Origin of the sequence: Mesorhizobium sp. WSM3859 (assembly GCF_002295065.1) — a bacterium.
Lineage (GTDB): Bacteria > Pseudomonadota > Alphaproteobacteria > Rhizobiales > Rhizobiaceae > Mesorhizobium.
Genome location: NZ_NSGG01000005.1, coordinates 172251 through 229059, shown reverse-complemented (window position 1 = coordinate 229059; position 56809 = coordinate 172251). Strand labels below are relative to the sequence as shown.

51 protein-coding genes (2 of these 51 only partly in view) are annotated in these 56809 nt (G+C 63.8%); 15 read left to right on the top strand and 36 right to left on the bottom strand.

All coding sequences use genetic code 11. The annotated features are described in order from the left end of the window. Positions 1–169: the start of a glycosyl transferase family 1 gene (locus CK230_RS13645; RefSeq protein WP_095817681.1), read on the bottom strand. 998 nt of this gene lie to the left of the window's left edge; 169 of the gene's 1167 nt are visible here — the first part of the coding sequence; it begins with the start codon at positions 167–169; its stop codon lies off the left edge, out of view. Between the two features lie 283 nt (positions 170–452). Between CK230_RS13645 and CK230_RS13640 the strand changes: the two genes are divergently transcribed. Beyond that, positions 453–1826: a polysaccharide pyruvyl transferase family protein gene (locus tag CK230_RS13640; protein ID WP_095817680.1), complete on the top strand. Its 1374-nt coding sequence runs from the start codon at positions 453–455 to the stop codon at positions 1824–1826. Here the strand turns inward: CK230_RS13640 and CK230_RS13635 are convergent. The 9 genes from CK230_RS13635 to CK230_RS13595 form a co-directional block, all read right to left on the bottom strand. Further along, positions 1728–3194 (bottom strand): lipopolysaccharide biosynthesis protein, encoded by a 1467-nt coding sequence (locus CK230_RS13635; RefSeq protein WP_095817679.1) that lies wholly within the window; start codon positions 3192–3194, stop codon positions 1728–1730. The two genes, CK230_RS13640 and CK230_RS13635, sit on opposite strands and share 99 nt — an antisense overlap. Next, the gene (locus CK230_RS13630; protein ID WP_095817678.1) at positions 3191–4360 is read right to left on the bottom strand and encodes a glycosyltransferase; all 1170 of its coding nucleotides are present in this window, start codon (positions 4358–4360) and stop codon (positions 3191–3193) included. The genes CK230_RS13635 and CK230_RS13630 overlap by 4 nt, the downstream gene beginning before the upstream one ends. Positions 4361–4522: 162 nt before the next feature. Beyond that, positions 4523–5602, bottom strand: coding sequence for a glycosyltransferase (locus CK230_RS13625; protein ID WP_095817877.1), 1080 nt, complete (start codon positions 5600–5602; stop codon positions 4523–4525). Between the two features lie 52 nt (positions 5603–5654). Next, positions 5655–6875, bottom strand: coding sequence for a glycosyltransferase family A protein (locus tag CK230_RS13620; RefSeq protein WP_176480090.1), 1221 nt, complete (start codon positions 6873–6875; stop codon positions 5655–5657). An 88-nt stretch (positions 6876–6963) separates the two neighbouring features. After that, entirely contained in the window at positions 6964–8295 is a 1332-nt protein-coding gene (locus CK230_RS13615; RefSeq protein WP_095817676.1) for a UDP-glucose/GDP-mannose dehydrogenase family protein, read from the bottom strand. 131 nt (positions 8296–8426) lie between these two features. Then, positions 8427–9299: a glycoside hydrolase family 16 protein gene (locus CK230_RS13610; protein ID WP_095817675.1), complete on the bottom strand. Its 873-nt coding sequence runs from the start codon at positions 9297–9299 to the stop codon at positions 8427–8429. 190 nt (positions 9300–9489) lie between these two features. Beyond that, positions 9490–9867 carry a hypothetical protein gene (locus CK230_RS13605; RefSeq protein WP_095817674.1) on the bottom strand — a complete coding sequence of 126 codons (378 nt, stop codon included), beginning with the start codon at positions 9865–9867 and terminating at the stop codon, positions 9490–9492. Between the two features lie 124 nt (positions 9868–9991). Then, positions 9992–11014 (bottom strand): glycosyltransferase family 2 protein, encoded by a 1023-nt coding sequence (locus CK230_RS13600; protein WP_095817673.1) that lies wholly within the window; start codon positions 11012–11014, stop codon positions 9992–9994. Between the two features lie 10 nt (positions 11015–11024). After that, positions 11025–12227 (bottom strand): nucleotidyltransferase family protein, encoded by a 1203-nt coding sequence (locus CK230_RS13595; protein ID WP_095817876.1) that lies wholly within the window; start codon positions 12225–12227, stop codon positions 11025–11027. A gap of 499 nt (positions 12228–12726) precedes the next feature. On the opposite strand from CK230_RS13595, the gene CK230_RS13590 reads away from it, so the two are divergent. From CK230_RS13590 to CK230_RS13565, 6 genes are all read left to right on the top strand, one after another. Next, complete coding sequence (locus CK230_RS13590) at positions 12727–12879, top strand: lasso RiPP family leader peptide-containing protein (protein ID WP_095769314.1); 153 nt, start codon at positions 12727–12729, stop codon at positions 12877–12879. 156 nt (positions 12880–13035) lie between these two features. Continuing rightward, positions 13036–13335, top strand: coding sequence for a PqqD family protein (locus tag CK230_RS13585; RefSeq protein ID WP_095817672.1), 300 nt, complete (start codon positions 13036–13038; stop codon positions 13333–13335). A gap of 25 nt (positions 13336–13360) precedes the next feature. Continuing rightward, positions 13361–13735, top strand: a complete 375-nt coding sequence (locus tag CK230_RS13580) for a lasso peptide biosynthesis B2 protein (RefSeq protein WP_095817671.1) — start codon at positions 13361–13363, stop codon at positions 13733–13735. 3 nt (positions 13736–13738) lie between these two features. Further along, a complete protein-coding gene (locus tag CK230_RS13575; protein WP_095817670.1) occupies positions 13739–15652 on the top strand; it encodes a lasso peptide isopeptide bond-forming cyclase in 1914 nt (637 codons plus the stop codon). Next, complete coding sequence (locus CK230_RS13570) at positions 15649–16623, top strand: serine kinase (RefSeq protein WP_141246024.1); 975 nt, start codon at positions 15649–15651, stop codon at positions 16621–16623. The genes CK230_RS13575 and CK230_RS13570 overlap by 4 nt, the downstream gene beginning before the upstream one ends. Positions 16624–16631: 8 nt before the next feature. Then, positions 16632–18527, top strand: a complete 1896-nt coding sequence (locus CK230_RS13565) for an ABC transporter ATP-binding protein (protein ID WP_095817669.1) — start codon at positions 16632–16634, stop codon at positions 18525–18527. On the opposite strand, the gene CK230_RS13560 is transcribed toward CK230_RS13565, so the two are convergent. Further along, positions 18501–18773, bottom strand: coding sequence for an exopolysaccharide production repressor exox (locus CK230_RS13560; RefSeq protein WP_095817875.1), 273 nt, complete (start codon positions 18771–18773; stop codon positions 18501–18503). The two genes, CK230_RS13565 and CK230_RS13560, sit on opposite strands and share 27 nt — an antisense overlap. A gap of 606 nt (positions 18774–19379) precedes the next feature. On the opposite strand from CK230_RS13560, the gene CK230_RS13555 reads away from it, so the two are divergent. The 4 genes from CK230_RS13555 to CK230_RS13540 all read left to right on the top strand — a co-directional run bounded on the left by CK230_RS13555 (position 19380) and on the right by CK230_RS13540 (position 23954). Further along, complete coding sequence (locus tag CK230_RS13555) at positions 19380–20057, top strand: sugar transferase (RefSeq protein WP_095817668.1); 678 nt, start codon at positions 19380–19382, stop codon at positions 20055–20057. A gap of 130 nt (positions 20058–20187) precedes the next feature. Next, positions 20188–21420 carry a polysaccharide biosynthesis/export family protein gene (locus CK230_RS13550; protein WP_095817667.1) on the top strand — a complete coding sequence of 411 codons (1233 nt, stop codon included), beginning with the start codon at positions 20188–20190 and terminating at the stop codon, positions 21418–21420. 118 nt (positions 21421–21538) lie between these two features. Further along, positions 21539–22630, top strand: coding sequence for an acyltransferase (locus CK230_RS13545; protein ID WP_095817666.1), 1092 nt, complete (start codon positions 21539–21541; stop codon positions 22628–22630). Between the two features lie 40 nt (positions 22631–22670). Next, entirely contained in the window at positions 22671–23954 is a 1284-nt protein-coding gene (locus CK230_RS13540; protein ID WP_095817665.1) for an O-antigen ligase, read from the top strand. On the opposite strand, the gene CK230_RS13535 is transcribed toward CK230_RS13540, so the two are convergent. From CK230_RS13535 to CK230_RS13520, 4 genes are all read right to left on the bottom strand, one after another. Next, entirely contained in the window at positions 23955–26051 is a 2097-nt protein-coding gene (locus CK230_RS13535; protein ID WP_095817664.1) for an ABC transporter permease subunit, read from the bottom strand. After that, positions 26048–27109: a betaine/proline/choline family ABC transporter ATP-binding protein gene (locus CK230_RS13530; RefSeq protein ID WP_095817663.1), complete on the bottom strand. Its 1062-nt coding sequence runs from the start codon at positions 27107–27109 to the stop codon at positions 26048–26050. Before CK230_RS13530 ends, CK230_RS13535 begins: the two co-directional genes overlap by 4 nt. A gap of 94 nt (positions 27110–27203) precedes the next feature. After that, on the bottom strand, positions 27204–28145 hold the full coding sequence (locus CK230_RS13525) for an ABC transporter substrate-binding protein (RefSeq protein ID WP_095817662.1): 942 nt from the start codon (positions 28143–28145) through the stop codon (positions 27204–27206). 106 nt (positions 28146–28251) lie between these two features. Further along, complete coding sequence (locus CK230_RS13520) at positions 28252–29289, bottom strand: alcohol dehydrogenase catalytic domain-containing protein (RefSeq protein ID WP_095817874.1); 1038 nt, start codon at positions 29287–29289, stop codon at positions 28252–28254. A 111-nt stretch (positions 29290–29400) separates the two neighbouring features. Here CK230_RS13520 and betI point away from each other — a divergent pair, with 111 nt between their 5' ends. After that, entirely contained in the window at positions 29401–30039 is a 639-nt protein-coding gene (gene betI, locus CK230_RS13515) for a transcriptional regulator BetI (RefSeq protein ID WP_176480089.1), read from the top strand. Between the two features lie 59 nt (positions 30040–30098). Here the strand turns inward: betI and CK230_RS13510 are convergent, their stop codons facing one another. From CK230_RS13510 to CK230_RS13490, 5 genes are read right to left on the bottom strand one after another with little or no spacing between them, the layout of a single operon-like run. Continuing rightward, positions 30099–30926: an SDR family oxidoreductase gene (locus CK230_RS13510; RefSeq protein ID WP_095817660.1), complete on the bottom strand. Its 828-nt coding sequence runs from the start codon at positions 30924–30926 to the stop codon at positions 30099–30101. Between the two features lie 18 nt (positions 30927–30944). Further along, positions 30945–31715: a glucose 1-dehydrogenase gene (locus CK230_RS13505; protein WP_095817659.1), complete on the bottom strand. Its 771-nt coding sequence runs from the start codon at positions 31713–31715 to the stop codon at positions 30945–30947. A gap of 7 nt (positions 31716–31722) precedes the next feature. Beyond that, positions 31723–32229 carry an acetone carboxylase subunit gamma gene (locus CK230_RS13500; RefSeq protein ID WP_095817658.1) on the bottom strand — a complete coding sequence of 169 codons (507 nt, stop codon included), beginning with the start codon at positions 32227–32229 and terminating at the stop codon, positions 31723–31725. Positions 32230–32235: 6 nt separating this feature from the next. Next, positions 32236–34431 (bottom strand): hydantoinase B/oxoprolinase family protein, encoded by a 2196-nt coding sequence (locus tag CK230_RS13495; protein WP_095817657.1) that lies wholly within the window; start codon positions 34429–34431, stop codon positions 32236–32238. 14 nt (positions 34432–34445) lie between these two features. Further along, positions 34446–36587 (bottom strand): hydantoinase/oxoprolinase family protein, encoded by a 2142-nt coding sequence (locus CK230_RS13490; protein WP_095817656.1) that lies wholly within the window; start codon positions 36585–36587, stop codon positions 34446–34448. Positions 36588–36697: 110 nt separating this feature from the next. Here CK230_RS13490 and CK230_RS13485 point away from each other — a divergent pair, with 110 nt between their 5' ends. Further along, positions 36698–37477 (top strand): helix-turn-helix transcriptional regulator, encoded by a 780-nt coding sequence (locus CK230_RS13485; protein WP_095817655.1) that lies wholly within the window; start codon positions 36698–36700, stop codon positions 37475–37477. A gap of 7 nt (positions 37478–37484) precedes the next feature. On the opposite strand, the gene CK230_RS13480 is transcribed toward CK230_RS13485, so the two are convergent. The 8 genes from CK230_RS13480 to CK230_RS13445 form a co-directional block, all read right to left on the bottom strand. Beyond that, positions 37485–38060 carry a DUF1349 domain-containing protein gene (locus CK230_RS13480; protein WP_095817654.1) on the bottom strand — a complete coding sequence of 192 codons (576 nt, stop codon included), beginning with the start codon at positions 38058–38060 and terminating at the stop codon, positions 37485–37487. Positions 38061–38180: 120 nt separating this feature from the next. Continuing rightward, positions 38181–39620 (bottom strand): aldehyde dehydrogenase family protein, encoded by a 1440-nt coding sequence (locus CK230_RS13475; RefSeq protein WP_095817653.1) that lies wholly within the window; start codon positions 39618–39620, stop codon positions 38181–38183. A 119-nt stretch (positions 39621–39739) separates the two neighbouring features. Continuing rightward, the gene (locus CK230_RS13470) at positions 39740–40225 is read right to left on the bottom strand and encodes a hypothetical protein (protein WP_095817652.1); all 486 of its coding nucleotides are present in this window, start codon (positions 40223–40225) and stop codon (positions 39740–39742) included. Between the two features lie 63 nt (positions 40226–40288). After that, the gene (locus CK230_RS13465) at positions 40289–41176 is read right to left on the bottom strand and encodes an ABC transporter permease (RefSeq protein WP_095817651.1); all 888 of its coding nucleotides are present in this window, start codon (positions 41174–41176) and stop codon (positions 40289–40291) included. Next, positions 41173–42132: an ABC transporter permease gene (locus CK230_RS13460; RefSeq protein WP_095817650.1), complete on the bottom strand. Its 960-nt coding sequence runs from the start codon at positions 42130–42132 to the stop codon at positions 41173–41175. The genes CK230_RS13465 and CK230_RS13460 overlap by 4 nt, the downstream gene beginning before the upstream one ends. A gap of 31 nt (positions 42133–42163) precedes the next feature. Continuing rightward, entirely contained in the window at positions 42164–43807 is a 1644-nt protein-coding gene (locus CK230_RS13455; RefSeq protein WP_095817649.1) for an ABC transporter substrate-binding protein, read from the bottom strand. A gap of 55 nt (positions 43808–43862) precedes the next feature. After that, the gene (locus tag CK230_RS13450) at positions 43863–44636 is read right to left on the bottom strand and encodes a DUF427 domain-containing protein (protein ID WP_095817648.1); all 774 of its coding nucleotides are present in this window, start codon (positions 44634–44636) and stop codon (positions 43863–43865) included. A gap of 12 nt (positions 44637–44648) precedes the next feature. Continuing rightward, a complete protein-coding gene (locus CK230_RS13445; RefSeq protein ID WP_095817647.1) occupies positions 44649–46007 on the bottom strand; it encodes an LLM class flavin-dependent oxidoreductase in 1359 nt (452 codons plus the stop codon). Between the two features lie 190 nt (positions 46008–46197). Between CK230_RS13445 and CK230_RS13440 the strand changes: the two genes are divergently transcribed. Continuing rightward, positions 46198–48009, top strand: a complete 1812-nt coding sequence (locus tag CK230_RS13440; RefSeq protein ID WP_095817646.1) for an ABC transporter ATP-binding protein — start codon at positions 46198–46200, stop codon at positions 48007–48009. Here the strand turns inward: CK230_RS13440 and ugpC are convergent. The 7 genes from ugpC to CK230_RS13405 all read right to left on the bottom strand — a co-directional run bounded on the left by ugpC (position 48006) and on the right by CK230_RS13405 (position 55093). Next, positions 48006–49073 (bottom strand): sn-glycerol-3-phosphate ABC transporter ATP-binding protein UgpC, encoded by a 1068-nt coding sequence (ugpC, locus tag CK230_RS13435; RefSeq protein WP_095817645.1) that lies wholly within the window; start codon positions 49071–49073, stop codon positions 48006–48008. The genes CK230_RS13440 and ugpC overlap by 4 nt on opposite strands. 3 nt (positions 49074–49076) lie before the next feature. Further along, positions 49077–49925, bottom strand: a complete 849-nt coding sequence (locus CK230_RS13430) for a carbohydrate ABC transporter permease (RefSeq protein ID WP_095817644.1) — start codon at positions 49923–49925, stop codon at positions 49077–49079. Next, on the bottom strand, positions 49925–50848 hold the full coding sequence (locus tag CK230_RS13425; protein WP_095817643.1) for a sugar ABC transporter permease: 924 nt from the start codon (positions 50846–50848) through the stop codon (positions 49925–49927). The genes CK230_RS13430 and CK230_RS13425 overlap by 1 nt, the downstream gene beginning before the upstream one ends. 184 nt (positions 50849–51032) lie before the next feature. Beyond that, complete coding sequence (locus CK230_RS13420) at positions 51033–52310, bottom strand: sugar ABC transporter substrate-binding protein (RefSeq protein ID WP_095817873.1); 1278 nt, start codon at positions 52308–52310, stop codon at positions 51033–51035. A 27-nt stretch (positions 52311–52337) separates the two neighbouring features. Further along, positions 52338–53540 carry a PLP-dependent transferase gene (locus CK230_RS13415; RefSeq protein ID WP_095817642.1) on the bottom strand — a complete coding sequence of 401 codons (1203 nt, stop codon included), beginning with the start codon at positions 53538–53540 and terminating at the stop codon, positions 52338–52340. Continuing rightward, on the bottom strand, positions 53537–54268 hold the full coding sequence (locus CK230_RS13410; protein ID WP_095817641.1) for a FadR/GntR family transcriptional regulator: 732 nt from the start codon (positions 54266–54268) through the stop codon (positions 53537–53539). The genes CK230_RS13415 and CK230_RS13410 overlap by 4 nt, the downstream gene beginning before the upstream one ends. Positions 54269–54385: 117 nt before the next feature. After that, a complete protein-coding gene (locus CK230_RS13405) occupies positions 54386–55093 on the bottom strand; it encodes a DJ-1/PfpI family protein (RefSeq protein ID WP_095817640.1) in 708 nt (235 codons plus the stop codon). A 118-nt stretch (positions 55094–55211) separates the two neighbouring features. Here CK230_RS13405 and CK230_RS13400 point away from each other — a divergent pair, with 118 nt between their 5' ends. Then, positions 55212–56159 (top strand): GlxA family transcriptional regulator, encoded by a 948-nt coding sequence (locus CK230_RS13400; RefSeq protein WP_095817639.1) that lies wholly within the window; start codon positions 55212–55214, stop codon positions 56157–56159. Between the two features lie 209 nt (positions 56160–56368). On the opposite strand, the gene CK230_RS13395 is transcribed toward CK230_RS13400, so the two are convergent. Next, positions 56369–56809, bottom strand: the 3' portion of a protein-coding gene (locus CK230_RS13395) for a DUF2161 family putative PD-(D/E)XK-type phosphodiesterase (RefSeq protein WP_095817872.1). It continues 219 nt past the right edge of the window; 441 of the gene's 660 nt are visible here — the last part of the coding sequence; its start codon lies off the right edge, out of view — the gene reads right to left on this strand; its stop codon occupies positions 56369–56371.

The following is a 56809-nucleotide window of genomic DNA, read 5'->3' as shown; positions in this document are numbered from 1 at the left end:
GCGTCGCGCCGAGGTCGACAGGCTTGATACCCTCGATCTCGGTGACCGGACTGGTGGTGCGGCGGAAACCCGCCAGGGTGACCCTGGCGCCGCCTGCCTTGAGCATTTGGACCCTCCGGCGCACAGCCGGGTCGGATACGTCATGCACAAGGTACAAGACATGCAGCATGAAACTCGACCGATGTTCGGCCCACCCATCGGGGATGCTAGTACAGCTTTTGCTGCATCGCAACAATTTTGGTGCGGCGTAGCAAGCGCCCGCACATTTTTTGTTGCACTGCAAAAATGATACGCTACTCTCAACGCAGCCTGGCGTCGATCTGAGTTCGACGTTGGTTACCAGCGTGTTGCAGCACGCCAGGATCGCGACGCGGATCGCGTGGCAGCACTTCGGCAAAACATGCCGTTTTAACCGCCGCTGGCCTGGCCACGGACGCGAAACGAGGTTCCCCATGAAAGTCGTGATCGAAAACACAGTGTGTCTGAACACTGGCGATGCCGCGATCCTTTTGGCCATCCGCCATATTCTCAGATCGGTCATCGGCAGCGATGTGCAGTTCCTGGTTTTCGACAGTCAGCCAGACGTCGCGGCCAGGCTTTACCCGAAGAAAGATTACCCGGACCTCGAATTTCACAAGCTCTTGTCGGAATCCCTGTTCAAGGATCGGCGCGGCGGCGGGATAAAGAGCCGGCTCAAGTCGCTCTACAACCGGGCAGTCTGGGGCGCCTTGCGTCGCTTCGCGCGAAACGGCGCCGCCAGCAGCTTTTTCTTCAGCCAGGACGACCGCCGCGGCCTTGAAGCCTATGCGAGCGCCGACCTGGTGGTGACGACAGGCGGAACCTATCTCGTCGAGAATTACGATCTCGAAAAGCGGCTCAATCAATTCCGCATCGATGCGATCCTGGGCAAGGACCCGATCTTCTTCACGCAATCGCTCGGCCCGTTCAAGAAAAGCTACAATCGCCAGGAACTCGGTCCGATCTTCGATCGGGCTCCGCTCATCCTGCTGCGCGACGAGCGGTCCAGGAATCATATACGGGATCTGGTGAAGGACCCGGGCAAATGCCATGTGGTCGCCGATTCCGTCTTTGCCCTGGCCGATACCGACAGGATCAAGAAACATCTCGGCAGCGCACCGGCGCCGACGGGCCGCGTCGCTATTTCTGTCCGTCACTGGAGCTTCGTCAGCGACGGTGAGGATGGCATCCGCCGCTATCTCGATTCGATCCGGGAGATCGCCACAATTCTGGTCAGGGACCATGCCAAGGCGGTGACCTTCGTTTCAACCTGCCAGGGCGTGCCGGAATATGCCCATGACGACGCCAAGACTGCTCGGGCGATCGTGGCCGAACTCGACCCGGAAATCGCCCAACACGTCAATGTCGACGCCACATTTCATACGCCCGACCAACTGATGGCGCTGGTGAAGGATTGCGACTTCGTCGTCGCGACGCGCATGCATATGATGATCATGTCGCTTTGCGTCGGTACGCCGGTGCTGCCGATCGCCTATGAATTCAAGACCAAGGAAGTCGCCAAGCATATCGGTGTCGCCGACCTTCTGCTCGACATCGATACCGTGACGCCCTCGGAAGCGGCCGAAAAACTCGGCAGATTCATCGGTGGCCTTGACCACTATCGCCGGGCAAGCCTCGAGGCCGTGCTGGAAGAGCATGCGTCGGCAATGTCGGCAACCGAGCCGTTGTCGACCTTGATAGGCCGCCGCTCACCCAATGTTGCTGGCGACGTTGGCAAGAGTGGCGAGCAACGTCCTGCGCGACTGCGGAACAGCAAGCATGAGGACCAGGGCGAACCCGTAATTTAGGGCAATCGCCACGAGGATCGTGAGCAGGTCCGACTGGCTTGTCAGCAACGCCGGCAGCGACAGGTACGAGAGCCAGGCGAGCAGGGACGAGACGATGAAGAGCCCCTGTATGCCCAGGAAATCGCCGGCGGTCACCGGGCCGACACGATGGATCAGGGCGGCAAGCACCGGGACACGCAGCACATAGCCGCTGATGGCATAGGCAGCCGCGACGCCGATGGCGCCCCAGTGCAGGCCGACGATGAAGGAGGCGACGGTCGTCAGCGACGAATAGATGCCCCATTGGAACATCGTCTTCGTCTTGCCCTGGCAGATGAATATCCACCCGGTGGTGCTCGATACGGACTGCATCAGGCCGGCGATGCCCAGCCAGGCGAAAATCGGCGCCACAGCCATCCAACGCTCGCCAAAGAGAAGCCTGACCACCTGCTCCGAAGTCAGTGTCAGCGTCGCGATGCCGGGCATGGTGATGACGGCCAGCAGCCAGTTTGTCCGGACATAGATGTCTCGAAAGCGCTGCTTGTCCTCATGGATGCGGCTGAGCAGCGGCACCATGATGCGCGTCAGCGGCTGGTTGATGTTCTGCAGCGGAAAGAGCAGCAGCTTGTAGGCGCGATCATAGTAGCCCAGCTCGACCGCGCCGGAATATTTTCCGATGAGGATGTTGTCGAGGTTGCGGGAGAGGAAGTTGACAAGGTTGAAGCCGGTGAGGTTAGCGCCGAACCTGAATATGTCGCCGTCGATCTTCAGATTCGGCCAGGACGGCGTCCAGCGCGTCGCCAACCAGCCGGCAACCAGCGCTACGACGGCTGAAACAGCCGGACCCAGAACCAGCGACCAATAGCCGAGCCCCCAATACGCCGCGGTTGCGGTGGCGAGCAGCCCGACGGCCGCCGTGATTGTGTCGTTGAGCGCAAGCTGGCCGAATTGCAGATGGCGGTTCATCAAGGCAAGCGGTACAGCGGCCAGACTGCCAAAAAGCAGCGGCACGGCGGAAGCAAGTGTTATTCCCCACATTCGCTGGTCGCCGTAGAAGGCGGCAATGGCGGGGGCCAGGCAAGCCACGACCGCCCCGGCGCAAAGGCCGACAACCGCGCTCAGCCAGAAGACCTGGTTGAGCTGCCGTTGATCGATCTCCTTGCGCTGGATGACCGCCTGCTGGAGGCCGAGATCCTGGAGCAAGCCGACAAAGGCCACGATCGGTCCCACGGAAGCCACCAGGCCGAAATCCTCGGGAACAAGCAGCCGGGCAAGGATGACGACCGAAAGGAATTGGATCGCTATCTTGAAGCCTTGGGCGCCAGCCGTGACCAGCCCGCCGCGCAAGGCAACGCGACCAAATTGAGGGGACGGCGGATTGGCATTCATGTGACGGATCCGGTCTCCCCCAGCCGCGCGACGATCCGCGCAAAGCGTTCATTCAAGATATCGGCATTGAAATCCGCCTCGACCTTCCGTCGGGCGGCAAGCGCTATCGGCTCGCACAGGCCTGGATTCTCGGCGATCCAGGCGAGTTTGCCGGCAAGCGCGGCGACGTCCCGTTCGGGTACGAGGAAGCCAGTCTTGTGATCCTCGATCAGCTCGGGAATCCCCGAATGATAGGTGCTCACAGAGATCAGACCGCCTGCCATCGCCTCCATGAGCGCAACCGGGATTCCTTCCAGATCGCCGTCCCGCCCGGCGACGCTTGGCAGAAGGAAGACATCGGCGTCACGCAGGCGCTGCTTCACCTCGCCGTGCGGACGCGGTCCGAGGAAAGTCACCCTGTCGGCAATACCGAGATCGATGGCGGTGCGCTTCAACTGCTCCAACAATTCTCCGCCGCCGATCACCGAATAGATCCAGTCGCGATGCGGCAGGCCGGCAAGCGCGCGAAGCGCATATTCGGTCCCCTTCTTCTCGGTCAGCCGGCACACCGAGATGAACGACAGTGTACGTCCTTGCCAGGAGCGCCAGCGATATTCGATCTCACCAGGGCGAATGCCCATATGGTGGACCGCGACCTGCGCCGGCTCGGCGCCGGTATCGATCAGGGCCTGACGGAAGAACGCATTCACGGGCAGTTGGAGAGCCCCTTTCTCGAAAACGGGCCTGTAGTAGCCGAGTGTGTTGTCGTGCATCGGCCTGCCGACATCGGTGCCGTGGAATATCGTCACCAAAGGTGCGGAAATCCCGCGCCGCTTCATGATCCGGGCGACGCGCAGGCCGTTGTGACCAAAATGCGCTACGATCACATCGGCGTTCTGCAGCTTGTGCGCGTTGGCCAGGTCGATAGCGGTCGAGAGCTTGTCCCAAAACCTGCCCGACCATTTCATCAGCAGCGAACGGTAGCGACTGAGGCCGCCCCACCAGGAAACGACCGGCCCAGGCAATGACTGCCAACGTGCATCGTCGACATTGCTGTCCTTGCCAAAGGCCATCTCGTTGCAGACGACACCGACTTCCATCCCTCTTTCGAGGCATCCGGCAATCTGATCGAGCACGAATGTCTCGGACAGAGTGGGAAATTTGTCGACGACAAAACAAATCCTCATCGGCAGGATGTTCTCGCCCGGATCAGGCTGGAAACGTCGGCAAGGCCTGACACATGCGGCATGAACTTTGACTCCTGTCGACGCAAACTAATATAGCAATTGCTGCATCGCAACGTTTTAGGTGCGCTGCAGCAAATCGGTTCCATGTCCCAGCTCGGCAAGCTACGCAGCGCGGCGAACACCCTGCCGGGCCGCTCTTTCGAGCAGTTGGAGAAACACCACCAATTGCCGCGCGGGATCGAGCTCGGGGCGTTTGGAGAAGGCGAGAGCGGCGGCCGAAAGCCGCTCGTATTCGGGGCGATCGTTCCACAGGCGCCTCACCGCCGCGGCCCATTCGTCGACCGGGGCATCATAGTCGAGCACCACGCCGCCGGGACCGACGGCTTCGGGCAGGCCGCCACGCCGCGATCCGACGACCGGGATGCCGCTGCAATGCGCCTCGGACGCGACGCGGCCCCAGGCCTCCTCCCATTTGCTCGGCGCAAGCAGGATCCTGGTGCGGCCATAGACCGTCTTCATGTCGTTGGTGCGGTTTTCGAGCTTGACGTTCGCGAACGGCGCGATGGTCTTTTCGACGCGGGCGCGGTGGTCGTCGTCGAGCTTCCAGCTCTCGACGAACAGGAAGGGGATCTCCGGGCAGGCGGCCGCAATCTTCACCGCAAGATCGAAACCCTTCTCCTCATAAGGGTTGATCATGGTGACGAATTCGCCCGTCGTGTGGGTGCAGTAGAGGGCGTCGTTGATGGTCGGCGGCAGCACAATGGAATCGATGCCGAACTTTTCCTTGTAGGTGCGCGCGGTGAACTCCGAATTGGCGATGTAGAGCGCCGAATTGAGGTCGCGCGGATCGCCGGCGAGCTCGTGGAATTCGACGTTGTGAAGGTAGACGACCAGCGGCACCCCTTCGGCGAGAAGCGCCTTTCCGAGCGGGACGGATTTGTGGCACTGCACGACGGCGACGTCAGGCTTGGTTTTTTCGACCGCGAAGCCGGCAGCCTCCCAGGGGAACCAGGCACGCATCACCGGGTAGCCGGGAAAATTGTCGACCACCGCGGGCTGCCGCAACAGCTTCATCTTGGCGCGCGCCTTGAGGCCGAACATGCCGTCGCCGAACAGCGAGGCGAGGACCGAAGCCTGGTGGCCGTGCTCGATCAGCTGTTCGACCAGATGATGGGTGTTGGACTGCACGCCGCCGGTGAACTCGGGAATATATCCATTGCCGCTTGCAAAAAGCACTTTCATCATTCGGTTCCTAATCCGGCCCGGCGAGCGAGCATGCGCAACCCAGGGCTCGTCAGCTTGCGCTGCGCGCCGACGGAAGCTTCGACGTCATTGCCTGGCACAAGCGGCTGACCGAGGCCGCGAGCGACAATGTCGAATACTCCCGCAACAACTTCGATGCCGGGATCACCTTTCCCGCCTTCAGGTCCCGCGCCAGATAGTGGGGGAATGAATGCATGTACTCCCGGACGATGTCGGCCTTCAGCGGTCCCGACTTCCATGCCTTCACCGCCGAGACGAATTCGTCGGCTGGGGCGGATGACAGCCCCGTATCGTAGGCTTCGAACGTACGTCGTACGATGGCGCGTTCCTTGTCGCTGAGCGAGGTCTTTCCGGCCCGTTCGGCAAGCAGGGCGTAACGGCGGATGTCCTCGGCCGCGTGATGCCACAACCCCTTCCTGGCCATGATGCTCGAACGCTGCAGCAGTGCCTGCATCTCGAGATCGGCCGTCTTCGGCAAGGCCTGTTCCGAGCGATCGAGATACTCGTGCAGATCGACCGACTTGTAGATCTCCTCCATGATCGCCCGGTCGTACGAGCCCCATGCCTTTATCCTGTTGGCATAGGAAATGACGACCTTGGTGCTGCCGCGGACCATGTCGTGCTGGCGCTGGAAGAACATGAGGCCATCGACCCTGATGCCCTTGAACCGGCGAGCGAGCCTGAGCATCATCTCGTAGTCCTGCGACCGGACCAGCGTCTCGTTGAAGCCTCCTACCTCCTCGTAGCATTGGCGGCGTACCAGGAGACCCGGCTGATGGACATGGCAATATTCGAGATGGGACGGGAAGAAATTGTCCTGGCTGACATGGCCGAAGGCGACGATCTCGTAGTTCTGCTCTTCGATCTGGGCTGACTGCTGGAAACGCGCATATTCGCCGAAAGCGAAATCGGCGTCCGGCTCCCGCTCGAACGCGGCGAGAAACCGCTCAAGCGCCGTCGGATGCGCGACATCGTCGTCGTCGAATATCCAGACGAAATCCCCCGTGCAGTGCTTCAGGGCGAAATTCAGCGCGGTCGACTTGCCGCCATTCTCCTTGCGGTAATATTCCACCGGCGCTGGAAAGGAGCTCGCCACCTTGCTGGTGCCGTCCGTCGAGCCGTCGTCCACGATCAGGATCTGGTCCGGAGCCACGGTCTGCCGGAGCAGGCTGCCGATGCATTCGGGCAGGAATTTTTCGCGATTGAAGGTGGGGACGATGACGGTGACCGTCGGTTTCTGCCGGGCAGCCATTGGTGACCTCATACTGTTGCCGATGCGCCGTTCGCCGGCATTAGTCTGCAGCCATGGCGAGGGCCATTGTCCTTGAGGCGATCAGCCGTCATGCCGCCATCCTGCCGATCGAGAAATATTCGATGCCGTAGCGCGCGATCACCTTGGGATCGTAGAGGTTGCGGCCGTCGAAGATGACCGGCGTCGTCAGCGCATCCTTGAGCGCGTCGAAAGACGGCGCGCGGAAGCTCTTCCATTCGGTGCAGATCAAAAGCGCGTCGGCGCCGCGCAGCGCCGCCTCCTTGGTACCGCAGAGCAGAAGATCGTCGCGCAGGCCGTAGATGGCCTGGCACTCCTGCATCGCCTCGGGATCAAAGGCCTGCACCTTGGCGCCGGCCGCCCACAGCGCTTCCATTAGCGTGCGTGCCGGCGCCTCGCGCATGTCGTCGGTGTTGGGCTTGAAGGCCAGCCCCCAGACGGCGAACGTCTTGCCCCTGAGCGCGCCCTTGAAATAGTGGTTGACCTTGTCGAACAGCACCGATTTTTGCGCATTGTTGCGCTCCTCGACGGCGCGCAGCAGCTTGGCGTCAAACTTGACGCCCTCGGCGGTCTTGATCAGCGCGCGCACGTCCTTCGGGAAGCACGAGCCGCCATAGCCGAGGCCGGGATAGATGAAGTGGTAGCCGATGCGCGGATCGGAGCCGATGCCCTTGCGCACCTCCTCGATGTCGGCCCCCAGCTGTTCGGCGAGATTGGCCATCTCGTTCATGAAGCTGATCTTGGTCGCCAGCATGCAGTTGGCGGCGTATTTGGTGAATTCGGCGCTGCGCACATCCATCACGATCATCTTCTCGTGGTTGCGGTTGAACGGCGCGTAGAGTTCGCGCATCACCATCTCGGTGTCCTCGCTGGAGGTGCCGACGATGATGCGGTCCGGCTTCATGCAGTCGGCGACCGCCGAGCCCTCCTTGAGGAATTCGGGGTTCGAGGCGACGTCGAAGGCGAGGTCCTCGCGGCCGCGCTTCTTCAGCGTTTCGGCGATCCTGGCCTTCACCTTTTCGCAAGTGCCGACCGGCACGGTCGACTTGCCGACGACAATCTTGGGGCTATCCATCTCACGACCGATGGTCTCGGCGACGGCCAGCACATATTTCAGATCGGCCGAGCCATCCTCGCCGGGCGGCGTGCCGACCGCGATCATCTGGATCTGGCCATGCCTGACCGCCGCCGCCGCATCCGTGGTGAAGCGGATGCGGCCAGCCGCGTGGTTTTCCTTGACGAGGCTTTCGAGGCCCGGTTCGAAAATCGGGATAAAGCCCTGGTTTAGGCGTTCCACCTTCTTCTCGTCGATATCGACGCACACCACCTCGTGGCCGACCTCGGCCAGCACAGCAGCCTGGACGAGACCGACATAGCCAATCCCAAACACCGTCAAATTCATTTGGTTCTATTCCTGTCAAAGGCCGGGTCACAAAAGCGGCCCGGCCGGTTCAGATGTCCCCAGGCCCAACGGCCTGGCTGGTTTGGCATGATCTTACCCCAAAAACCGGGTCCCACTTTCGGGGATCATGCTCAGTTGCTGTTACTTATGCTGCATGCCAGCGATTCCGGAAACTGGCACGGTTGACCCAAAGCGGTGAAAGCGACGCGCTTGACCTGCATGGTGACCTTGCTGCCGGGATCTGTGAAGGCGCCCATCCAGTTGGTCAGCTTGTCGCTGCCCCAGAGGCTGAAGAAGATTTTCTGCGAATGGGTAGGCAATTCGTCGGGGTTGGTCACCTCATGGACAAGCTTGCCGTTGACGTACCAGCGCAGCCGGTCCTTCTCCCAGACGAAGCCGTAGTCGTTGAAGCCCTTGTCGGCGCCGCCTTCGACGTCGACCAGCTTGCCGTTCTTCGGCTTGCCCTGGATGTAGCTGTTGACCTGCACTTTCGACGGATCCTTGGTGAGGACCTCGAAGTCGATCTCGTCCCAGGGTTGTTTCTCCTGCGGGCCGATATAGGAGAAGAAGGCGGCGTTGAGGCCGGAACCGGTGCCGGTCTTCATCCGTGCCTCATAGACGCCGTAGCCATAGCGCTGCTTGGTCTGGATCTCGGCGCAGGCGAACTCGCGGTCCTTGAGCTTGCGCTTTTCGAAGCTCAGCGACAGCACGCCGTCGGAAAGCCGCACGAGATCCTTCGACCAGGTGCAGTTCTGATGGGCGCCATTGGTCCAGCCGTCCGAGACGAACCAGCGGGACTGGTTGAAACTGGAGAAATTGTCGACGAAGGACGGCGCGCTTTGCAGCTCTGGTTGGGTCCCTTGCGCGTGCGCGGGATGCAGGGTCGCCGCGATTGCAAACAGGACGGCGGCCGCGCCGAGCCGCAGGCTGGCTAATCCACTCCCCGGCGCATGCGACGTCTCGCAATCCGCCACGATGGAGGTGTTGTCGGGATCTACGTTCATAACAAACTCACCTTGTGTTGTCCGCCCAACCCAAGTCATCCTCGGTTCGCATGAGCGAACCGCTTCTGATCCTCCGCCTTTTGAACTCCTCTCATTCCTTGTTTTTTTGCAATTCCGAACGGAAAACCGCTCACACTTTTCGTGGAATTGCTTCAGTGCCTCGTACCGATGACGGCGCCCGCGGGCGCCGTCAGCCTCTTGCCGCGGACTGCGAAGCAGACCGATCGGCGCCATCCTCGACAATCGCGTCCAGCGAACGGCGCAGTTCCTTCACCAGGCCTTTCTGGCGAGCGAGCTCCGCAATGCGCCGCTCGCAGTTCAGGATCGAGTTGGTCATCGCGCTGACATCCGATCCCTTGCTGGCCGATGCCGAGCCATTCTCCATCGCCTCGACCAGAAAGGCCGCGTTGGCTGCCGTCGACCTGTAGCGATTCTCCAGTCCCGTTTTCTCCGTCTCGATCTCGGCCGCGATCTGGTCGAACAGCTTCGCCAACCGGTCGAAACGCTGGAGATCGGTCTGCCGGTCGCGAGCCGGATCCCGGGATCTGAAGCCAAAAATCGAAGCCATTCTGCCGGCCTTTCGAAATTGCTGCATTGCAGCATAGACTGCCACCCCTGCGGCGGCTAGGCAACATCATAGTTTTCAGAATGCGGATTTTTTGAGGGCCGGCGGCTTCCGGGACGATACGGGATCACTCGTTTGCGGCGCTGCTTGCCGCCATCAGGAAGCGCATCGGCGGCACTTGCTGTCTTGCCGCAATGCCGGTGCGGCGGAACAGCGCGTCGAGCTTGTCGTTGGCGACGCCGCGAACGATCGGGATCAGATTCGACTGGCTGGCGAAGGCGTAAGCCGCGGCCGACGCCAGGCCGCGCTCAGCCTTCACGTCGAGGAAGTTCCGCAGCCGATACTTGTCACGGACATGACGCTCGTGGCGCCGCAACGCTGCTTTCGAGCGTTCGGGAAGGTTGTCGATCTGAAGCAACGCCAGATCGGCATCTGCAAGGCGCTTCAGATCCTGAGTCCTGTGGCGGCCGCTCAGCGAATCGGCGCGCACGATCGCGCCATAGCCGCAGGACTTGATGATCTTGAACCGCGCCCCGCTGGCGACAGCGCGCGCATAGAGCTCATAGTCTTCGCCAAGACGCAGGTTTTCATCGTAAGTCAGCCCATGCCGTTCGAGGAAAGCCCGGCTGATCACCGGCTTGAGGAAGCCGAGCTCGCCGCGCAGGACGCGGCGGCGCGAGATGTTGCCGTCGATGAAGCGCTCGAAATCGAGAAATTCCGGATCGGCGGCGAAAGGCGGCGCGGCGACCCTGGCGAGGTCGGCCGCAGCATCGTCGCGGATCAGCATGATGTTGTCGGCGGCGAAATCCCAGTCGGCGGCGGCGAAAAGCCGGCGAAAGCGGCCTTCGAGGAAGAAATCGTCGGCGTCGAGGATGCTGATGAAGGGCGATCTGGAGGCCTGGATGGCGACGTTGCGCGCGGAGGAAGGACCGCGATTGACGTCGAGGCGGATGACGGCAAGCCGGCCGCTGCCGTCGTCGGCGGCCAAGGCCACATCGCGGGTGTTGTCGGTGGAAGCGTCGTCGACCACGACGACTTCGGCGACTTCCGCCTCGCGCAGCGCCGAGGCGATGGCGACGGGAATCGTCCGCGCCGCATTGCGTGCGGCAATGATGACGCAAACCTTCGGGCTCGTCGCAGGCGTCGTCATGGGCATGGGTTCACCTTTCGCTTGTATGAGTGGCTGTCCCGCCCGCGATCTTGATCGTGTCGCCCGGCACCGGCGCGACAGCGGCCGGCCGCTCGAAGATGCGCCGGCTGAGGTCGGCGGAGGCAGCCCAGCCGGCCTCCGCCAGGTAACGGACGGGCTCGTGGCCGCACAGTTCCCACAGCACATGGCGGCGCTGCGGCCAGCGGAGCGACGCGAGCCAGGGCGCGATCACCATGTGGAAGAGGTCGGCGTTGCCGATACGCGCCAGGATGCGGGCGGCGCGATCCGACAGCAGCGTGCCGCTGGCGCCAAGCAGCACGTCGGCGGCGCGCAGCCCCAGAAGCAGCGTGTCCGCAAGGCCCTGCTCGGCGGCATGATCGAGCACTGTCTGCTGCTCGGCCTCGCTCAGCCGGCTGGCGCTGGCCCGGACGTCACAAACATAGCCGGCGCAAGGCTCGCGGTTAAAAAAGGCCTTGGCGACGCTGATCGACGACAAAAGCAAGGTGTCGGCTGCCGAGATGATCGGCATGGCCGCGCCGGCCACCTCGACTTCGCGCTTGCGGCGCAGGAAGCCGTCTATGTCACGCGGGCTCGGCGAACCCGGCTGCTGCAGCCGATGATGGAGGTCGACCGTCGAGGCTCTCGTGCCGTCCTCGCGGACCATGTGCTGCTCGCCGAGGAAGCGCACCCACCAGACCGAGCGCGACTTGCCGGCAACCTCGTAGCCGATGGTCCGCAGCGCCGCGCGCGCCTCGGCGAAGCTCGCTGGGGAAACCAGTATGTCGACATCGCCGGAAGGCTTCATGAAGTGGTCGCCATAGAGCCTGTGCTGCTGGAGCGGTCCCTTGAGGAAGACGAAATCGATCCGCCGGTCGCGAAGCACGCGATCGATGGCCAGCGAATCGCCGATGCAGGCAGCGTTCATCGACATGGTGCGCCGCCGGTAGCCGTCGAGCCAGCCAGGCAAACCGAAAGGCACCCCGCCTGCGGGAGCACGCGCGAGCGCCTTGAGCATGAATACGCCGACCTTGTTCAGTCTTGCGATGTCGGCGACATGAGCCGCCGAGACTGTCAGCGCGGGCATATCGGCCTGGCCGTCGGCGGGGTCGACACCGGGTGCGAAAAACAGCCTCAGACAGGCCTGCACATAGGCGACTTCATCGGCACAGCCGGCGGCACGCAGCCTTTCATACGAGCCATCCTGCATTGCCATGCCGATGTTGCTCTCCGCAAAAAAGCCGCCCAAGCGATCTATACCGCACTTGCGAAGAAAAACACCGGGAAAATTGACGCGACCGTCCAAGTGAAGGCCAAGGCCGTTTCAACTCCACAACCTAAGCGTTTAGAATCACACACACTTGATCACTTTTGAAGACAAGGTTACGGGACCGTGCCGCGAGCCCTAAAGTGGCGACTTTTGCGGCAGTTTTTCCAAGGCCGTGCGACGGACTTATCGCTCCAAAAAATGTTGTAAATAAATCAGTGGCTTAGCTGATCGGTGAGGGCGCATGGTTGAAATTCCGGGCGGTTGAGGATTACGATGACGATGCTTATGACGTGACTACCAAGGAAGGCAAGCGCAACCAAGAATTGATTAATGCTTGGTGAATTACGCTTGACTCATGAATGTTGCCATGCAGCATTCGCATTGCAGCATAGCGATATGCTGGCGGCATTCTGCGGCCGCTTCCAGTCCTTAATTGGAGAGTAAAATGGAACAGAATGTTGAAAAGCATGAGTACGAAACACCCAGCTTGACGGTTCATGGTTCGATTGAAACCATCACGCAGGGCGGTGCTGGCACGACGGCGCTGGATGCGAGCTTTCCCGCGCATACGCCGGTCGGCGAGCTGACTTTCTCATAAGCCTACAGGCATCCGGGCGTCTAAGTTGGGGCTCCGGATACCCACCAACAGGTGAACCGGGGGGCTTTTGTCCCCCGGCTTCCCGCCGAGGATCGCAGGCAACCGATCCCTGGCCAAGGTCCAACGGGCGCGGCGGGCCAGCAACGAGGTTTTAGCATGCACTGGAACCCTTCGGACCATGACCGCGTGGTCGCGACCGGCGAGGCGGTGGCTTGTGAATTCGGCGCCGGGTTGGCGCTGCTCCACCTCAAATCCAATGTCTATTACAGCCTGAACAGCGTCGGCGCCTTCATCTGGGAGCAGATCCAGGAGCCGCGATCGGTGCTCGATATCCGCGGCGCCGTGCTTGCGCGCTACAATGTCGATGCCGAGCGCTGCAAAGCCGATGTCGAGGGCTTGCTGAAGGGGCTGACCGAAGCAGGGCTTGCGAGGCTCCACAGTGAGGAACTGGTCTAGGCTCCGCTCGCTGAGCGGCCGGGAGATGCTGTTTCTGGCACGCTGCCTGGCGGTGGTGAGCGTGGTGCGGCTTGCGCTGGCGCTTTCCTCCTACAACCGCGTCCGCGGCCTGGTCACGCGGCTTGATGCAAGGCGCGACGCCGGCATCGCCGACCTGCGGCGCGTCGCATGGGGCGTTGCCGCCGCCGCGCGGCTGGTGCCGGGCGCCAGCTGCCTCACCCAGGCACTGGCCGGGCAGTATCTGCTCGCACGCCAGGGCAATGCCTCGAAGATCAGCATCGGCATCGAAAAGGGGACGGGCAGCGAGCTCAGGGCGCATGCCTGGCTGATGAGCGGCAACCACATCGTGCTTGGCGGCTCGATCAGCGGATTTACCCACCTTGTCGACCATGGGCCATGACCGATGAGCGGCGTGGCCGGCATCATGCATATCGACAACGGCAGGCCCGCCGCAGCTGGCGATATCCAGCAGATGCTTTCGCGCATGCGCCATCGTGCCCGCGACGGCAGCTCATGGCGGACGGAGGGCAGCGTGGCGCTCGGCCACGCCTGGCTCGCCACGACCGGCGAGGACGGGCCGGGTCCGTTGGCGATGGCCGGCGGCAAGCTCGCCATCACCGCCGATTGCCGGCTCGACAACCGCGATGAGCTTGTGGCGCGGCTGGGCCTGCGCGACCGGTCAATTGCCGACGCGATGCTCATCATGCGCGCCTACCTGAAATGGGGCGAGGCCTGCCCGACCTACCTGCAAGGCGACTTCGCCTTCGCGATATGGGACCGCGAGCGTCAGGCGCTGTTTTGCGCGCGCGATCATTTCGGCGTCAAACCCTTCTACTATCATTCGACCGGAAGGCGCTTTGCTTTCGCCTCGGAGATCGGGCCGATCCTGGCGCTGGACGGCGTCGGCAGGCGCCTCAGCGAGCACCAGATTTCCGGTTTTCTCGCCGGCCTGCCGGATGATCCGCAGGCCACGCTCTACGCCGAAATCTTCCGCTTGCCAGCGAGACACAGCATGATGGTGGCGGGCCACGGGATCGCGCTGCGACGTTACTGGCAGATCGAACCGTCACAGCGAGCGCCGCGCGCTGACGCGGCCGAAGAATTCAGGCATCTCTTCGCGCAATCGGTGGAGAACCGGATGCGTGGCACGCCGGCTGTCGGCGCCATGCTGAGCGGCGGCCTCGATTCATCCTCGATCACCTGCCTTGCAAGCCTCAGGGCAGCGGCGACACGCAACCCGAAGCTCAAGACCTTCTCGCTGGTGTTCGACAAGGGCTCGTCCATGGACGAGAAGCCGTTCATCGATGCGGTGCTCGACGGCAATCCGCTCGACGCCACGCTGATTGCCGTCGGCAATTACGCGCCCTTCGGCGAATTCGAGCGCATCCTTGAGGAGCAGGAAGGCACGTTCCTGGCGCCCGGCCTGTCCTTGACGCGCGACCTTTACCGGACGGCGGGCGCAAGGGGCGTCAAGGTGCTTCTCGACGGACATGGCGGCGACGAGGTCGTCTCGCAGGGCCACGGACACCTTCACGAGCTCGCCAATGCCGGCAGGTGGCTGGAGCTTTGGCGCGAGTTGCGCAGCGCGGCCAACACCTATGGCGAGGGCATGCTTCCCCTCTATTTCAAATTCCTGACCATCTATGGGCCGGCCTGGCGGATCGCCAGGATGAGGGCGGCGGCCAAACGCCTTGTCCGCAAGGTGCGGCGCGGGCCGGCGCAGGCGCCACGCGCCGCCTGGGCGGGTCTGGTCAATCCGGATCTTGCCGGGCGCACCGATCTTGCCGAACGCTTTCATCGCAGCGGCTACATGCCCGCCGCCGTCAGCGCCAGCGAAGCGCTGACGCATCGCTGGCTTCTGTCGACAGGGCTGGTGCCGCACGCTTTCGAAGTGCTCGACAAGGCAGCCGCCAATTTCGGCGTCGAGCCGCGCTATCCGTTCTGGGACAAGCCGCTCGTCGAATTCTGCCTGGCGCTGCCCGGCGAGGAAAAGCTCAAGGACGGTTTTGGCCGCCATGTGCTGCGCCGGGCCATGCAAGGCATTCTGCCGCCGGCGGTGCAATGGCGGCGCGACAAGATCGATTTCACCGCCAACCTGGTCAATGGCATGCTCGGCAACCACCGCGAGCTTCTGGATAGGCTGCTGATATCGGACAGCGAGCGGATCGCGCCCTATGTCAACCTGCCTGCAGTGGCCGCGGTCTATGACCGGATGCTGCGCCAGCCCGAGCAGGCGACTCTGCCGGACGTCCAGCATGTCTGGCGCGCGGTTTCGCTGTCGCTGTGGCTACGGCAAGTTCAGGGAAGCCCCGCATGAACCTTCCGATCGCTTCCCTTGCGCGGCCCGAGCCGCAAACGGCGATGGCGCGCAAGCGTGTCCGCCGTTTCTACAAGGCCTACGGGCTGGTGATCGGCTCCGAAGTGACCTTGCCGGAGCTGGAGCCGATGGCCCCGGCGACACCGGATCTGGAGATCGCGGTCGGGCCGGTCGATTTTCCCGGCCGGGCATCCCAGGACGCCACCGCCTTCCGTTTCGAGCCAACGCGCCAATATCTTTCCTGGCAGGCGGTCGGCACGTTCATGATCAGCGACGCCAACCGCATCGCCGTCGATCCGGCGCCAGGGGTCGACGATCCGCTGCTCGCCTTTCCGCTGCTCGGGCCGGTGATGGCGCTCGCGCTGCATCAGCGCGGGCTGCTCGTCCTGCATGCCAGCGCCATTGAAGTCGACGGCAAAAGCGTGATCTTCATGGGCGACAAGGGCGCCGGCAAATCGACGACGGCCGGGGCGATGATCCGCGCCGGCCATCGACTACTCACCGACGATGTCGTGGCGCTGGATTTGTCCGACCCGGACCGGCCGATCATCCTGCCCGGGTTCCCGCAGCTCAAACTTGCAGCGGACGCGGCCGGCGCCATTCGCCTCGAACGGGCGGAGGTGCGCCCGCAGGTGCATCCGCAGATCGACAAGGCGCAGCATCGGCTGCGTGACGGATTTGCGGCCGAAGCGGCGCCGGTATCGCGCCTCTATGTGCTCGAGCGGGGCGTGCGGGCGGCGACCTCAGCACTGTCCGGCGCGGCCGCGCTGCCGGCGATCATCAAATTCTCCTATATCACGCGGTTTGGCCGGCAGGCGTTGCCGGAAGGTTTCGCCGCCCTGCACCTGCGCCAGTGCGCGCAGATCGCCGGGCGGATCGGCGTCAGCCGGTTGGAAGTGCCGGCCGGACTCGACCGGATCGACGAAGCGGTCGCCGCGATCGAAACCGACCTGGCGTCCGGGACAAGGTGAGCCGGGACATGGGCTGGTCCTCGAAGCTTCGCCTGTCGCTTTTCCGGGATGGCGCCAGTTTCGGCGCCATGGTGGCGCATGTCGGCGGGCGGCGCACGGCGACGGCGCTTGTCTTCCTAATCCTGGGCAGCCTGACGGAAGGCGTCTCGATCCTGCTGCTCGTGCCGCTGCTGCGCCTGATCGGCAAGGCCGACCAGGACTACGCAGTGCGGGTGCCGGAAGCCCTGCATTGGCTGGTGCCCGGCGGAACGCTGTCGCTGGCGACGGTGCTCTCAATGCTTGTCGCGCTGGTGGCGCTGCAGGCGATCTTCAACCGCTTCAAGTCGGTCTATATGGCGCGGCTGCTCTACGATTTCGTCAACCGCGTGCGCATGAACCTGTTCGAAAGCATCGGCCGGGCGCGCTGGGGCGTTTTCACCCGCATCCGCAGCTCCGATCTCGACCACGCGCTGAACGGCGACGTCGACCGGGTGCAGGTGGCTGCCTTCTCGCTGCTGATGCTCACCCAGGCCACACTGCTTCTCACCGGTTATCTCGTGGTCTCACTGTTCATCTCGCCGGTGATGACGTCCTTCGCCATCCTCATCGGCCTGGTTCTGCTGGTTGCGCTGCAGCCGTTCCGGGCGCGCGCCAGCGCCTATGGCCGCACGCTGACCGGCAATCGCCAGGACCAGTATCGCACGGTCTCCGAATTTCTCGGCGGCATCAAGGTTGCCAAGAGCCTCAACGTCGAGGCGAGCTACTTTGCCGAGCTCGGCGCGACGCTGGACAGGATGAAGGCCGACAACATCGCCTTCGTCCGCAACTCTTCGCTCGGCACCGCCCTGTTCCAGATGGCGAGCGTGATCGGGCTCAGCCTCTTCATCTATATCGCGCTGGTCCGCTTCCACCTGTCGCTTGCCGAGATCGTCGTGCTGCTCCTGGTGTTCATGCGGGTCGCGCCGCGCTTCATGGACATGCAGCTTCAAACCCAGCAGGTGCTGATCAACCTGCCGGCCTACGCTTCGATGCAAGCCCTTCAGGCCCGCTTCGACGCCGAGCGCGAGCCGACCCAAAGCATGGCCGAACGAGGCGCGAGACTGTCGCTCGAGACCGGCCTCAACATCCGCGAGGTATCGTTCGCCTATGGCGAGGGTGACGCAAGACCGGTGGTCAGCGATATCACCTTCGACCTGCCTGCCGGCAAGGTGACGGCGCTGATCGGCCCTTCCGGCTCCGGCAAGAGCACGATCGCCGACATGCTGCTCGGGCTGCTCGAACCCACTAGCGGCCGGATCCTCGCCGACGGCGTGGAAATCACCGCGCAGAATCGCAGGGCGTGGCGCGATCAGGTCGCCTATGTGCCGCAGGATGTTTTCCTGCTGCACGACACGATCGCCGCCAATCTTCGTCTTGCCGCGCCTGAGGCCAGCGACCAGGAGCTATGGGCTGCGCTGCGCAGCGCCCATGCGGCCGATTTCGTGGAACGGCTGGCATCGCGGCTCGATACGGTGGTGGGCGACCGCGGTGTCCGGCTTTCCGGCGGCGAGCGGCAGCGCATCGCTTTGGCGCGGGCGCTGCTGCGCAAGCCGTCGCTGCTCATCCTCGACGAGGCGACGAGCGCGCTCGACTGGCAGAACCAGTCGCTGATCGCACAATCAATTGAGGCTTTGCGCGGCCGGATGACGATTTTGACCATCGCGCACCGGCCGTCGATGATCGCCTTTGCCGACTGGGTCGTGGCTATCGAGAACGGGCGCATCGTCGAGGTCGGGCAATATCAGCGGCTCAAGGCAAAAGCCGGCAGCCGGCTTGCCAGGATGCTGTCGGGCGAGCAGGCCGAGCGCGAAGCCTCGCCATCGGCCGAGCCGGAACTGGTCCCAGCCCCAATCGAGCGATCAGTGGAGGCTGCGTCTGGCGCTTAGCTCTTCGCCGTCGGCGACCTTGCTCAGGATTGCCCCGCGGTCGGCTTCGCGGATCTTGTCGGCCGAAGTCGGCGTTGCCTTGCCGACCATGGCAAAGACCAGAAGGAAATAACCCGCCTGGATAATGACGGCACAGATGACGGCGCGAAGGACGATGGTACCCAGCGATTCGCCGTCGACATAAGACCAGCCGATGATGATCGCCAGCGCGAACATCATGCCTATGGTGAATTTTGGCAGAGACATGTTCGCCGGCCTCTCAACCGAGACGAGCATGCAGAAGCTGCGATTTACCCACCCGCGTAACTCCCCGTTGCGCCAAAGAGCTCTTTCTGGCTGCCCAATCGGCCGGTTGCTTCCGGCCTTCCTTACCCATGCAGACTATGACAGGAACAATTTGCTACTCTATTAAGGCGGGCTGACCGGAGCAAGGCCCGGCAGGTATGGTTTCCAATGTTTTTACGAGATCGACTCTTGCATGGTGCGCCGCACACTGCCGCGTCACCAGCTATTCAGCAAGCCGACTGCGGCCCCAGTAAAATCCACGACTTTGATTAGTATTTTATCCGAATAACTTACCAATGCGAGTGCTACCAGCGGCATGCAACCGCGTTTCTTCTGCAGCAAAGAATGCACTGTCCAAAAATGGCCCAAAAGGTAGACTACATTTTCCCGGTTTTCCCTCACCTTGTCACAAACACGCCACAAAGGCGAAAATTTGGGCAAGCCGGGTTTAATATTTAGTCAATTCATGACGTGAACATTTCAGCGCGATGGGAAATTGTGTGTTGCGCTGCAGCATTTTTTTGATATCTTGCCGTAAACCATCCGTTCAACGTATGGAGCTTCTGCATGAGGGATGTCGCCAAGTCGGCTAATGCGGGTTTTGCGCAGGTCGGCGTTGATTTTCCACCCCCCATCGGCGGTCTGCTCAAACGCAGCTTCGATATCGTCGGTTCCCTATCCGGGCTGGTTCTCCTCAGCCCGCTTTTCCTGATGGTCGCCTTGCTGGTCAAGCTTTCGGACAACGGTCCGATCTTCTATGGCCACAAGCGAATCGGCCGTGGCGGCAGGATTTTCTCCTGCCTCAAATTCCGCACCATGGTGCCGGACGGCGAGCGCGTGCTTGCCGCCTATCTGGCGGCCAATCCGGATGCCAACGCCGAATGGATCGCGACGCGCAAGCTGAAGAACGATCCGCGCGTTACCCGCGTCGGCGCGGTGCTACGCAAGCTCAGCCTCGACGAGCTGCCGCAGATCCTCAACATCCTCCAGGGTGACATGAGCCTTGTCGGCCCGCGCCCGGTCGTACGCGACGAGCTTGAAATCTATGGCAGCGCGGCCGTCTATTACCTCAAGTCACGTCCAGGTCTCACCGGGCTGTGGCAGGTGAGCGGCCGCAACGACGTATCCTATGACACGCGGGTGGCTTTCGATCGCCACTATGTCGAGAACTGGTCGTTGTTCGAGGACATTCGCATCATTTTCAGGACAGTTCCCGCGGTGTGGATGTCGCGCGGCAGCTATTGACGACGGGCCTGCCCCGCAGCAACCGGGGCAGGCATCCGGCAGTGATCTCATCGGGCGGATGGGGCCAAAGCGGATCGGAAACGTTCATTTGACAAAAGACCTCTTCGGACTGTCTTTCGCCTGCAGTCTCATGCCAAGGACATCAGCCCGCTTAGCGGGCGTTTTGCTTGCAGCCTCGCTCGCCATGCCGCAACTGGCTGTCGCCGGCGACTATCAGCTCGGCCCGCAGGATAAGCTCAACATCCGCGTCGCCGAATGGCAGACCGTCGACGGCACGTTCCGAGACTGGTCGGCCATCAATGGCGAATATTCGGTCGGCCCGGGCGGGACGCTCTCGGTGCCGTTCGTCGGCGACATGCAGGCCGCCGGCAAGACGACGGCGGAGATCGCTTCGGCGATCGGGCTTGCGCTGCAGCGTAAGCTAGCGCTGCCCGACAAGCCGGAAGCCTCGGTCGAGATGGCGCAGTTCCGGCCATTCTACATTTCAGGCGAAGTCCAGAATCCCGGCCAGTTTCCCTTCGTGCCCGATCTGACGGTGCTCAAGGCAGTCAGCATCGCCGGCGGCATAAGGCGCAGTGCCGACTATGGTCCTCAGATCGAAAAGGATCTGATCACCGCCAAGGGCAGCTATGACATCTATGACGACCAGCGCTTGCGGCTGGTTGTCAAGCGAGCCCGCATCGACGCCGACCTGGCTGGGAAAACGACCTTCGAGGTGCCTCAGGAAATCCAGGGCGATTCGAGATTGCCGACCATTGTCGCGGACGAAACGGCGATCCTGGTTTCCGACCAGAAGTCGCTGAAGCTGAAGCTCGATGCGCTCGACCAGTTGAAGGGTGTTCTGCAGTCGGAAATCGAATCGCTGCAAAAGAAGATCGCCAACCAGCAGAAGCAGGTCGACCTGGCGGAGCAGCAGGCAAACAGCATCGGTCCGCTGGCGCAGAAAGGCCTGATTGCCAATGCGCGATTGCTTTCCTCGCAGCAGACGGTCACCGACCTGCAAGGCAAGATCCTGGACTATGAGACGGCCATCCTCACCGCCAAGCAGTCGATCAGCAAGGCAGAGCAGGACGCCATCGATGCCCGTAACACACTGAGTTCGAGCCTCACTGCCGATCGGCAGCAAACGGAGGCGAACCTGAACGAGGCAGCCTTGAGGGTCGGCATGCAGAAGGGTTTGATCGCCCAGGCGTCGGATCCGACAACGACTGCCGCCCTCACCGGCAGTCAAGAACCGCCCCTGCTCTACTCGCTGGTGCGGGTTGCCGACGGCAAGACGAGCGAGATCGAAGCCAAGGAAGACACGCCTGTGCTGCCGGGCGACGTGATCAAGGTGAAGCTCGCGCCGACGGAGAGCCAGTAGCGTCGCCGGCCCGGGCTCGCCCCGCTGCGAATCGAGGAACGAAGGCGGGGGAACACGTCAGGCTCGTTCGCGCACAGCGCGAGCGGGCGATCTGTTTTGGACCGCTTGAAGGCATAACATGCAGCCCGCAGCCCCGCGTCATGTGTATCTGAACCTCGACGCCATCCGCGGCGTGGCGGCGATCAGCGTCATGCTCTATCACTTCTCGCCGTTCCTGGCCGACGGCAAGGTGCTGCCGTCGAGCTATCTCGCGGTCGACCTTTTCTTCCTGCTGAGCGGCTTCGTCATCGCGCATGCCTATGACCGCAAGATCGAGAACGGCATGGGCTTCGGCTCGTTCGTGGCGACCCGCCTGATCCGGCTTTATCCGCTTTATCTCGCCGGCACGCTGCTCGGCTTCTTCTACCTGCTGGTCAAGAACAGGCTGATGCCGGCCGAGTACATGCAACTATCCGAAATCGGCCTGCAACTGACGACAGGCATGCTCTTCATTCCGCTGGTGAGCGACGCCTATCACACGATCTTCCCGCTCAACCCCGCGTCGTGGTCGCTGTTCTTCGAGCTGATCGTCAACATCGCCTATGTCGCGCTGTTCGTCCTTTTGTCGCGGCGCGTGCTGACGGGAATCGTCGTCGTCAGCTTCGTCTTGCTGGTTGTCGCCTCGGTTTTCGCCGGCACGCTGGATTTCGGCATGACCGGCAAGACCATCGTCAGCGGGCTGCCGCGTGTCACCTTCTCGTTCTTCCTCGGCGTGCTGCTTTGCCGCTCCATGGCGCGCTGGCAAGGCAGTCTCGGCTTCCTGCGGCGCGGCCTGTGGGTTGAGGGCGCGATCCTGCTCACGCTTGCCGTCTTCGCCATCGCACCGGCCGGCGGCGCGCGCGTCGTCTACGATCTTGCCGCAATCGCCATCGTCTTTCCGATCATGGTGGCGACCGGCGCTGTGGCGCCGACCGCGCCGCTTCTGTCAGGCTTCTATGGCTGGCTCGGGCGGATTTCCTACCCGATCTACATCATCCACTCGCCAATGCTGATGATCATCGCCGGGGCCGGCAAGGCCTTCTCGATCGATCCTTTCGCGCATCATCCCTGGTTCGGTATCGTCATGGCTGTCTCGGTCGTGGTCATCGCGGACATCGCCACGCGCGTTTATGACGAGCCGGTGCGGCGCTTCCTGCAACGGCAGATGCAGCGCGCGCGAGCCGTGGCTTAGCGCGGCTCAATCAAGAAGGACTCAACGGACAAAATCCGGTATGAAGATTCCGAAATCCATTCTGATCGATCCCGATCGCAACGAGACCTACGGCGCCTTCGCGGTCGTGGTTTCCGTGATCGCCTTCGCCTATTCGCCCAATTTCGGCCAGATCCTGATCCTCGCCTACTATGCCGTCTGGCTGCCGCTGCTGTTCGTCGACTACCGGCGCTTCACCTGGAGGCTTTCCACCGCCTGGCTGCCCATCACGCTTGCGCTCTATGTCTGCCTCTCGGTGTTCTGGTCCCAGGCGGCGGGCACCAGCGCGCGCGCGGCGTTGCAATATTCCTCGCATATCGCCTGTGCCTATGTCGCGGCGCGCACCGTCAGCGTGCGCACGCTGGTGGTGGGCTCACTGATCGGTATCTTCCTCGTTCTGCTCTATTCCATGAAAGTCGGCGGTTATGCGCTCGACATCATGGACGGCACAGTCAATTTCGTCGGCGCCTTCGGTTCCAAGAACCAGGTCGGCTTCTTCGCCTCGCTGGGCATCTTCCTTTGTCTTGCCTTCCTGGTCTTCTATCGGCGCAATTGGCTTGGCTTCGCCTGGACCGCGCCAATCATGCTCTTGTCGGTCTACATGCTGGCAATCGCCCATTCGGCGACGTCCGTGGCTTCGCTGCCGGCCGTGATCGGCGTCGTGTCGCTGCTCACCATGAGCAAGGTGCTGGCGCTGCGGTACCGCCGCGTGCTGTTCGTTATCGGCGCCGGCGCGCTGGTGATGTCCGTCGTGGCAGCGCTCAACATGGGCCTGCTGGATGTCGTGCTCGGCATTTTCGGCAAGGATTCGACACTAACCGGCCGCACCTATCTGTGGGAGCAGGGCTGGGAGGCGGCGCTGCAGCACCCGCTGCTCGGCTATGGCTACGCCGCCTACTGGGTGCAGGGCTTTGCCGATCCGGAGCGGCTGTGGGCGGAATTCTATATCTCGACCCGCTCTGGCTTCCACTTCCACAACACCTATATCGAGACCCTGGTCGAAATCGGTTTCATCGGCGTCACCCTGCTGGCGCTTGTCATCCTGCGCGCTTTCTATGGCCATGTGTCGAAAGTGGTGTTCGGCGACTGGAGCGCCGATTCGGTGGTGCTGGCCGGCGCGATCGGACTGATGCTGATCCGCTCCTTCTTCGAGGTCGAGATGCTCGGCCCTTACTTCATGGCGTCCTTCATCGTCTATTACGGCCTGTTCAGGCTGACCCCGTTGCCGGCTTTCCGGCGCCGCAGGGTAGCCGTTCCGGCCGACGACGACAGGTCTGCCAATGGCCGCGTCCCGGCGCCGGGCTGATCAGCTGGAGGCAGCCGCGGAGCGCGCGACGGCGGACTGGATGAGCCGGTCGGCAAGGATCGCCAGGAAGGCGATCGACAGGCCGGCGATCAGGCCCATGCCGGCATCGGCCTTGCCGAGCGCGACATAGACGGCCTGGCCAAGATCGCGCGTGCCGACAAGGGCGGCGATGGCCAACATCGACAGCGCCGCCATGATGGTCTGGTTGAGGCCGAGCATGACGACCGGCAAAGCGAGCGGCAGCTTGGCCTGCAGCAGCGTCTGCAGCGGCGTCGCGCCCATCTGCTCGACCGCCTCGACGACGTCGGCGCGCACATGCCTCAAGCCATGCTCGACATAGCGGATCGGCGGCACGATGGCGTAGAGCATGATGGCGATCAGCGCCGTGAACTCGCCGACCTTGAAGAACATCAGCGCCGGGATGAGGAAGACGAATTGCGGCATGGTCTGCAGCGCGTCGCAAATCGGCTTCAGTGCGCGGGAGACCCGCTCGCTGTGCGCGGCCCAAACACCGAGCGCGCCGCCGACCAGAAGGCAAAGCAGGACGGCCAACGTGCAGAGATAGAGCGACTGCACCAGCTGCGGCCAGAGGCCGTTGACCAGGATCAGCCCGAAGCCCGCCATCGCGAAGAGGCCGAGCCGCGGCCCGCCCACCTGGCCGGCAAGCAAGGCGACGGCAAGGATGAAGACAGGCCAGGGCAGATCGAGAAAGCCGGTGTAGAGAACAAGGCCGGCGGCCAGCACGGCGACCGCCGCCCGCCAGCCGAAACGGCGCAGAGCCAACGCGGCCAAGGCCGCAACCAAACCCACATAGACGGCCAGCGCCGATGGCGGCAGCGAGAAACCCCACATTGCCGGCGTCGCCGCACCGGAAATGCCGACGCGCATCGGCAGAAGCAGGCAGTAGAGCACCGCGTTGCGCACGCCGTTGAAGGACCAGGCATAGTCGCGCACGAGCCCCAGCAGCCATTGGTTTACGGCGCCCATCTGCATGCGCAGCCCGGTTTCCGGCAGAAGCGTCGCATCGGGCGCGGCCAGCCGGATGACGACGGCGAGAGCCAGCGCGGTCGCCAGCGACAGGGCCAGACGGCGGGGCGTCATCCAGCGCATGGCGCGCGTCGGTCCGGTCTCGGGCGCCTTGGCGAAGCCGATGGTGAGGCGGTCGATGAGGATGGCGAGCAGCGCGATCACCAGACCGGACAGGATGCTCTGGCCGAACTCGGCCTTGCGCATCGAGGACAGCACCTCCCAGCCAATATCTTCGAAGCCGCCGATGATGGCGGCGACAATCACCATCGACAGCGCCGCCATGGTCGTCTGGTTGAAGCCGACGAGAAGCTGCGGCGCGGCCGTCGGCACCTCGACCTGCCAGAACTGCTGGCGGCGCGTGCAGCCGCTCATCAGGCCGGCCTCGCTGATCGTCGCCGGCACACGGTCCAATCCGAGCATGGTGTTGCGGACCATCGGCGGCGTCGCATAGACCGCCGAGGCGATCAGCCCGACCACAGGGCCGAAGCCGAACAGCAAGAGCAGCGGAATGAGGTAGGCGAAGGCCGGCACCGTCTGCATCAGGTCGAGCGCGCCGTTGAGCACCGGACGCCAGCGCGGGCGAGCGTAACCCAGAACGCCAAGCAGGAAGCCGAGCACGATCGAGATCGGCACCGCCAGCAGCACGAGCGCCAGCGTGTTCATGCTCTGCGGCCAGTAGCCGGCGAGCAGGATGTAAGCGAGCGTGGCGAGCGCGAAGATCGCCAGCCGCTCGCCGCTCGACTTCAGCGCAAGGGCGGTGACCGCCAGCATCACCGCCGGCCAGGGCAGCCAGGCAAGCGCCAGCCGCGCGCCGCGCATCGGCGCATCGAGCAGCGCGGAGAGCCCCCGGAACCCCGGCTGGATGACTGAGACGACCACGTCGGTGACGGCGTTGATGTAGGAGGCCAGCGGCAGCGTCCATTCCTTGGGGAAATTGACCAGCCAGGGAAGCTCGGTTTTCAGAAGCAGGCAAAACGCCGTCAGCACGGCCAGCGCGCACCAGGGAACAAGGGCCGGCGCGATGGCGAACCTTTGCGCGGGTGGTGCGATCGCGGCCGGCGCCGTCATGAGCTTTTGCGCCTCGCCTGCTCGCGCTCCAGCACCGCAAGCACCGCGCCGGCGCTAAGCACCGCCGGCGGACCGTCACCTGCGACTGGTACCGTGAAAGCACTCACACCGGAGGCGAGCTGCGGGATCAACGCCTCGAGGCTGGTATCGGCGGCGACGCTGCGCTCCGGCAGGGCCGTGCCATTGGCCGGCGTGGCGATGTCGCCGGCGGTGATGACGCGCAGCAGCGGCATGTCCTCGGTGAACTGGGCGACATAGTCGTCGGCCGGATTGAGCACGATGTCGGCCGGGCGGCCGATCTGCACGATCTTGCCCGCCCGCATGATCGCCAGCCGGTCGGCCAGGCGGAAGGCCTCGGCGATATCGTGGGTGATGAAGATGATGGTCTTCTTCAGCATGCGCTGAAGGCGCAGGAACTCGTCCTGCATCTGCTTGCGGATCAGCGGATCGAGTGCCGAGAACGGCTCGTCAAGAAACCAGAGTTCAGGCCCGACCGCCAGCGACCGGGCGATGCCGACGCGCTGCTGCTGGCCGCCGGAGAGCTGGTGCGGGAAGGATGCCTCGCGTCCTTCGAGCCCGACCAGCGCGATCATCTCGCGGGCGCGGGCCTCGCGCTCCTTCGCCGGCTTGCCCTGGATTTTCAGCGGGAAGGCGACATTGTCCAATACGCTCAGATGCGGCAGCAGGCCGAAATTCTGGAACACCATGCCCATGGCGTGACGGCGCAGCTCGATGAGCTCCTTGCCGCTGGCGGCGAGCAGGTTCCTGCCGTCGAGCAGGATCTCGCCGGCGCTCGGCTCGACCAGGCGCGACAGACAGCGCACCAGGGTCGACTTGCCGGAGCCGGACAGGCCCATGATGACGAAGATCTCGCCCGTCGCCACCTCGAAGCTGGCATCGACCACGGCGGGCAGATGCGCTTCGGCACGCAGACGCTCGGCCAGCGCATCGGGGTCGATCACATAGCCGCGCGAGTCGAAATAATAGTCCGGACGCCGGCCATAGACCTTCCAGACATTGCGGCAGGCAAGCTTTATCGGGCGCGCTGCAGTGTACATTCCGATCGACCCCTGCCGATTGGTCGCCCGGCTCCGCGCATTGCGGAAGCCGGGCCCTTATCGCCCTTAGCCTTTGCCAGGCACATCAGCGAATTTATCCCTTGGCGCCGTCGACCCAGGGCTTCCACACCGCCTCGTTCTTGTCGATCCAGGCCTTGACCACGGCGTCGAGGTCCTCGCCCTTCTTGTCGACGGCAAGCATCATCTTCTCCTGCTCGCCGGCGTCCATCTTGAAGGCCTTGAGCAAGGCGTAGGCCGCCGGCCATTTGGCGCCGAAGCCCGACCAGACGATCTTGTCGACATCGGGCGGGGTGATGCAGTGCTCGTTGGTCTGCTCCTTGCAGGGCGGCATGGTGACCCAGCCGACGTCGTTTTCGGCCAGCGCATAATGTGGCCCCCAGAACATCATCACCAGCGGTGTCTTGGCAGCCTCGGCGGCTTCGAGCTCGGCCACGAGCGCGCCCTCGGAACCCGACGGAACGGCAGTGTATTGCATGTTGTTGTCGGCAAGGATCGTGGCGGCCCGCGAGCCCCAGTCGGCCGGATAGTCGAGGAAGCGCGCGTTGGGCGCGGTTTCCGGCGTCGACAGCGCCTTGATGCAGTCCGGTTTGTTGAGCGCCGTCCAGTCGGGCAGGCCGGGGCAGACCGTCTCCATATATTTCGGGTAGATCCAGCCCTCACGCGTCTTCAGGTCGAGCTTGCCGATATCCTCGATCTGCTTGGCGGCGAGCGTCTTCGGATAGATGTCGCCGACATTGTTCATCCACACCTCGACCGAGGCGCTGAGCGAGCCGTCGGCGAGACCGGAAAACTGCGGGAAGTTGCCGGCGGTGACGTATTCGACCTTGTAGCCGAGCTTTTCAAGAAGCTGTCCGGCGATGTGGGTGGAGACATGCGCGCCGGTCCATTCCAGCATCGCAAGCTTGATCGGCTCGTCCTTGGCGCCGAGCTCGGCGCTGAGGCTGGGCGTCGTGGCGGCAAGCGCCAGAGCCAGGCCAATTCCTGCATTTCTCAGTCTGTTAATTCTATTCGGCATGATCGTTCCCCTGTATGGATGTTTATGGTTCGGGTTTCATCCTTGATGGCGAGGCTGCCGCTAGCCTCTTTCCGCGCGCCACTCCCCTGGCCGCCTGGAACAGTCCTTAGTCCGCAAAGCTGATGACGTACCTCCCTTTCGACCGGCCCTGTTCGAGAGCGACAAGTGCTGCCGACACGTCTTCCAGCCCGATGACCTCGACCGTCGTTTCAAGCGGCTTATTTGCATGCATGGCGACCAGCTCGCGCATCTCCTGCCTTGTGCCGACGCTGGTGCCGGTGATGAGAACGCCGGTGGCCGTCAGCCATTCCTGAATGAGCGGCACCGGCTGGAAGACCATGGCCGCGGCGATGATCCTGCCGCGCGGCCGGATACCCGCGACCATCGCGTCCCAGGTCGCGGTGGTCGGCGCGAAATTGATGCAGGCGTGGTATTTTTCGCCCTTCGCCGCCAGCCGCGAGGGCAAGCCCGAGTCGGCGATTTCGGTTTCCGCCGCACCGTAGCGGCGGGCGATCTCCAGCTTCGCCGGGTCGCGGTCGACGGCGAGCACGCTGACGCCGAGCCGGCTGGCGATCTGCACCGCATAAAGGCCGAGGCCGCCGCAGCCGAGGACGATGCATTTTTCGCCGGCTTTCAGCCCCGCCCGCTTCACAGCGCCGTAAGCGGTAACGCCGGCGCACATCACCGGCGCGGTGGTCACCGGATCGATGGCTTCGGGAAGCGCCACCGCGAAGCTCGCGTCGCAGACGACATACTCGGCAAAGGCGCCAGGCACGTTCAAGCCATGCGCGCGATGATGCTGGCAAAAGGACTCGTAGCCGTCCAGGCATTCATCGCAACGGCGGCAGGTGTCGTGGATCCAGGGCACGCCGGCACGATCGCCGAGCGACCAGCCGCCGACGCCGTCGCCTATCGCCTCGACGCGGCCGATGCCCTCATGGCCCATGACGAAGGGTGAAGGCGCGTGCGGCGGAACGCTTTCGCCGCGCCAGATATGCACGTCGGTATGGCAGACGCCGCAAGCCTGAAGCCGCACCAATATCTGACCGGGGCCGGCGACGGGACGCGGCACGCTGGTGATCTCGAGCGGCTCGCCATAGCTGCCTAGGACCGCGGCCCGCATCGTTTGTGTGTGCGACGTCATCGATAGTCCGTCCGGCATCTGCTTGCCTTCGCAGCCTAGGCCTGCCAAAATCATATGGCAATACAAAAATTTGTTAGTGCGTACAAAATTTTCGTCGGATATACGAAACCCATGGCGACCAGGACGAAGAAACAACGCACCCGCATCGAGGACATCAGGCGGGTCGAACTGATCGAGGCGGCGCACCGCATCTTCCTTCGCGACGGGCTGAAGGGCCTGACGACGACCCGTATCTGCCATGAGGCCGGCATGTCGCAGGGCATCCTGACCTATTATTTCAAGGACAAGGACCAGGTGCTGTTCGAGATGGTGCGCTACGCCAACCGTGTGCTCATGGACGCCGTGGTGGTCAATCTGCGCCAGGCCGAGACCCGCTGGGATCGACTGACGGCGATCGTCGACGGCAATTTCCCGGAAGAAAAGTTCGAGCGCAACACGGCCAATGCCTGGGTGTCGTTTTATGCGGAAGCCGCGCACAACCCGCGTTACGCCCGGCTGCAGGAGCTGTTCTACAAACGCCTGCGGTCGAACATCGGCTCGGCGCTTTCGCCGCTGTGGTCGAGAGAGGAAATCGACCATTTCGTACGCGGCTTCGCCGCGATGCTCGACGGTTTCTGGCTGCGGCGCGGCCATTCGGACGATGCCATCTCGCATCTGGAGGCGCGGGCGCTGCTTGTCGAATATTCGGAAAAGATGCTTGGGCCGGCCATGGTGTCGAAGCTGAAGAGGCTTCAGCTGCAGGCGGCGTGACGTTTTGGAAGGCATCGCCGGCAGCGAGCGGCTGCAGGCGCTCCTTGCCGGCGCGGGTTTTACCATAAAGCTCCACCGGTGATCTGGATGTTTTCCATGGTGATCCCCTTGGCGAGGTCCGAGCAGAGGAAGACGGCGAGCGCCGCGATCTCCTCCGGCTGCATCATGCGGCCCTGGGGGTTGCCCTTCCGGAATTCGTCCATCAGCTCCTCGGCGCTGCGGCCCTTGCCTTCGCGCTCGACCACTTGCGCGACGTTGCGGCGCATCAGCTCGGTCTCGACCCAGGTCGGGCTGATCATGACGCAGGTGACGCCGCGTGCCGCGCCTTCGAGCGCCACGCAGCGCGTCAGGCCGAGCAGGCCGGCCTTGGAGGCGCAGTAAGCTGGGTTGTCCTTCCAGCCGACGGAAGCCGCCGTCGAGCCGATGTTGACGATGCGGCCCCAGCCGCGTTCGATCATGCCGGGCAGGACCGCGCGGGTCGTACGGAACGCCCCTGTGAGGTTGGTGTCGACGATCTTGTCCCAGAGCTCGTCGGAATGGCCGCAGACCGGCTGCTCGGCGGTGGTGCCGGCGGCATTGACCAGGATGTCGGCAGGGCCGATGGCCGCCTGGGCTTCCGCGAAGAAGAGATTGGTGAGCGCGCTGTCGCGCACGTCGAGATGGGCGGCATGCACACTGGTGCCGTGAGCGGCCAGGGCCGACTTCACGCGCTCGATCTCGTCGGCGCCGGGATAATAGGCGGCGTCCGCCCTGCCCGCCTGCGGCGGCGCCACATAGGAGCCGACGGCGACATTGGCGCCAGCCTTGGCGAGCGCCGTTGCTATCGCAAAGCCCATGCCCGAAAAGCCACCGGTGATGATGGCGCTGCGGCCGGTGAGATTGGTCATCGCGAACGCGCTCCGAGTTCACACTGCAAGATAACCTCCGTCGACGACCATTTCGGAGCCGGTGACGAATTTCGATTCATCCGAGGCGAGGTAGAGAACCATGTAGGCAATGTCGTTGGGCTCGCCGAGGAAACCGATCGGATGGCGCGACAGCGCCTTGGCCTTCTCCTGCTCGAGTGTGCCGAGGTCGCGCAGATAGTTCTCGGTCTGCGGCGTCCAGATATAGCCTGGATGGATGGAATTGCAGCGGATGCCGTAGCGCTGCTCGGCGCAATGCACCGCAACCGCCTTGGTCAAGGTGCGCACACCGCCCTTGGAGGCGCAGTAGGCGGCAAGATCCGCCTCGCCGATGATGCCGTCTATGGAGGAGAGATTGATGATCGATCCGCCGCCGGATTTCTTCATCAGCTTGATGCCCTCCTGGCAGCCGAGGAAGACGCCGTCGAGATTGACCGCCATGGTGCGCCGCCATTCGGCTAAAGTCGTGTCCTCGACGTTTTTGGCAATCGCAATGCCGGCATTGTTGACCAGCACGTCGAGCCGCCCGAAGCGCTGCTCGATCACCGCCATGACGGCGGACCACTCCTCGGACTTCGACACATCGTGGCGTAGCGTCAACGCCTCGCCGCCCGCCTTGACGATCTCGGCCGCCGTATCGGCGGCGAGGCCCTCGTCGATGTCGCTGACGACCAGCCTTGCGCCTTCCGCCGCCAGCAGAAGCGAGGACGCCCGCCCGAGGCCGAGCCCGGCCCCGGTGACGAGCGCCACCTTGCCTGCGACGCGGCCCATTGCGGCATCAGTCTCCCTTGTTCAACGGCTCCAGCGGCTTGCCCAGCCAGTCGCGGTAGAACCCTTCCAGATCGGGCTCGAAATCATGCACGATGGGGTAGCCGGGCGCCGCCGCCTCGACCTCGTGCAGCGTGCCGCATTGCGGGCAGATGAATTCGCGGATTTCCATCCAATCCGGATCCGGCAGGTCGCTGTTGGGGTAGATCTCGCGCAGCGTCTCCTCGCTGTCGCGCACGATGATCGCGGCCTTCAGCTTCCAGTTCCTGCGGTAGTCGCCGAAGGAGTGGCCGCATTCGCATTTCGTCACCCGCTCGTCGCCGCTCTGGCAGATGAAGAGATGGTCGCCGACCGGAAGCAGGATCGGATCCTTCCAGCCGACGCGCTCCTGCAGCACCGCGACATATTTGAAGAAACGATCGTCGTCCTTGTAGGCGCTCATGATGCGGCGCGTCTGCGGCCAGGGCAGCGTGCCGGCAACCAGATCGGCGATGACTTCCTTGCTGTATGAGGTCATGGTCTCTTACTCCACGCCGAAGGTCGATTTGGCGTCGACATCCCAGAAGGCCGAAAAATCCCCGGTGAAGCGCGGCGACAGCTTGATCGCGCTGGCATACATCTTCTTCACCTCGGGCGCGAAATCGGCCGCCTTCACCCGTTCACGCTCCTTGGCCATCCACTCCGAAACCGGCTTGGCGCGCGCCAGACGCTTTGCCCGCATCTCGGCACGATGGCGTTTGGTGGCTTCCAGATTGGCGACCGGAAAACCCTCCTCGTCCTCGTCGAGCACGATGCCGAAGATGCTTTCAGCGGCTTGCCTTGTGAGGAATCCGTTCTCGACATCCCAGGCGGTCTTGACCGGGTCACGTTCCAGCACGTCGCCGTAGCCGCCGCCGCCATTGTAGGAATGGGTAAAGACGTCGCCGGTCTTGTGCGGCGCGGTGATGTATGGCCCCTCCAGCGTCACATGCTCGCCCTCCAGCCGCACCTCCAGCTCCGAGCGATAGGGATTGGTGCCGGTGTGATGCGCCAGCGGCGCGCCGTTCTCTGCCAGCTCGAAGATATTCGAATCGCGCACCGCGCGGTGCTTCTGGCAGGTCGGCGCCGGATAGCCGCCGCACAGCCCGCCATTGTCGAACACGCGCGAGGAATGTTCGGACGTCACCAGCCGCAGATGATCGGTCTTGGAAACCAGCCAGGTCGACAGGAACGAGCAGCCGCCGCGATATTTGCCGGCGCCGCCGGAGTTGGGAACAATCGACCTGCCGATATAGAGCATCGGCATGTTCTGTTCCCAGATCTCGATATTGCCCATGTCGGATTCCGGGTTCCAGCCGACATAGGCGGTGTCCAAACCATCCTTGATGGCCAAAGCGCCTGAGCCGGCGGCGGCGCATTCGAAATGCGCCATGCCGAAGGGCGTGCCGTACTGGCTGGTGCCCCCCATCTCGATCATCGGGCTGTTGACCTGGCCGACAAAGGCTTCCTCGACGAAGCCGCGGGCGATGAAGGAGCGCGACAAGAGCCGCTGGAAGACGCCATAGGCCGGCAGAAGCAGCGCCCAGGAGGTGGCCGTCGCCACCATCTCGTTGTCGGGGTTGGTCCAGGTGCCATGCGGCAGCTTCAGCTCGGTCGCCATCCAGGCACCGTCATTGACCAGGCCCTCGAAATTCATGTGCTGGGTCAGCGTCACGAACATGCCGCCATCCATGCCGGCCGGCGTGCAGTTCATCGAATGGTAGCCCCAGGGCTGCGTGCCCTCGAAGTCCATGATGATCTTGCCGTCGGTGGTGATCTCCATCTCGATCGGGATGTTGTAGAGCCAGTCGGGATCGCCGAGCGGCTGGTAGCCCGGCTTGCCGGCGGTGACGTGGCCGTAGAAGGTGTGGCCGCGATAGATGCCGGGAACGGTGAGCTGGCGCGTGCGGGCGAGCTGGGCGCGGCGGCCCTCCTCGATGAATTCCTTCGATACCTGCATCCAGTAGTCGAGGCCGATCTCGTCGATCAGCGCCTTGACGCTTTCGCGCATGTCGATGCAGGAGGCGACCTTGGCCTTCTCGTCGAGCACCCAGTAGATCGGCATGCGGAGGTTGCGCTCGCAGCGGATGACGTAGTCGCGCCTGAGCTCATCATTCTCGCCGACCTTTTCAGCGCAGACGAACAGGCCCTCGGTAAAACGCTCCTGCGCCAGCGCCACGTCACCGCCGGGCGTGATGCCGCCGGCTTCGAGCTCGTGGCAGACGGCCCCCGCCCAGCCTACCAGCTTGCCGGAATGGAAGATCGGCACCACGTCCATCACGTCCGGCACCTGCACGGTGCCTATGAAGGCGTCGTTGTTGGCGAAGATGTCGCCGTCGCGTATCTGCGGGTTCTCCTCGTAGCCGTTGCGGATCATCCATTTGATGAAGCGGCTCATCGTGTGCACATGCACCATGATGCCGTTGGAGAGCGCGATGGCATCGCCCTCCGGCGTATAGATGGCGACGACCATCTCGCCGACCTCGCGCACGCCGGGCGAGGCCGAGATGCGACGCGCCATCTCGCGGGCCGAGACGCAATAGGCCCGCAATTTGGTGTGCAGCGTCTCGAACTTCAGCGGATCCTGGTTGCGCAGATGGAGTTCCGTAATGCCGTCATAGCAGCCGGTCTCGTCCATCAGCCGTTCGGATTCGAGCAGCCTTTCGCGGATGCGCAGCGCAGAGGCGGGTTTGTCCAGCATGGCGTTCGCCCTTCTCAAGCGTGGGTGTAGTGCAGCAGCGTCCATTCATCGACATGAACGCGATCCTGCGGGTGGACGACGAGCGTCGTCGCCGGGTGTTCGATGATGGCCGGGCCGATCACTTCGTGGCCAGGCTGCAGCAGATTCATCTCGTAGAGATTGGCCTTGTGCCAGCGGCCGCCGATATAGGCCTCGCGCACGCCCTTGTGGGCAGCTGCCGGATCCGACTTGCCAAGCGCACGCTTCAAGAGCACCGGCTTGACCTTGTCGGCGGTGGCGATCAGCCCGAGCTCGGTGATCGAGAAACCGGCCTCGCCATAGCGCGAGACGCGATGATTGACCTTGGCATAGACCGCCTCGAACTCGGCGATGACCTTGCGCATGTCGTCGGCCGAACGAAGCGCCGACAGCGGCGCCATCACCTCGACGTCCTCGAGCTGGCCGGTGTAGCGCATCATCAGGAACGGCACGGTCTTGATCTTATCGAGCGCGTGGCCGTCGGCGACCATTTCGTCGACCGCCGCCTTGGTCAGGTCGTTCCAGACGCCAGTGACCTTCGCGCCGAAAGCCTGCAATTCGTCGTCGCTGGCGCCGGCGCCGATGTCGATCTGCGTCGACACCGAATGGCGGCGCATGAAATCGGCGGTGGTGCAGCCGAAGGCCGAGAAGGCGGCGGCGAACTGGAAGGTGATGATGTCCTTGAAGCCGATGCCCCTGGAGCAGCCGGCCAAATGCAGCGGTCCGGAGCCGCCATAGGACAGAAGCGTGAATTCCGAGGGATGGATTCCTTGCCCGGAGATGACGCGGCGCAGCGCGTTGTTGGCGTCGGCCTCCAGCATGTCGATCATGCCTTCGGCGGCTTCCTCGACGCCAACGCCGAGCAGGCGGGCGCATTTTTCCTCGAAGACTTTCCTCGCCTTCTCCACCTGCAGCACGACCTTGCCGCCGAGGAAGTAATGCGGGTTCAACCGGCCGAGGATGGCGTCGCAATCGGCGATGGTCGGTTCGGTGCCGCCCTTGGCGAAGCAGATCGGGCCGGGATCGGAACCGGCGCTTTCCGGCCCGAGCGAGACTTTCCTGGTCAGCGGATCGACCTTCAGGATCATGCCGGCGCCGGCGCCGATCGTGTCGAGATGCAGCGTCGGCACATTGAGCTTGAAGCGGTCCATCAGCGGCTCGTTCTCGATCCGCGTTTGGCCGCGCGTGATGACGCCCATGTCGAAGGAGGTGCCGCCCATATCCGAGCAGATCAGCGAGTCGTTGCCGATCAGCTTGCCGACATAGGCCGCGCCCAGGATGCCGCCGATCGGCCCCGAGATCATCGTCTCGTGCAGGCGCGGATGGTTGATCGAGGTCAGGCCGCCGAAAGAAAGCAGCGTCTGCACGCCATATTTGAAGCCGTATTTCTTCGAGACGTCCTCGATGCCCTTCAACTGCTTGCGGCCGCGCGAGGTGGCGTAGGCCTCGATCAGCACCGAGTTCAGCCGCGACTGCTCGCGGATGACCGGACGCACCTCGTGGCTGGTGTAGACGAGGATGTCCGCGCCGGCGGCGGCGACCTCCTCGCGGCAGATCTCGGCGATGCGCTTCTCATGCGCGGGATTGACGTGGGAGAAGACGGTCATGATGCAAATCGCTTCGACCTTGTCGGCGATCAGCTTCTTGGCGGCGGCATGCACCTCCTGCTCGTAGAGCGGCAGGACGACGTCGCCGAACTGGTCGATGCGCTCGGTGACGCCATGGGTGCGGCGGCGCGGCACCAACGGATCGGGATGGTGATGGGTGACCGCATGCAGGCGGTCGGCATAGGAATAATCCGCCCAGGCCTGCAGGCCGCGGCCCATCAGGATCATGTCCTCGAGGCCCTTGGTGGTGATCAGCCCGAGCTTGCGGCCGGTGCGCGACAAAAGCGTGTTGAGCATGCCGGTGCCGGAATAGAGCACCACATTGACGCCCGAAAACAGGTCCTGCAGCGAGATGCCCCAGGCGTCCGCAGCGTCCTCCGCCGAAGCGAGGAAGCCCTCGGCCTCGTTCTTCGGCGTCGTCGCCGACTTGCCGATCTTGAAGTGACCGTCCTGATCGACAAGGATCGTGTCGGTCATGGTGCCGCCGGCGTCGATACCGATGACGATTGGGTTGGTCGTGATCTGATCCACGGGTCGCTTTCCCTTGCCGAGAATGACCCCAGGCTAGATTCCTCAAGCCGGATCGCGCCATATGCCTAAAGACACAATGACCGCGCGGTGCGGTTCGCCGAGAAAAGGGCATGCGCATGGGCAACATCTGGGCGCCGCTGGCCAAGGCGATCGCCGCCACCGGCACCGACCGGCATGTCGACTGCCTGATCGACCTGATCGGCGCCGACATCGCGCATGATTTGGTGACGGTGACGCGCTATTCGGCGACCAGGACACCGGAATTCGTCAAGCACCGGCGCTTCTCGGACGAGATGGTGCGGCGCTATCTCGACAATTACTACGTCTTCGATCCCTTCTACGCCTCGTGGCGGCGCGAGCGGCGGCTTGGCATCATGCCGCTGAAAGGGCTGGCCGACGAGGAAGCCAAGCGCGGCCAGTACATAGCCGGCTTCCTGGCGCAGTCGGAGATCTGCGACGAGGTCGGCATCATGCTGGCCGATGGCGGCGACTGGTGCCTCGGCATCTTCCTCGACCGTTCGACCGTGTCCTTCAAGGACAGCGAGATCGCGCTGCTCACCGAGCGGCTGCCAGTGTTCGAGGCGCTGCATGCGCTGGACATCAAGGCGCGCGGCTCAGATTTTTCCCGCACCTCGGCGCCGAGCGGCCCGGGCGCCTCACCACAGCAGAAGCCGAGCATTCCGGACAGCCTGTGGCCGGAGCTGTCGCTGCGGGAGCGCGAATTGGTGCAGCTGATCCTGGCCGGCCACCCGACCGCCAACATCGCCGAGCGGCTAGGCATCACCGTCGGCACGGTGAAGAACCATCGCCGCCGCATCTATGAAAAGCTCGACATCACCACCGAGCGCGAATTGTTCCTGCAGTTCTTCCAGCATAGAATGGAACGCTAAGACCGCGTCAGTCGTGCAATTCCCGTAAAATCGCCGGCCCGACGGTGAAGCCGGAAAAGGTCGCTTCAAAGCCTTCGCGTTGCGGCGAGCAGCACATCATGCCGACATTGACCGACTTAGAGATCGGGAAATAGGCCAGCCGCACCGGCTTCCAGTGGCCATCCGAGGCGTCCAGATACTGGATGCGGATCGCCTCGGCGTGACGGGTCAGGCGGATGCGGACGCCGTCCTTGCCGGCGGCGATGGCGACCAGCGACCAGTCGGAGGTGTCGTTGGTGACGACGACGGAGAAGTAAGCAAGGCCGTCGGTATATTCGATGCCGGCCTTGATCCAGTGGGTTTCGCTCAGGCGCAGCATCAGCCCCGCCTGATCGTAGAGCACCTTGTAGTCGCCCTTGACGGTGACCTCGGCGCTGAAGTCGCCCTCGACGGAACGGTAGAGGAAATGGCCGTTGTCGCGCCAGAAGCCATAAAAAGTCTCGCGCCAGAAATCGGTGTCCTTGCCGGTGCGGACGGTGAGCGTGCCGTCGCCGACCGTATGGTGCGGCGGCGGGTTGAGCCATGTCATGTCGGCCACGCTCATCGATCTCCCCCGAATCGGACTAGTGCGTTTCACCGTTTCACGGAAACGGCGAAACGCACTATCCCCTTGTTTTTACGCAATTCCGAACGGAAAACCGCTCACACTTTTCCTGGAATTGCTTTAGCCGGCGAATGTATAGGCCGTCTTCACCGTGGTGTAGAACTCCATGGCGTAGCGGCCCTGCTCGCGCGGACCGTAGCTGGACCCCTTGCTGCCGCCGAACGGCACGTGGAAGTCGACACCCGCCGTCGGCAAATTGACCATGACCATGCCGGCTTCGGAGTTGCGCTTGAAATGCGTCGCATGCTTCAGGCTGGTCGTGCAGATGCCGGAGGTGAGACCGAACGGCGTGTCGTTGGCGACAGCCAACGCCTCGTCATAATCCTTGACGCGAATGACGTTGGCGACCGGGCCGAAAATCTCCTCGCGCGAGATACGCATGGCATTGGTCGAACCCGTAAACAGCGTCGGCTGCAGATAGAAACCCGGTGTCTTGCGATCGAGCCTCTCGCCACCGAAGGCAAGCGTTGCGCCTTCCCTCACACCGATGGCGATGTAGTCTTCATCCTGCTTCAGCTGGGTTGCGTCGACGACAGGACCGATCTGGGTCTGCGCGTCGAGCGCATCGCCGATGACGAGCTTGTCGAGCCGCTCCTTCACCGCATCGACGAAACGGTCGTGGATGCCGTCGGTGACGATCAGGCGCGAGGATGCCGTGCAGCGCTGGCCGGTGGAGAAATAGGCACCGTTGACGGCGCAGTCGACGGCCACGGCAAGGTCGGCATCGTCGAGCACGACCAGCGGGTTCTTGCCGCCCATCTCGAGCTGGAACTTGCGCATGTGCTCGACGCTTGCTGCGGCGACGCGCTTGCCGGTGCCGACCGAGCCGGTGAAAGAGATGGCGTTGACGTCGGGGCTGTCGAGCATCGCCTGGCCGACCACCGAGCCCTTGCCCATGACGAGGTTGAGCACGCCCTTGGGCAGGCCGGCGCGATGCAGGATATCGACGATGGTCCAGGCGCTCTCAGGCACCAGCTCAGCCGGCTTGAAGACGATGGTGTTGCCGTAGGTGAGCGCCGGGGCGATCTTCCAGGCGGGAATGGCGATCGGGAAATTCCACGGCGTGATGATGCCGACGACGCCGACGCCCTCGCGGGTCATCTCGACGCCGACGCCGGGCCGCACGCTCGGCACCATCTCGCCCGAGAGGCGCAGCGTCTCGCCGGCGAAGAAGTCGAAGATCTGCGCCGCGCGGATCGTCTCTCCGATGCCCTCGGCCAAGGTCTTGCCTTCTTCACGCGCGAGCGACCGGCCGATCTCGTCCTTGCGCGCCATGATCTCGTCGGAGGTCTTCTTCAGCACGGCATGGCGGGCCAGCGGGCCGGAGCGCGACCAGGCCGGAAAGGCCGCCTTCGCGGCGGCGATGGCCTGCTTGGCCTCTTCCGGCCCGGCCGAAGCGTATTCGCCGACGACATCGTTGGTGTTGGAGGGGTTGATGTTGCGCGAGCCGGCCTCGCCGAGCCACTCGCCGTCGATCAGGTTCTTGCGGTGCAGGGTCATCTTGTTTTCCTTGGGTTTTGGTCGCGGCGGCCTCCGGCCGGGTCAATTGTCAGACAAATGATATAGTGATTGTCCGGGAGCAGGTCTACCCGCGATCTTAAACCTAGAGCTGGTTCGCGTCAGGTCGAGAACGACCAGAACAGGCAGGCGAGCGTGACCGCGCCGAAGATGACGAAGAACAGGCTCCTGAGCAGGATGTTGCGGCGAAGCTCGTTCATGGTGAGGTGTGCCGCCACGATCACCGCCACGAACAGGAAGCGCCAGTTGAAGAGCGCCCAAAGCACCTCATGCTGGCCGAAGGCCCATCTGGCGATCAGCGAGCCGACGATGGTCGCGAACAGCATGATCGTCGCCCAGAAGACCGCGTCGGCGGCATGGGTGAGCACGATGCCGGCGGCGCGGATCGGCAGGATCATCATCAGCATGGCGCCGAAGAAATAGACGGCGGCAATCGCCAGGAAGGAACCGGCATCGGCAATGCCGTCGAGACGCTTCACGCCATAGGCGCCATAGGGGTAGCCGTGCCGCGCCACAGCCAATGACAGCGCCATCAGCAAGGCGCTCAAAACCGTGACCAGTGCGAATGTGCCGAGGGCCTTGCTCATGCCGTTCCCTGTCGAGACGAATCAACGGGGAGTCTAGCAGAGCGCGAGCCTCAGAAGGTCAAATCACCGTTCGCTATTCTCGAAGGCACCGATGCCTTGAGCGATCAGGTTGGTCGCCATGACCAGCGAGACGATCGCCGCCGAATTGAACACCACCACCCACCATTTGCCGCCGGTCAGGAAGCCGTAGCCTTCGGCAACCGCCAGGCCCCAGTCTGCCGAAGGCGGCTGGATGCCGAGGCCGAGGAAGCTCAGCGTGGCGATCGAGAAGAAGGCGTAGCCCAGCCTGGTGACGAGCTCGATCAGGATCGTCTCCCTGATGTTGGGCAGGATCTCCAGCACCATGATGGCAAAGGCATTCTCGCCGCCGAGGCGGGCGGCGCTGACATATTCGCGTTCTTTCTGCTCGCGCACCGCGGCGCGGACGGTCCTGGCCACCAGCGGCGCATAGGCGATGGCGATCACCAGAATGACCGTGAGGTTCGAGGGTCCCAGCGCCACCAGCGTCATGGTGACCAACACGATGAAGGGGAAGGCCATCAGCGTGTCGAGCAGCCGCGCGCCGACCGCGTCGACCAGCCCGTCGAAATAGCCGAGCGCCAGGCCGATGATGGTGCCGGCGGCAACGCCACCCAGTGTCGCGAGCGGCGCCACCAGCAGGATGTCGCGCGATCCGACGATGATGCGGGACAGCACGTCACGGCCGAGATGATCGGTGCCGAACCAGTGCGCGGCGTCCGGCGGCGTCAGCGTGGCGAGGAAATCCTCGGCATAGGGATCGTAGGGAACCAGCCGGTCGCCGAACAAAGCGCAGGCGATCCAGAAGGCGAGGATGAGCGATCCGATAATGACGGAGACAGGAAGGCCGCGAACCGCGCGGCCCAGCCTGCCCGCGAACCGCAGGACAATGGGCGCGTGCGACGGTGCCGGGAATTCCAGGAGATCCATCATCGCGACGCCTGCCGCCGCTGCCGCGGGTCGAGCAGCGCCTGGACGAAATCGCCCATCGCGGCCGACAGGACGAAGATCATCGCCATGACCAGCACGCCTGCCTCGAGCATCGGGAAGTCGCGCGACTTGGCTGCGTTCAGAACCAGATTGCCGAGGCCCTGGATGCCGAACAGCGCCTCGATCACCACCAGCCCGCCGAGCATATAGCCGCTCTGCGTCGCCAGCACCGCGATCGTCGGCGTCAACGCATTGGGCAGCACGTGGCGGAGAATGACCTGCCGGCGATCGAGACCCTTGAGAGTGGCTGTCCTCGTATAGTCGGCGGCAAGGGCCTCGATGACGCCGGCCCGCGTCATGCGCGCCAGATAGCCGGCGAGATTGAGCACGAGCGGCAGCGCCGGCAGAATGAGATAGTAGCCGCTCGTCCAGAAGCCCGCGCCATCTGGCGCAGCACCCGTGATCGGCAGCCAGTTCAGCCACAGGCCGAAGACCAGCAGCAGGAGCAGGCCGGAGACGAAATCCGGTACGATGCCGAAGGAGACGCCGGCGAGCACGATCAGCCGGTCGACCGGGCGGCCCCGGTTCAGGCCAGCGACGATGCCCGCGCCAACACCCAACGGCACGAGAAACAAAAGGATGATGCCGGCAAGTGCGGCCGAGCGGCCGAGGCTTGCCAACACGAACGGCGCGACCGGTGCGCGCATCGACAGCGACGTGCCGAAGTCGCCACCGAGCGCGGCACTGAACCAGCGCCAGTACTGGACGAGCACGGGCTGGTCGGCGCCGAGCTGCCTGTTCAGCGCCGCGACGGCCTGTGCGTCGGCGAAGGGACCGAGCATGACGCGCGCGACATCGCCGGGCAGGACCTGCCCGGCGAGGAAGACCAGCGCGCTGACCAGCCACAGCGTGAGGAGCAGCGAGGCCGCGCGCGCCGACAAGGTGCGGCCGGTCAGCATCCGGTGCCCCGGCCAGTTTGACGTCTCCGCATCATGCCTGGACGAAGGAAACGCGGTCGAGCAGAAGATGCGAGATCGCAGTGAAGCGCACGCCCTCGACCTTCGCGCTGGCGATCCGGCTGTATTGCGAGAAGTAGCTGATGATCTCCGGCGTCTCGTCGAGCAGCAGGGTCTGGATCTTGCCGGCAGCGATGCGCTGCGTCTGCAGGTCACGGGCCTTGCCGTATTCGACCAGCAACGCGTCATAATCCGCATTCTTGAAATGCGCGGCGTTCCACGCGCCACCGCTCTTCAGCGTCGCGTTGAGGAAGATGTCGGGCGTGCCGCGATGGCCGAAATCGGTGATGCCGAGATTGGAATCGAGCCATGGCGAGCTGCCGAACGTGGCCGAGCCGTAGTAGGCATCCTGCGGCAGGACGTTGAGCTTGATGTCGATGCCGGCCTTCTTGGCGAAGTTCTGGATGATCACGGCGTAGTCGGGGATGTCGTAGGCGCGCTCGGTGGTCAGCGTCACCTCGAAGCCGTTCGGCACGCCGGCTTCGGCCAGCAGACGCTTGGCCTCGGCGATATCCTGCTTGCGCTGCGGCACTGACGGATCGACCGAGGGGAAGATCGGCGCGAAGGGCGTGTCATTGCCGACGATGGCGCGGCCCTTGAGCAGGCCCTTGACGATGGCTTCGCGGTCGAGGGTGAGCGCCAGGGCGCGGCGGATGCGCTTGTCGGTGAACGGCGCCTGATCGGTCCTGAGATGCACGACGTCATGCGAGCTCGCCTGGACGCTCAGCAGCTTGAAGTTGGGATTGCCCTCGATCGCCAGTTCCAGACGCGTGGTGCTCGGGATGACATCGAGCTGGCCGGCCTGTAGCGCCACAACCTGCGCCTGCTCGTCGTCGAAAAATTTGATCTCGACGCGATCGGGCAGCGCCTTGTCGCCCCAATAATCGGGATTGCGCACGAAGCTGGCGCCCTGCTTGGGACGGAAGGATTCGAGCTTGAACGGACCGGTGCCGTTGAAATTCTTCTCGAAGTCGCCGGCATAGTCGGCCGGCAGGATCACGGCGTTGTAGACGTCGGAAGAGACATAGAAGGGGAAATTCGAGTTCGACTGGTCGAGATCGAAGGCGACCGTCTCGTCGTCGACGATCTTGGCGCCGCCCTTGGAGAGGATGCCCTTGTAGGCCGACAGTGCCGAGGAGCCGCTGTTCGGGTCGACGAGACGCTCGAAGCTCGCCACCACGTCCTTGGCGGTGACGGTGCGGCCGTCATGGAATTTCACGCCGGGCCGCAGCTTGAAGGTCCAGCGCTTTGCCGTCTCGTCGGCTTCCCAGGACAGAGCGAGCTTCGGCTGCAGGCCATCCTTGGGATCGTCGAGAATCAGGTACTCGCCGACCTGGCTGAGCACGCCGATGCTGGCCGGATCGGTGACGGTGACCGGATCGATCGCCTTGGTCGGCTGGCCAAGCCCGACGCGGACGGTGCCGCCGCTAGCAGCCGCGCGGGCCGAGCCGGAAAAGCCCAGCCCCTGCGAGGCGGCGAAGCCGGTCAGGCCGATCAGGGCTGCATATTTCAGCAGGTCGCGGCGCTTGAGATAGCCTTTGGCGTATTCGTCGACGGCGACGTTCCAGATGTCGCCGGAGAGATTGCGAAGGGCGTCGATTTCGTTGCGTTTGGTCATTTTTGCCTCTGTGAAAATCGTGGTTTTGAAATGAAGTGGAAACGACGGGGCCGGATCAGATCGGCTGGCCGTCGAGATGGATGCGGTCGACTGCTTGCGGATAGAAGGCGATCAGCCCCTTGATCTTCGGCATGTCGGCGATCGGATCGCGGTAAGCCCAGGCGATGTCCTCGCGCACCGAGCCGTCCTTGAGCACGCCCGACCAGTAGGAGGCGATGCCCTTGTAGGGACATCGGGTCCTCGTCAACGAAGCCCTCAACCGGTCGAGCCGGACATCTTCCGGCGGTAGGTAGAAGCGCGTCGGCAGATGCGTTTCGAACAGGAGTACCGGACGACGGCTGTCGGCGATCGGCTCACCGTCGAACCAGATCTCGACATGGCTGGAGCTCTGCAGCACGTCGATGCGCGCATAGGGATCGCGGGCATGGACGAAGACCTCTTCCTCCTCCTCGAACCACTGGTCGACAAGGTTCCAGGTGAAGGCGACGCGGCCGGCTAGCGGCGCGAGATTCTCGTCCGGCGGCGCCGTGAACGACCAGGCTGCATCGGCGGCGCGCCGGTCGCCGGCTTCGATATCCCAGTATTTCGTCTCGCCGCCGACGGGATGCTGCTGGCTATGCTTCGACGGTTTCAGCACCGACTGGTCGACCGCCGTCAGCGGGAAGAAATAGATCGGGAGGAAATGGTTGGAGCGCAGCACCAGCACGTTGCGGCTGTCGGCGATGACGCGGCCGCCGAACTTGACGCGGATGCGCTTGGGGCTGTGCAGGACATTGATCAGCTGCGGCGCGGTGGCTTCGCGCGGCTGCAGCCTAGGTGCGCCGGTCATGGCGGCTCTCCTTCAGGATACGGCGCGCTGGTTGGCGCGCTGCTCGGCAAAGCGGTTGGCGGGGCGCGCGAGGCCGAAGCGGTCGCGCAGCGTTCCGGGCGCGTATTCGGTCGGGAAGACGCCACGGCGCTGCAGCTCGGGCACGACCTGCTCGGCAAAATTGATCCAGTCTTCCGGCAGCAGCGGGAACATCAGGTTGAAGCCGTCGGCGGCGCCCGCCTCGAACCAATCCTGCAACTGGTCGGCGATCTGCTTCGGCGTGCCGGCGACGGTCGGCACCGAGCCGCTGTTGGCGAGCTTGCGAGCGATTTCGCGCAGCGTCAGGTTCTGCGTCGCCCACTGCCTGACGCGGTTGAGCGAGGTGCGGCCGCCATTGAAGGTGCTTTCGTCCGGAAGCTGCGGCAACGGGCCGTCCGGCGGATAAGCCGAAAGGTCGATGCCGCTCCAGCTCGACAGGAGATCGATGCCGACGCGGTCCGGCAGCAGTGTCTGCAGATATTCCTGCCTGTCGCGCGCCTCGGCCTCGGAAGCGGCAACGATCGGCAAGATGCCCGGCAGGATCTTGAAGCTTTCGGGCCGCCGGCCGTAGCGGGCGAGACGCTCGTTGATGTCCTCGCGGTACCGGATGCCGTCTTCCCTGGTGCTGTAGATGGCGAAATGGGCGTCGGCGTGGGCGGTGGCGAAATTCTTGCCGTCTTCCGAGGACCCGGCCTGGAGGATCAGCGGATGGCCTTGCGGCGGCCGCGAGACGTTGAGCGGCCCGCGCACCTTGAAATGCGCGCCGCGATGGTCGAGCACATGGACCTTGTCCGGATCGGCGAAATAGCCGGTTTCCTTGTCGAACAGCAGGGCTTCGTCCTCCCAGCTGTCCCACAGCCCCTTGACGATATCGAGGAATTCGGCGGCGCGCTGATAGCGGAAGGCATGCTCGATGTTGCCGTCGCGCCCGAAATTGCGCGCCTCCTCGTCCATGGCCGAGGTGACGACGTTCCACGACGCCCTGCCCTGGCTGATGTGGTCGAGCGAAGCGAACAGGCGCGCCACGTTGTAAGGTTCGCTGTAGGAACTCGACGCGGTGGTGATGAGACCGATATGCTTCGTCACGCTGGCCAGCGCCGACAGAAGCGTCAGCGGCTCGAGGCGGGCATTGGCGTAATGCGCGACGCCGCTCTTCACCGAATCCCAGATCGACACGTGATCGGCGACGAAGATGGTGTCGATCCTGGCGCGTTCGGCCGCCTGAACCAGCTCACGGTAGTAGTCGAAGCCGAGCACTTCCCGGCCGGGCGCGCGTGGATGCCGCCACGACATGCGATGATCGCCCTGCGGGTTGAAGAAGAATGCGCTCAGGATCAAGTGGTCTCGCGCCATGTCGGCCTCCTTGCAAATCGCTGGGGGAGAGACGGGCGCCGCGTTGTCCGGCGGCCCGCGATCTCCAATTTGCAAAAGGCTAGATTGCGCTCGCCTCTAATCCGAGTAATTTTATAGAGATAATATACTATCTGAGTGGAAGCGATTGCCCTCGATTAGGGCACCGGCAGAAAGCGATTTCGAGGTCTTGATGTCCCCTTCGGTGCTGAATGTGGAGAAACTTTCCATCGCCTATGGCGGGAAAAGAGGATGGCAATCCGCCGTCAATGGCGTGTCGCTGGCAATAGGCCAGGGCGAAGCGTTGGGGCTGGTCGGCGAATCCGGCTCGGGCAAGAGCTCGGTGGCGCTGGCCATATTGCGCTACCTGCCGGGAAATGCCCGGGTCGCCGCCTCGGCGCTGGAGTTCCAGGGCCGGGAAATCGGCACCCTCTCCGGCGAAGAGTTGCGCGGCCTGCGGGGCGATCGCATCGCAGCGGTCTATCAGCATCCGGGCGCCGCGCTCAGCCCGGCCATGACGATCGGAAGGCAGATCGGCGAGACGATCATGCGCCATCGCCCGGTGCGTCATGAGGAAGCGCGCTGGCGCTCGGCCGAATTGCTGAAGCGCGTGCGCGTCGCCAATCCGGAGCGGGTGCTCGACCTCTATCCGCATGAATTGTCCGGCGGCATGCAGCAGCGCGCCAACATCGCCATTGCCATCGCGCTCGATCCGGCGCTGCTGGTGCTGGACGAGCCGACCACGGCGCTCGACGCCAGCGTGCAATCGGAAGTCATCGCCATCCTCGACGACCTGCGCCGCGAGCACAAAACCAGCATTCTTCTGATCAGCCACGACATCAACCTGATCCGCCGTTCCTGCGACCGCGTCGCGGTGATGCAGTCAGGCGCAGTGGTCGAGAGCGGCGGTGCCGAGGATGTGTTCGAGAACCCCTCCCATGCCTATACCAAGGCGCTGATCGCCTCGATCCCGGCGCTCAATTTCACCAAGCGTAACGGGCGGCTGGCCGAGATCGGTACGACCGTTCGTGGTCGTACCGTGGCGATCCCCGCTCCTGCCGCTCCAACAGACAGACAGGTCGCAATCGCGTGCAAGAACATCAGTCATTCCTTTGGCGACCAGGCGGTGCTGCACAAGGTCGACCTCAGCATCGAGCAGGGCGAGACCTTCGGCCTGATCGGCGAATCCGGCTCCGGCAAATCGACGCTGGCAAGGATCGTCACCGGGCTGCAGACGCCCACCGAAGGGTCGGTCGAGCTGTTCGGCAGGACGGTGGCTCCCCGCGTAGAGAGGCGGGTGCCAGGCGAACGGCGCGACGTGCAGATGGTTTTCCAGTCGCCGGACCGCACGCTCAATCCGCGCCATCGGATCGGGCGGATCATCAGCCGGCCGTTGCGGCGGCTTGCCGGGCTTGGCCGGAGCCAGGCAAGGAACCGCGTCGCCGAGCTTCTCCGCTCCGTCCGGCTGGCCGACACAACCGCCGAGCAGAAGCCGCGCTCATTGTCCGGCGGCCAGCGGCAGAGGGCGGCGATCGCGCGCGCCTTCGCCGGCGCGCCGAAAGTGGTGGTGCTGGACGAGCCGACCTCGGCGCTCGACGTCTCGGTGCAGGCAACGGTGCTCAACCTGCTCAACGATCTGCAGCGCGACAGGAACACGACCTATCTGTTCATCAGCCACGACCTCAGGGTCGTGCGCTACATGGCCGACAGGATCGGCGTGCTCTATCGCGGCAGGCTGGTCGAGACCGGCACGTCCGAACAGGTCTTTCGCGGACCCAACCACCCCTACACGAAGCTTCTTTTGGCGGCATCTTCAGACGAGGCTCCGGCAGTTTCGGTTCAGGCGGAGATCGCGGCCGAGACTACGTCCAATAGCGGGTGCGCATTCGCTGGCCGCTGTCCGTTGGCGCAGCCTGGATGCCGGGAAGCGGAACCGTCCGCCGCCGATGTGGGCGACGGCCACCTCATCGCCTGCCGGCGAACAGATGCGCTGCTGGCCAGCTAGCCGATCCGGTTTCCGCTCGCCGGATCGAAGAGGTGCAGGGCCGCCGGATCGGCGGCCAGCCGAATGGTGTCGCCCGGCCTCACGTCGCTGCGGCCCATGACGAAGACGCAGATCTGCTGATTGGCCAGCCTGACATAGAACTGCGTCGACAGACCGAGCGGCTCGACCACCTCGACCTCGGCCTTCAGCGCGCCGCCGTCGACCAGCTTGATGTGCTCGGGCCGTAGCCCGATGGTCAGCTCATCGCCTTCGCTCAGCGGCAAGCCGTCCGGCAAACGAAGCTTCTGGCCGTCGGCGAGTACGGCATCGACCTTGCCGCCCTTGGCGACTTTTGCCGGCAAAAAGTTCATGCCCGGCGAGCCGATGAAGCCGGCGACGAAGGTGTTGGCAGGCCGGTCGTAGAGTTCCAGTGGACGGCCCACCTGCTGGACGTAGCCGTCATGCATGACGACGATGCGGTCGGCCATGGTCATGGCCTCGACCTGATCGTGGGTGACATAGACCGACGTCGTCTTGAGCTGCTGATGCAACGCCTTGATCTCGGCGCGCATATGGACGCGCAGTTTGGCGTCGAGGTTCGACAGCGGCTCGTCGAACAGGAACACTTTCGGATCGCGCACGATGGCGCGGCCCATGGCCACGCGCTGGCGCTGGCCGCCGGAAAGCTGGCGCGGCAGGCGGCCGAGATAGGAGTCAAGGCCGAGCCGCTTGGCGGCAGCGCCGACGCGGCCGTCGATCGTCGTCTTCTCGGCTTTCTTCAGCATCAGGCTGAAGCCCATGTTCGAGGAAACGTCCATATGCGGGTAGAGCGCGTAGGACTGGAACACCATGGCGATGTCACGGTCCTTGGGCGCGACGTCGTTGACCAAGCGTTCACCGATATGGATCTCGCCGCCGGTGACCTCCTCGAGGCCGGCGATCATGCGCAACAGCGTGGACTTGCCGCAGCCGGAGGGGCCAACCAGCACGACGAACTCGCCATCGGCGATCTCCAGATCGACGCCGTGCAGGATGCGCAGCGAACCGTAATCCTTCTCGACATGTTGCAGCGTGACGGAAGCCATCTTTTATCCTTTGACCGCGCCGGCGGTGAGGCCGGTGACGAGATAGCGTTGCAGGAAGGCGAAGAAGATGCAGACCGGGATTAGCGCCAGGATGGACGCCGCCATCATCTGCCCCCAGTCGACGGCGAACTTGCCGATGAAGGTGAGCAGGCCGACGGCGAAGGTCTTCTGCTCGTCGCTGGAGATCAGCATCAGCGCGAACAGCAATTCGCTCCAGGCGGCGGTGAAGACGAAGCCGAGCGTGGCGCCCATGCCGGGCAGAGTGAGCGGCACGATCACCCGACGCATCGCCTGGGCGCGGGTGCAGCCATCGATCATCGCCGCTTCCTCAAGGTCCTTCGGGATGCCGTCGAAGAAGGACTGCATGAGGAAGGTGGCGAAAGCGGTGTTGAAGGCCGTGTAGATGATGATCAGGCCAATCAGGCTGTTGGTGAGGCCCAGATCGCCCATGATGCGGTAGATGGGCGGGATGACCATAACCAACGGGAAGGTCTGGGTGAGCAGAAGCAGGATCGCCAGCGTCGCCTTGCCGCGAAACGTGAAACGCGACATGGCGTAGCCGGCAAGCGTGGCGATGACGGTGACGAACGCCGCCGTCGACACCGAAACGATGACGCTGTTCAGGAAATAGCGCGGGAAGTCGGACGCTTCGAGCACGGTGGCGAAGTTCTTGAGCGTGGTTTCAGACGGCCAGAAGGTGATGCCTTCGGAATAGAGCAGACGCTCGGGCGTCACCGAGATCTTCAGCGTCCAGAAGATCGGGAACAGCGCGAAGATCACGTAAGCCGTGATGGCCGCGTAGAGCCCGATGCCGCCGATAATGCGTGAGGAGGTGGAGCGACCGGCGATCATCAGACGTGCCTCACCAGCGTGCGGCGAATGGCGATCAGGCCGATGGCATAGGCGATGAGCAGCACCAGAAGCAGCACCGCCACCGCCGAGGCATAGCCCTTGTCCAGCGACTTGAAAGCGCTGACATAGATGTAGACCGGCACCGTGCTGGTCGAGCCTGCCGGCCCGCCTTCGGTCATGACGAAGATCAGGTCGGCGAAGGTAGCGATCCAGATGGTGCGCAGCATGACCGTGATGACGATGGTCGGCGCCAGGAAGGGCAGCGTCACCTTGGTGAAGCGCTGCCATGGCGAGGCGCCGTCGATGGCCGCGGCCTCATGCAGTTCGGACGGGATCGACTTCAGCGCCGCGAGCAGTGTGATGGCGAAGAAAGGGATGCCGAACCAGATGTTGGCGACGATCGGCCCCCACATGGCGGTGGCGGGATCGGAAAGCACATTGGTCGGTTCGGCCTTGAGGCCGAGCGCGAAGAGCCAGTGCGGCAACGGCCCGATGATCGGGTTGAACAGCCAGGCCCAAGTGAGGCCGGAAAGGAAGGATGGCACCGCCCAGGGCAGGAACACCACCGCCTGGACGACCTTGCGGCCATGGAATGGCTTGTCGAGGAGCAGCGCGAGACCCAGCCCCAGGAAGAACTGGAAGAACAGGCTGGCGACGGTCCACCACAGCGTGTTGATCAGCGCCTGACCGAGCACCTGGTCGGAAAACATCGCCTGGTATTGCGCAAGGCCGACATATTGCGACTTGAAGGCCGAGAATTTGCGGAAGGAATAGCTGATGCCGATGATCAGCGGCACCAGAAGCACCAGGACCAAAAGCACGATAGCCGGCGAAAGATAGAGCCACGGCTCGATCGCGGCCTTGCTCAGCCGCCGTTTGCGCGGCAGCGCGGCGGATCGTATTTCGGACACTGCGTAGGTCATGATTTTGGCTCTACGGTGAGGTGTGAGTGCCGGCGCAGGCGACAGCGTCCTTCTCCCCGTTCAACGGGGAGAAGATGCCGGCAGGCAGATGAGGGGCGGCGCTAGCTTCTCAGAAGTCGGCGCTGCCCCTCATCCGGCCCTTCGGGCCACCTTCTCCCCGTAGAACGGGGAGAAGGAAAGAAGGTCACTTCTTGTTCTTGGCCAGCCAGTCCTTCTGCTCCTTGGTCAGGAACGCGGCCCATTCGTCGGCCACCTGCTTGGCCGGCTTCTGGCCGAGCAGCACTTCCTGGAAGTTCTTGATGGCCACCTGGTCGACGAAGTTGCCGAGGTTTTCCAGATGGGTCGGCGGCGTCACCATTTCATATTTGGAGCTGTCGCTGAGTTCGGTGAACCAGCCCTTGAACTGCTCGGTCTTGAAGTGGGCGTCCTGGTCGGCGCCATTGTGGATCGGCACGACGCCGACTTCCTTGGCCCATTCCAGATTGTCCTTCGGCGACAGCAGCGTCGCCATCAGCTTCCAGGCCTCGTCCTTATGCTGCGAATTGGCGAACATCGCCCAGCCGGCATAGCCAAGCGTCGGATAGGATTTGCCGCTCGGGCCTACAGGAAGCGGCGCAACGGCGAAGTCGTCGGCGCTCATCTTGTCGGCGATGCCGAGCAACGCGTCGGGATCCTGGTTGAGCATGGCGCAGGTGCCGGAATAGAAGCCGGTGACCGTTTCGTTGAAGCCCCAGCTCACCGCGTCCTTCGGCGCCAGGCCGTTCTTGTACATGTCGGCCAGCATCTGCAGACCCTTGACCGAACCTTCATCGTTGATGGTCGAGGTGCCGTCGTCGGTGAAATAGCCGCCCTTGCCGTCGGCGATGTTCATGAACATGTGCATGCCGTTGAAGGCGCCCGGGCCGCCGCGCAGGCAGTAGCCATATTTGCCGGGGATGGCTGAGATCTTCTTGGAGAAGTCGACGAACTCGTCCAGCGTTGCCGGCGGACGATCGAGGCCGGCTTCCTTGAACAGCTTCTTGTTCCAGAACAGCGCGTTCACATAATAGCCGTAGGGGATCATGAACTGCGTGTTGTTGACGGTCGAGCCGAACTGCTTGGCGCGGTCGCCGAGCGTCTTGGCGTCGTCCCACTTGGCCATGTAGGGCCCGAGATCCTCGAGCTGAGCGTTGTTGGCGTAGAGGCCCATCCAGCGTTCCGGCATCTCGACGACGTCGGGCGTATCGCCGGCCTGCACCATGGTGAGGAACTTTTCGAAGGCCTGGCCCCAGGGCAGCGAGACCACCTCCACCTTGATCCCCGGATTGGCGCTCTCGAATTCGGCGATCTGCTTCTTCAGGAATTCGGTGCGCGGCGGGCTGGTGATGACTTCGACCAGCTTGATGGTGGTGTCGGCCAGCGCGCCGCTGGCGGAGATCGCCAGGCCGGCAACGGCGGCAAGCATGAAGGTCAGTCTTTTCATGTTCAGGACTCCCATTTTGAACACTCGTTATTTTTTTGACTTGTCGAAGGCCTGGGTGATGTCAGCCCAGAGATCTTCGACATTTTCCAATCCGACATTGAAGCGGATGGTTCGGGGGCTGACGCCGAAGCGCGCCATCGAATTGATGCCCGGCGTCTGCTCGAGCGAGGCCTTTGCCGGGACGACCAGGCTTTCATGGCCGCCCCAGCTGACGCCGATGCGGAAATATTTCAGCGCATCGACGAAGGCCGGGATGTCGACATCCTCGGTGACCTCGAAGGAGAACAGGCCGGCATAGCCGGCTAATGTCTTCTTGCCGGGATGGTTGGAATAGGCGGGATGGTTGACCCGTTCGACCTTGCCATGCGCCTTCAGCCGCTCGGCGATGGTGAGCCCGCTCTTCATGTGATGCGGCAGGCGCAGCGGCAGCGTGCGCAGGCCGCGCAGCAAGAGCCAGCCTTCGAAGGGCGACAGCTTGCCGCCGAGCTGGGAATAGGTCTGCTCGTTGATGTGCTTGATGTGAGCAGCCGAACCCGCCACCACGCCGGCGACGGTGTCGCTGTGGCCGCCCAGATATTTCGAGGCCGAGTGCAGCACCAGGTCGACGCCATGCGAGATCGGCTTCTGGAACACGGGGGTGGCCCAGGAATTGTCGATGGTGGTGACGATACCCTGCTCCTTCGCCAGCCGCGCCAAATGCCCGATGTCCTGCAGCTCGAACATCATCGAGGTCGGGCTTTCGAGGTAGAGCAGCTTGGCGCCGGGAAGGGCCGCGGCGACCGCGTCCGGGTCCGAGCCGTCGACATAGTCGACCTTGATGTTCAGGCGCGGGAACAGCCGCTCGAACAGCCGGTAGGCATCGCCATAGCAGTTGCGCACGGCGACCATGCGCTCGCCGGCGCCGACGAAGGCGAGCACGGTCGCGCTGATCGCCGCCATGCCGCTGGAGAAGCCGCGCGCGGCTTCGGCGCCTTCCAAGGCCGCGACACGCGCCTCGAACTCCATCACCGTCGGATTGTCGCCGCGCGAATAGATCGGCTGCTTTCTTCTGCCGGCAAAGGTGTCGGCCATGTCGGCGTAACTGGCGAAGGTGAAGAGCGAGGTCTGGTAGATCGGCGGCACCACCGCGCCGCCGGGGAACGGATCGTCATGCGCCAGCAGCGTCGCCGCCTCGCCGAGATAGTCGCCGGCCATGGAAGCCGGATCGAAGGTGTTGGGCTGCTCGTTCATCTGCGGTCCGAAAGTTTGAGGTTGGCGGCGCCGCGCTTCAGATCGTCCTCGACGGTGGCGATCAGCTTCAGCGCCTCGGCGCGAGCGCCATCGGGGTCGCGCGCGGCGATGCAATTGAAGATGGTGCGGTGATAGGGAAAGCTGGCATGGCCGAAATCGCGCACGCCCAGCGGATGTTCCCAGAAGCGGTGGAACATCTCGTACATGGCGGCGATAATCTGCTCGAAGAGCGGGTTGCCGGAGGCGCGGAAGACCGCCTGGTGGAATTCCCAATCCTCGTCCGAGGACATGCCGGCCCGGGTCTGGAAGGCCTCCTCCATGAGGTCGAGCTTGCGCTCGATCTCGGCTAGCTCGGCCTTGCCGGCGCGAATGGCGCAGAGCGCGGCGGCTTCGGCCTCCAGCGCGCGGCGGATTTCCAGCGTCGCCATCAGGCCGGCGAAGTCGTTGCCGCCGGCCAGCGTCAGCGGCATATGCAGCATGTCGGGCGAGACGGCGGCCTTGAGATAGGTGCCCGAGCCCTGGCGCCGTTCGACAAGGCCCAATCCCTCCCAACGGGTGAGCGCCTCGCGCACCGTGTTGCGGCTCACCTTGAGGCGTTCGGCGAGGATGCGCTCGGTCGGCAGTTTTTCGCCCGGGCCCAGAGCCTCCCGCCGCACGAACCCCGCCAACGCCTTCAGCACCGCATCATCGCGGGCTGTCGTCTGGATCGGGGGCAAAAGATCGGTCAATCCGACTGCGCCTAAAGTGGTTCAATGGTCCAACCAATTTCTGCACAGGCGGAAAGATGAGTCAACAGTCGAAACGAGCAAGAGCCGAATAGTGGGATATCATTCGGCCCTGGCGCTTCAGGCGCGGATGCGCTTTGGCTCGGCAGCCCTGCGCTTCTGGCGCCAGCGCGCGAACATTTCCTCGCGGACCCGCCGCGAGGCCGAGAGACGCTCCTTCGCCTCCGCCAGGACCGCCGGTGAGGCCTCGGCCGGCGTGCCGGAGCGGAAGGGCGGCGCCGGCGCGTATTCGAGCGAGAGCTGCACAATCTCCGCTTCGGCCTGGCCGAGCAGCCTTGCGACGAGCGCCAGGCCGAAATCGATGCCCGAGGTGACACCACCGGCGGTGATCAGCTTGCCGTCCTCGACGATCCGCGCATCGACGGGGATCGCGCCGAACTCTTCAAGGAAATCATGTGCATACCAGTGCGTGGTGGCGCGCTTGCCCTTGAGCAGTCCGGCAGCGCCAAGCACCAGGGCGCCGCTGCACACCGAGGTGATGTAGCGCGCCTCAGCCGCGCGCTCCCAGACGAAATCGAGAACCGCCTTATCCTCGAGCAGCGCGTTCACGCCGCCACCGCCCGGAATGCACAGCACGTCGAGCGGCGGACAATCCTCGAGGGTGGCAGTCGGCGTAAGCGACAGCCGCGTCGAGGACGTCACCGGATTGCGATCCTTCCAGATCAGTTCCACCTCGGCGCCCTTGACGGTCGCCATGACCTCATAAGGCCCGGTGAGGTCGAGTTGCTGGACGTTGGGGAAGACGAGAATGCCGAAACGAAGGCTCATGGAAATCTCCACAGTTTGACTTTGGGCAGGTTGACTTTGGGGGCAGGTTGACTTCGGGCAATCTACGGCATCATGCTTTGGCCCGATCGCCAATCACCCCTCGTTTCAGGCCAAAGCCATGCGCCGCATCGAAATCCTCGCCTATCCCGATATCCAGCTCCTCGATGTCAGCGGACCGCTCCAGGTTTTCGCCAGCGCCATCGACTTCAGGACGCAGGCCGGCGAAGCGCCGGCCTATGACGTCGTCGTCGTCGCCGCTTCGCCACGGATCACGACATCGTCCGGTCTGGTGCTTGAGGCGGCGGCGCTGCCGGCGCATGGGACCGAGATCGACACGGTGATCGTGCCCGGCGGCTGGGGCGTCAACGCGGCTTGCGAGGATATCGAGCTGGTGCAGTGGATCGTCGGCCGCTCGCGCGATGCGACGCGAATCGCCTCCGTCTGCAGCGGCGCCATGCTGCTGGCTGAGGCCGGCCTGCTCGACGGCCGCCGCGCGGTTACCCATTGGGGACGCTGCGCGGAGTTCGCCAAGCGCTTTCCGGCGGTTCGGCTCGACCCCGACCCGATCTTCATTCGCGACGGCAATGTCTGGACCTCGGCCGGCGTGACGGCGGGCATCGATCTCGCGCTTTCCTTCGTCGAGGCCGACCTTGGCCGGCGCATGGCGCTGGCGGTGGCGCGCGAGCTGGTCGTCTTCCTGAAGCGTCCCGGCGGCCAGGCGCAGTTCAGCCAGACCCTTAAGCTGCAGCAAGGCGACGGGCGCTTCGACCGGCTGCATGGCTGGATCCTGGACAATCTCAGCGCCGACCTTTCGCTGGAGCAATTGGCCGACCGCGCCAATATGAGCCGGCGCAGTTTCTCGCGGCGCTACCAGGAGGCGACCGGGCGGACACCCGCGCGTGCCGTCGAGGAGATCCGGATCGAGGCGGCACGGCGGATGCTGGAACGGGGACAGACGGTCGGCCAGACGGCCCGGCGCTGCGGCTTCGGTTCCGAGGAAACGATGCGGCGCGGCTTTCTACGCGTCCTCGGCACCAACCCGCGAGACTACCGCGAGCGTTTCTGAGCGCGACCGCTCGCGCCATGAAGCGGGGCTGAGCGTGGTGACCCGCCGGAACTCGCGGTTGAAATTCGATTTCGTCTGAAAGCCGGATTCGAGCATCGCCGAGGTCGAGTTGGTCGACCTGATACGCGGCGACCTGCAACGGGGCTTGCAGGGCCCTATGTGACCTCGGCCTGCGCGAAAAAAGCCTTCCGTGGCCTCCGGGCGTGACCTTATAGCGCTGCCGGAAGCGGCCCAATCGCCGCAAGGCCGGCTTCGGTCAGCGCGTAGATGCCACGCTCGGCGCGGGCGAACCAGCCATAGTAATTGTGCTGCAGGATGCTCGCGGCGCGTGGCGAAAGCGCCTTGAGATCACGCGGCCGCTTTGGGCCCTCGGCCATGGCGGCGGCGCAGGCAAGCGCCTCCTGCCGATAGGCGGTCATGATCGGTTTCTTGCGCGTGCTGCCGCCGATGGACGGATCGCCCTTGCGGCGGTGATGCTCCTCGACCAGGCGCGAGCGTCGTCTGGGATCCCGACGCGGCGGCAAGGCGGCGGGGCTGAGCAGCAGCTCCACCTCGCCCTTCTTGCCGACGCCCAACAGCCCGAAGCCGAGGCGACGACAAAGCGCACGGAAGCGGCGGTCGTGCTCGCGGCCCTTGCCGCGCGCCGACAT

Coding starts and splice junctions, on each gene's coding strand:
- CK230_RS13640 (WP_095817680.1), top strand. CDS start 453: ATGAAAGTCGTGATCGAAAACACAGTGTGTCTGAACACTGGCGATGCC.
- CK230_RS13635 (WP_095817679.1), bottom strand. CDS start 3,194: ATGAATGCCAATCCGCCGTCCCCTCAATTTGGTCGCGTTGCCTTGCGC.
- CK230_RS13630 (WP_095817678.1), bottom strand. CDS start 4,360: ATGAGGATTTGTTTTGTCGTCGACAAATTTCCCACTCTGTCCGAGACA.
- CK230_RS13625 (WP_095817877.1), bottom strand. CDS start 5,602: ATGAAAGTGCTTTTTGCAAGCGGCAATGGATATATTCCCGAGTTCACC.
- CK230_RS13620 (WP_176480090.1), bottom strand. CDS start 6,875: ATGGCTGCCCGGCAGAAACCGACGGTCACCGTCATCGTCCCCACCTTC.
- CK230_RS13615 (WP_095817676.1), bottom strand. CDS start 8,295: ATGAATTTGACGGTGTTTGGGATTGGCTATGTCGGTCTCGTCCAGGCT.
- CK230_RS13610 (WP_095817675.1), bottom strand. CDS start 9,299: ATGAACGTAGATCCCGACAACACCTCCATCGTGGCGGATTGCGAGACG.
- CK230_RS13605 (WP_095817674.1), bottom strand. CDS start 9,867: ATGGCTTCGATTTTTGGCTTCAGATCCCGGGATCCGGCTCGCGACCGG.
- CK230_RS13600 (WP_095817673.1), bottom strand. CDS start 11,014: ATGACGACGCCTGCGACGAGCCCGAAGGTTTGCGTCATCATTGCCGCA.
- CK230_RS13595 (WP_095817876.1), bottom strand. CDS start 12,227: ATGGCAATGCAGGATGGCTCGTATGAAAGGCTGCGTGCCGCCGGCTGT.
- CK230_RS13590 (WP_095769314.1), top strand. CDS start 12,727: ATGGAACAGAATGTTGAAAAGCATGAGTACGAAACACCCAGCTTGACG.
- CK230_RS13585 (WP_095817672.1), top strand. CDS start 13,036: ATGCACTGGAACCCTTCGGACCATGACCGCGTGGTCGCGACCGGCGAG.
- CK230_RS13580 (WP_095817671.1), top strand. CDS start 13,361: ATGCTGTTTCTGGCACGCTGCCTGGCGGTGGTGAGCGTGGTGCGGCTT.
- CK230_RS13575 (WP_095817670.1), top strand. CDS start 13,739: ATGAGCGGCGTGGCCGGCATCATGCATATCGACAACGGCAGGCCCGCC.
- CK230_RS13570 (WP_141246024.1), top strand. CDS start 15,649: ATGAACCTTCCGATCGCTTCCCTTGCGCGGCCCGAGCCGCAAACGGCG.
- CK230_RS13565 (WP_095817669.1), top strand. CDS start 16,632: ATGGGCTGGTCCTCGAAGCTTCGCCTGTCGCTTTTCCGGGATGGCGCC.
- CK230_RS13560 (WP_095817875.1), bottom strand. CDS start 18,773: ATGTCTCTGCCAAAATTCACCATAGGCATGATGTTCGCGCTGGCGATC.
- CK230_RS13555 (WP_095817668.1), top strand. CDS start 19,380: ATGAGGGATGTCGCCAAGTCGGCTAATGCGGGTTTTGCGCAGGTCGGC.
- CK230_RS13550 (WP_095817667.1), top strand. CDS start 20,188: ATGCCAAGGACATCAGCCCGCTTAGCGGGCGTTTTGCTTGCAGCCTCG.
- CK230_RS13545 (WP_095817666.1), top strand. CDS start 21,539: ATGCAGCCCGCAGCCCCGCGTCATGTGTATCTGAACCTCGACGCCATC.
- CK230_RS13540 (WP_095817665.1), top strand. CDS start 22,671: ATGAAGATTCCGAAATCCATTCTGATCGATCCCGATCGCAACGAGACC.
- CK230_RS13535 (WP_095817664.1), bottom strand. CDS start 26,051: ATGACGGCGCCGGCCGCGATCGCACCACCCGCGCAAAGGTTCGCCATC.
- CK230_RS13530 (WP_095817663.1), bottom strand. CDS start 27,109: ATGTACACTGCAGCGCGCCCGATAAAGCTTGCCTGCCGCAATGTCTGG.
- CK230_RS13525 (WP_095817662.1), bottom strand. CDS start 28,145: ATGCCGAATAGAATTAACAGACTGAGAAATGCAGGAATTGGCCTGGCT.
- CK230_RS13520 (WP_095817874.1), bottom strand. CDS start 29,289: ATGACGTCGCACACACAAACGATGCGGGCCGCGGTCCTAGGCAGCTAT.
- betI (WP_176480089.1), top strand. CDS start 29,401: ATGGCGACCAGGACGAAGAAACAACGCACCCGCATCGAGGACATCAGG.
- CK230_RS13510 (WP_095817660.1), bottom strand. CDS start 30,926: ATGACCAATCTCACCGGCCGCAGCGCCATCATCACCGGTGGCTTTTCG.
- CK230_RS13505 (WP_095817659.1), bottom strand. CDS start 31,715: ATGGGCCGCGTCGCAGGCAAGGTGGCGCTCGTCACCGGGGCCGGGCTC.
- CK230_RS13500 (WP_095817658.1), bottom strand. CDS start 32,229: ATGACCTCATACAGCAAGGAAGTCATCGCCGATCTGGTTGCCGGCACG.
- CK230_RS13495 (WP_095817657.1), bottom strand. CDS start 34,431: ATGCTGGACAAACCCGCCTCTGCGCTGCGCATCCGCGAAAGGCTGCTC.
- CK230_RS13485 (WP_095817655.1), top strand. CDS start 36,698: ATGCGCATGGGCAACATCTGGGCGCCGCTGGCCAAGGCGATCGCCGCC.
- CK230_RS13480 (WP_095817654.1), bottom strand. CDS start 38,060: ATGAGCGTGGCCGACATGACATGGCTCAACCCGCCGCCGCACCATACG.
- CK230_RS13475 (WP_095817653.1), bottom strand. CDS start 39,620: ATGACCCTGCACCGCAAGAACCTGATCGACGGCGAGTGGCTCGGCGAG.
- CK230_RS13470 (WP_095817652.1), bottom strand. CDS start 40,225: ATGAGCAAGGCCCTCGGCACATTCGCACTGGTCACGGTTTTGAGCGCC.
- CK230_RS13465 (WP_095817651.1), bottom strand. CDS start 41,176: ATGATGGATCTCCTGGAATTCCCGGCACCGTCGCACGCGCCCATTGTC.
- CK230_RS13460 (WP_095817650.1), bottom strand. CDS start 42,132: ATGCTGACCGGCCGCACCTTGTCGGCGCGCGCGGCCTCGCTGCTCCTC.
- CK230_RS13455 (WP_095817649.1), bottom strand. CDS start 43,807: ATGACCAAACGCAACGAAATCGACGCCCTTCGCAATCTCTCCGGCGAC.
- CK230_RS13450 (WP_095817648.1), bottom strand. CDS start 44,636: ATGACCGGCGCACCTAGGCTGCAGCCGCGCGAAGCCACCGCGCCGCAG.
- CK230_RS13445 (WP_095817647.1), bottom strand. CDS start 46,007: ATGGCGCGAGACCACTTGATCCTGAGCGCATTCTTCTTCAACCCGCAG.
- CK230_RS13440 (WP_095817646.1), top strand. CDS start 46,198: ATGTCCCCTTCGGTGCTGAATGTGGAGAAACTTTCCATCGCCTATGGC.
- ugpC (WP_095817645.1), bottom strand. CDS start 49,073: ATGGCTTCCGTCACGCTGCAACATGTCGAGAAGGATTACGGTTCGCTG.
- CK230_RS13430 (WP_095817644.1), bottom strand. CDS start 49,925: ATGATCGCCGGTCGCTCCACCTCCTCACGCATTATCGGCGGCATCGGG.
- CK230_RS13425 (WP_095817643.1), bottom strand. CDS start 50,848: ATGACCTACGCAGTGTCCGAAATACGATCCGCCGCGCTGCCGCGCAAA.
- CK230_RS13420 (WP_095817873.1), bottom strand. CDS start 52,310: ATGAAAAGACTGACCTTCATGCTTGCCGCCGTTGCCGGCCTGGCGATC.
- CK230_RS13415 (WP_095817642.1), bottom strand. CDS start 53,540: ATGAACGAGCAGCCCAACACCTTCGATCCGGCTTCCATGGCCGGCGAC.
- CK230_RS13405 (WP_095817640.1), bottom strand. CDS start 55,093: ATGAGCCTTCGTTTCGGCATTCTCGTCTTCCCCAACGTCCAGCAACTC.
- CK230_RS13400 (WP_095817639.1), top strand. CDS start 55,212: ATGCGCCGCATCGAAATCCTCGCCTATCCCGATATCCAGCTCCTCGAT.